General features: G+C 66.2%; 54 protein-coding genes (2 of these 54 running past the window's edge). 26 read left to right on the forward strand and 28 right to left on the reverse strand.

Annotated elements, in window-relative coordinates; genetic code table 11:
* The 3 genes from MUN73_RS08605 to MUN73_RS08615 all read left to right on the forward strand — a co-directional run.
* A protein-coding gene (locus tag MUN73_RS08605; protein ID WP_250140051.1) for a lipopolysaccharide biosynthesis protein crosses the window boundary here: on the forward strand, nucleotides 1-349 show its 3' end. 1091 nt of this gene lie to the left of the window's left edge; the window shows 349 of its 1440 coding nt (coding positions 1092-1440); its start codon lies off the left edge, out of view; it ends in the stop codon at nucleotides 347-349.
* 651 nt (nucleotides 350-1000) lie between these two features.
* On the forward strand, nucleotides 1001-4018 hold the full coding sequence (locus tag MUN73_RS08610; protein ID WP_250140052.1) for an oligosaccharyl transferase, archaeosortase A system-associated: 3018 nt from the start codon (nucleotides 1001-1003) through the stop codon (nucleotides 4016-4018).
* Nucleotides 4019-4117: 99 nt separating this feature from the next.
* Nucleotides 4118-5044 carry a DUF368 domain-containing protein gene (locus MUN73_RS08615; protein WP_250140053.1) on the forward strand — a complete coding sequence of 309 codons (927 nt, stop codon included), beginning with the start codon at nucleotides 4118-4120 and terminating at the stop codon, nucleotides 5042-5044.
* A 12-nt stretch (nucleotides 5045-5056) separates the two neighbouring features.
* Here MUN73_RS08615 and MUN73_RS08620 read toward each other — a convergent pair whose 3' ends face one another.
* The 6 genes from MUN73_RS08620 to glpA form a co-directional block, all read right to left on the reverse strand.
* Nucleotides 5057-5509, reverse strand: coding sequence for a type II toxin-antitoxin system VapC family toxin (locus MUN73_RS08620; protein ID WP_250140054.1), 453 nt, complete (start codon nucleotides 5507-5509; stop codon nucleotides 5057-5059).
* Nucleotides 5510-5776 (reverse strand): AbrB/MazE/SpoVT family DNA-binding domain-containing protein, encoded by a 267-nt coding sequence (locus tag MUN73_RS08625; RefSeq protein WP_250140055.1) that lies wholly within the window; start codon nucleotides 5774-5776, stop codon nucleotides 5510-5512. It abuts the gene before it with no gap.
* Between the two features lie 192 nt (nucleotides 5777-5968).
* Entirely contained in the window at nucleotides 5969-7129 is a 1161-nt protein-coding gene (locus MUN73_RS08630) for a Cdc6/Cdc18 family protein (RefSeq protein WP_250140056.1), read from the reverse strand.
* On the reverse strand, nucleotides 7126-8496 hold the full coding sequence (locus MUN73_RS08635) for an anaerobic glycerol-3-phosphate dehydrogenase subunit C (protein WP_250140057.1): 1371 nt from the start codon (nucleotides 8494-8496) through the stop codon (nucleotides 7126-7128). The genes MUN73_RS08630 and MUN73_RS08635 overlap by 4 nt, the downstream gene beginning before the upstream one ends.
* Before the next feature lie 82 nt (nucleotides 8497-8578).
* Complete coding sequence (gene glpB, locus MUN73_RS08640; protein WP_250140058.1) at nucleotides 8579-9865, reverse strand: glycerol-3-phosphate dehydrogenase subunit GlpB; 1287 nt, start codon at nucleotides 9863-9865, stop codon at nucleotides 8579-8581.
* Nucleotide 9866: 1 nt separating this feature from the next.
* Nucleotides 9867-11570: an anaerobic glycerol-3-phosphate dehydrogenase subunit GlpA gene (glpA, locus tag MUN73_RS08645; protein ID WP_250140059.1), complete on the reverse strand. Its 1704-nt coding sequence runs from the start codon at nucleotides 11568-11570 to the stop codon at nucleotides 9867-9869.
* 310 nt (nucleotides 11571-11880) lie between these two features.
* On the opposite strand from glpA, the gene glpK reads away from it, so the two are divergent.
* The 6 genes from glpK to twy1 all read left to right on the forward strand — a co-directional run bounded on the left by glpK (nucleotide 11881) and on the right by twy1 (nucleotide 18090).
* Complete coding sequence (glpK, locus tag MUN73_RS08650; protein ID WP_250140060.1) at nucleotides 11881-13425, forward strand: glycerol kinase GlpK; 1545 nt, start codon at nucleotides 11881-11883, stop codon at nucleotides 13423-13425.
* Nucleotides 13422-14540, forward strand: coding sequence for a DUF7973 family transport facilitator (locus tag MUN73_RS08655; protein ID WP_250140061.1), 1119 nt, complete (start codon nucleotides 13422-13424; stop codon nucleotides 14538-14540). The genes glpK and MUN73_RS08655 overlap by 4 nt, the downstream gene beginning before the upstream one ends.
* Nucleotides 14541-14675: 135 nt before the next feature.
* Complete coding sequence (locus tag MUN73_RS08660) at nucleotides 14676-15359, forward strand: HAD-IIB family hydrolase (RefSeq protein ID WP_250140062.1); 684 nt, start codon at nucleotides 14676-14678, stop codon at nucleotides 15357-15359.
* A gap of 271 nt (nucleotides 15360-15630) precedes the next feature.
* The gene (locus tag MUN73_RS08665) at nucleotides 15631-16629 is read left to right on the forward strand and encodes an FkbM family methyltransferase (RefSeq protein WP_250140063.1); all 999 of its coding nucleotides are present in this window, start codon (nucleotides 15631-15633) and stop codon (nucleotides 16627-16629) included.
* A 66-nt stretch (nucleotides 16630-16695) separates the two neighbouring features.
* Nucleotides 16696-16995 carry a hypothetical protein gene (locus MUN73_RS08670; RefSeq protein ID WP_250140064.1) on the forward strand — a complete coding sequence of 100 codons (300 nt, stop codon included), beginning with the start codon at nucleotides 16696-16698 and terminating at the stop codon, nucleotides 16993-16995.
* Between the two features lie 63 nt (nucleotides 16996-17058).
* Nucleotides 17059-18090 carry a 4-demethylwyosine synthase TYW1 gene (gene twy1, locus MUN73_RS08675; protein ID WP_250140065.1) on the forward strand — a complete coding sequence of 344 codons (1032 nt, stop codon included), beginning with the start codon at nucleotides 17059-17061 and terminating at the stop codon, nucleotides 18088-18090.
* Nucleotides 18091-18164: 74 nt separating this feature from the next.
* On the opposite strand, the gene MUN73_RS08680 is transcribed toward twy1, so the two are convergent.
* Nucleotides 18165-19607: a lipopolysaccharide biosynthesis protein gene (locus tag MUN73_RS08680; RefSeq protein WP_250140066.1), complete on the reverse strand. Its 1443-nt coding sequence runs from the start codon at nucleotides 19605-19607 to the stop codon at nucleotides 18165-18167.
* A gap of 323 nt (nucleotides 19608-19930) precedes the next feature.
* Here MUN73_RS08680 and MUN73_RS08685 point away from each other — a divergent pair, with 323 nt between their 5' ends.
* Complete coding sequence (locus MUN73_RS08685; RefSeq protein WP_250140067.1) at nucleotides 19931-20935, forward strand: alkaline phosphatase family protein; 1005 nt, start codon at nucleotides 19931-19933, stop codon at nucleotides 20933-20935.
* A gap of 30 nt (nucleotides 20936-20965) precedes the next feature.
* On the opposite strand, the gene MUN73_RS08690 is transcribed toward MUN73_RS08685, so the two are convergent.
* From MUN73_RS08690 to MUN73_RS08720, 7 genes are all read right to left on the reverse strand, one after another.
* Entirely contained in the window at nucleotides 20966-22057 is a 1092-nt protein-coding gene (locus MUN73_RS08690) for a molybdopterin-dependent oxidoreductase (protein WP_250140068.1), read from the reverse strand.
* Nucleotides 22058-22177: 120 nt separating this feature from the next.
* Complete coding sequence (locus MUN73_RS08695; RefSeq protein ID WP_250140069.1) at nucleotides 22178-23107, reverse strand: alkaline phosphatase family protein; 930 nt, start codon at nucleotides 23105-23107, stop codon at nucleotides 22178-22180.
* Nucleotides 23104-24267, reverse strand: a complete 1164-nt coding sequence (locus MUN73_RS08700) for a sulfatase-like hydrolase/transferase (protein WP_250140070.1) — start codon at nucleotides 24265-24267, stop codon at nucleotides 23104-23106. The genes MUN73_RS08695 and MUN73_RS08700 overlap by 4 nt, the downstream gene beginning before the upstream one ends.
* 46 nt (nucleotides 24268-24313) lie before the next feature.
* A complete protein-coding gene (locus tag MUN73_RS08705) occupies nucleotides 24314-25723 on the reverse strand; it encodes a sulfatase-like hydrolase/transferase (RefSeq protein ID WP_250140071.1) in 1410 nt (469 codons plus the stop codon).
* A gap of 28 nt (nucleotides 25724-25751) precedes the next feature.
* On the reverse strand, nucleotides 25752-26474 hold the full coding sequence (locus tag MUN73_RS08710) for a glycosyltransferase family 2 protein (RefSeq protein ID WP_250140072.1): 723 nt from the start codon (nucleotides 26472-26474) through the stop codon (nucleotides 25752-25754).
* Nucleotides 26471-27688, reverse strand: coding sequence for a glycosyltransferase (locus MUN73_RS08715; RefSeq protein WP_250140073.1), 1218 nt, complete (start codon nucleotides 27686-27688; stop codon nucleotides 26471-26473). The genes MUN73_RS08710 and MUN73_RS08715 overlap by 4 nt, the downstream gene beginning before the upstream one ends.
* A complete protein-coding gene (locus MUN73_RS08720; protein ID WP_250140074.1) occupies nucleotides 27685-28845 on the reverse strand; it encodes a glycosyltransferase in 1161 nt (386 codons plus the stop codon). Before MUN73_RS08720 ends, MUN73_RS08715 begins: the two co-directional genes overlap by 4 nt.
* Before the next feature lie 208 nt (nucleotides 28846-29053).
* On the opposite strand from MUN73_RS08720, the gene MUN73_RS08725 reads away from it, so the two are divergent.
* Both MUN73_RS08725 and ribB read left to right on the forward strand, forming a co-directional pair.
* Nucleotides 29054-29761, forward strand: coding sequence for a DUF120 domain-containing protein (locus tag MUN73_RS08725; protein WP_250140075.1), 708 nt, complete (start codon nucleotides 29054-29056; stop codon nucleotides 29759-29761).
* Complete coding sequence (gene ribB / locus MUN73_RS08730; protein WP_250140076.1) at nucleotides 29758-30468, forward strand: 3,4-dihydroxy-2-butanone-4-phosphate synthase; 711 nt, start codon at nucleotides 29758-29760, stop codon at nucleotides 30466-30468. The genes MUN73_RS08725 and ribB overlap by 4 nt, the downstream gene beginning before the upstream one ends.
* A gap of 76 nt (nucleotides 30469-30544) precedes the next feature.
* Here the strand turns inward: ribB and MUN73_RS08735 are convergent, their stop codons facing one another.
* On the reverse strand, nucleotides 30545-30892 hold the full coding sequence (locus tag MUN73_RS08735; RefSeq protein ID WP_250140077.1) for a DUF7471 family protein: 348 nt from the start codon (nucleotides 30890-30892) through the stop codon (nucleotides 30545-30547).
* Between the two features lie 194 nt (nucleotides 30893-31086).
* On the opposite strand from MUN73_RS08735, the gene MUN73_RS08740 reads away from it, so the two are divergent.
* The gene (locus MUN73_RS08740) at nucleotides 31087-31632 is read left to right on the forward strand and encodes a winged helix-turn-helix transcriptional regulator (RefSeq protein WP_250140078.1); all 546 of its coding nucleotides are present in this window, start codon (nucleotides 31087-31089) and stop codon (nucleotides 31630-31632) included.
* A 92-nt stretch (nucleotides 31633-31724) separates the two neighbouring features.
* A complete protein-coding gene (locus MUN73_RS08745) occupies nucleotides 31725-32654 on the forward strand; it encodes a branched-chain amino acid transaminase (RefSeq protein ID WP_250140079.1) in 930 nt (309 codons plus the stop codon).
* A 332-nt stretch (nucleotides 32655-32986) separates the two neighbouring features.
* On the opposite strand, the gene MUN73_RS08750 is transcribed toward MUN73_RS08745, so the two are convergent.
* From MUN73_RS08750 to MUN73_RS08760, 3 genes are all read right to left on the reverse strand, one after another.
* Nucleotides 32987-33430: a hypothetical protein gene (locus MUN73_RS08750; protein ID WP_250140080.1), complete on the reverse strand. Its 444-nt coding sequence runs from the start codon at nucleotides 33428-33430 to the stop codon at nucleotides 32987-32989.
* Nucleotides 33431-33552: 122 nt separating this feature from the next.
* A complete protein-coding gene (locus MUN73_RS08755) occupies nucleotides 33553-34251 on the reverse strand; it encodes a DUF502 domain-containing protein (protein WP_250140081.1) in 699 nt (232 codons plus the stop codon).
* A gap of 39 nt (nucleotides 34252-34290) precedes the next feature.
* A complete protein-coding gene (locus tag MUN73_RS08760) occupies nucleotides 34291-35127 on the reverse strand; it encodes a proline dehydrogenase family protein (protein ID WP_250140082.1) in 837 nt (278 codons plus the stop codon).
* Between the two features lie 118 nt (nucleotides 35128-35245).
* On the opposite strand from MUN73_RS08760, the gene MUN73_RS08765 reads away from it, so the two are divergent.
* From MUN73_RS08765 to MUN73_RS08775, 3 genes are all read left to right on the forward strand, one after another.
* Nucleotides 35246-35791 (forward strand): CDP-2,3-bis-(O-geranylgeranyl)-sn-glycerol synthase, encoded by a 546-nt coding sequence (locus tag MUN73_RS08765; protein WP_250140083.1) that lies wholly within the window; start codon nucleotides 35246-35248, stop codon nucleotides 35789-35791.
* A gap of 314 nt (nucleotides 35792-36105) precedes the next feature.
* Nucleotides 36106-36465, forward strand: a complete 360-nt coding sequence (locus MUN73_RS08770) for a 4a-hydroxytetrahydrobiopterin dehydratase (RefSeq protein ID WP_250140084.1) — start codon at nucleotides 36106-36108, stop codon at nucleotides 36463-36465.
* 97 nt (nucleotides 36466-36562) lie between these two features.
* Entirely contained in the window at nucleotides 36563-37069 is a 507-nt protein-coding gene (locus MUN73_RS08775) for a hypothetical protein (RefSeq protein WP_250140085.1), read from the forward strand.
* Nucleotides 37070-37108: 39 nt separating this feature from the next.
* On the opposite strand, the gene MUN73_RS08780 is transcribed toward MUN73_RS08775, so the two are convergent.
* Nucleotides 37109-38113, reverse strand: coding sequence for an alpha/beta hydrolase (locus tag MUN73_RS08780; RefSeq protein WP_250140086.1), 1005 nt, complete (start codon nucleotides 38111-38113; stop codon nucleotides 37109-37111).
* A 106-nt stretch (nucleotides 38114-38219) separates the two neighbouring features.
* Here MUN73_RS08780 and pyrE point away from each other — a divergent pair, with 106 nt between their 5' ends.
* Nucleotides 38220-38747 carry an orotate phosphoribosyltransferase gene (gene pyrE / locus MUN73_RS08785; RefSeq protein WP_250140087.1) on the forward strand — a complete coding sequence of 176 codons (528 nt, stop codon included), beginning with the start codon at nucleotides 38220-38222 and terminating at the stop codon, nucleotides 38745-38747.
* 22 nt (nucleotides 38748-38769) lie between these two features.
* The gene (locus tag MUN73_RS08790; RefSeq protein ID WP_250140088.1) at nucleotides 38770-39261 is read left to right on the forward strand and encodes an NUDIX hydrolase; all 492 of its coding nucleotides are present in this window, start codon (nucleotides 38770-38772) and stop codon (nucleotides 39259-39261) included.
* A gap of 115 nt (nucleotides 39262-39376) precedes the next feature.
* On the opposite strand, the gene MUN73_RS08795 is transcribed toward MUN73_RS08790, so the two are convergent.
* Together MUN73_RS08795 and MUN73_RS08800 are read right to left on the reverse strand one after the other, a co-directional pair.
* Nucleotides 39377-40024 carry a ribulose-1-phosphate aldolase gene (locus MUN73_RS08795; protein ID WP_250140089.1) on the reverse strand — a complete coding sequence of 216 codons (648 nt, stop codon included), beginning with the start codon at nucleotides 40022-40024 and terminating at the stop codon, nucleotides 39377-39379.
* Nucleotides 40021-40722: a ribulose-1,5-bisphosphate 5-phosphatase gene (locus MUN73_RS08800; protein ID WP_250140090.1), complete on the reverse strand. Its 702-nt coding sequence runs from the start codon at nucleotides 40720-40722 to the stop codon at nucleotides 40021-40023. Before MUN73_RS08800 ends, MUN73_RS08795 begins: the two co-directional genes overlap by 4 nt.
* 291 nt (nucleotides 40723-41013) lie before the next feature.
* Here MUN73_RS08800 and MUN73_RS08805 point away from each other — a divergent pair, with 291 nt between their 5' ends.
* Entirely contained in the window at nucleotides 41014-41457 is a 444-nt protein-coding gene (locus MUN73_RS08805) for an ester cyclase (protein ID WP_250140091.1), read from the forward strand.
* 49 nt (nucleotides 41458-41506) lie between these two features.
* Here MUN73_RS08805 and MUN73_RS22775 read toward each other — a convergent pair whose 3' ends face one another.
* On the reverse strand, nucleotides 41507-41620 hold the full coding sequence (locus MUN73_RS22775; protein WP_425492720.1) for a DUF7322 domain-containing protein: 114 nt from the start codon (nucleotides 41618-41620) through the stop codon (nucleotides 41507-41509).
* Here MUN73_RS22775 and MUN73_RS22780 point away from each other — a divergent pair.
* The 4 genes from MUN73_RS22780 to glmS all read left to right on the forward strand — a co-directional run bounded on the left by MUN73_RS22780 (nucleotide 41619) and on the right by glmS (nucleotide 45811).
* Nucleotides 41619-41846, forward strand: coding sequence for a hypothetical protein (locus MUN73_RS22780; RefSeq protein WP_382182285.1), 228 nt, complete (start codon nucleotides 41619-41621; stop codon nucleotides 41844-41846). The genes MUN73_RS22775 and MUN73_RS22780 overlap by 2 nt on opposite strands.
* Nucleotides 41847-42180: 334 nt before the next feature.
* Entirely contained in the window at nucleotides 42181-44124 is a 1944-nt protein-coding gene (thrS, locus tag MUN73_RS08815) for a threonine--tRNA ligase (protein ID WP_250140092.1), read from the forward strand.
* Between the two features lie 252 nt (nucleotides 44125-44376).
* Complete coding sequence (locus tag MUN73_RS08820) at nucleotides 44377-45087, forward strand: phosphoribosyltransferase family protein (protein WP_250140093.1); 711 nt, start codon at nucleotides 44377-44379, stop codon at nucleotides 45085-45087.
* A gap of 277 nt (nucleotides 45088-45364) precedes the next feature.
* Nucleotides 45365-45811, forward strand: a complete 447-nt coding sequence (glmS, locus tag MUN73_RS08825) for a methylaspartate mutase subunit S (RefSeq protein WP_250140094.1) — start codon at nucleotides 45365-45367, stop codon at nucleotides 45809-45811.
* Between the two features lie 20 nt (nucleotides 45812-45831).
* On the opposite strand, the gene MUN73_RS08830 is transcribed toward glmS, so the two are convergent.
* The 4 genes from MUN73_RS08830 to MUN73_RS08845 all read right to left on the reverse strand — a co-directional run bounded on the left by MUN73_RS08830 (nucleotide 45832) and on the right by MUN73_RS08845 (nucleotide 50605).
* On the reverse strand, nucleotides 45832-46266 hold the full coding sequence (locus tag MUN73_RS08830; RefSeq protein WP_250140095.1) for a universal stress protein: 435 nt from the start codon (nucleotides 46264-46266) through the stop codon (nucleotides 45832-45834).
* A gap of 67 nt (nucleotides 46267-46333) precedes the next feature.
* Nucleotides 46334-47575 (reverse strand): RNA-guided endonuclease InsQ/TnpB family protein, encoded by a 1242-nt coding sequence (locus tag MUN73_RS08835; protein ID WP_250140096.1) that lies wholly within the window; start codon nucleotides 47573-47575, stop codon nucleotides 46334-46336.
* 207 nt (nucleotides 47576-47782) lie between these two features.
* Complete coding sequence (locus MUN73_RS08840) at nucleotides 47783-48373, reverse strand: 50S ribosomal protein L15e (protein ID WP_250140097.1); 591 nt, start codon at nucleotides 48371-48373, stop codon at nucleotides 47783-47785.
* 195 nt (nucleotides 48374-48568) lie between these two features.
* Nucleotides 48569-50605 carry a glycoside hydrolase family 36 protein gene (locus MUN73_RS08845; protein ID WP_250140098.1) on the reverse strand — a complete coding sequence of 679 codons (2037 nt, stop codon included), beginning with the start codon at nucleotides 50603-50605 and terminating at the stop codon, nucleotides 48569-48571.
* 75 nt (nucleotides 50606-50680) lie between these two features.
* On the opposite strand from MUN73_RS08845, the gene MUN73_RS08850 reads away from it, so the two are divergent.
* Nucleotides 50681-52696, forward strand: coding sequence for a beta-galactosidase (locus MUN73_RS08850; RefSeq protein WP_250140099.1), 2016 nt, complete (start codon nucleotides 50681-50683; stop codon nucleotides 52694-52696).
* A gap of 6 nt (nucleotides 52697-52702) precedes the next feature.
* Here MUN73_RS08850 and MUN73_RS08855 read toward each other — a convergent pair whose 3' ends face one another.
* Together MUN73_RS08855 and MUN73_RS08860 are read right to left on the reverse strand one after the other, a co-directional pair.
* Nucleotides 52703-52849 (reverse strand): hypothetical protein, encoded by a 147-nt coding sequence (locus MUN73_RS08855; RefSeq protein WP_250140100.1) that lies wholly within the window; start codon nucleotides 52847-52849, stop codon nucleotides 52703-52705.
* 8 nt (nucleotides 52850-52857) lie between these two features.
* Nucleotides 52858-53154, reverse strand: a complete 297-nt coding sequence (locus MUN73_RS08860) for a HalOD1 output domain-containing protein (protein ID WP_250140101.1) — start codon at nucleotides 53152-53154, stop codon at nucleotides 52858-52860.
* 169 nt (nucleotides 53155-53323) lie between these two features.
* Between MUN73_RS08860 and MUN73_RS08865 the strand changes: the two genes are divergently transcribed.
* Nucleotides 53324-56116, forward strand: partial view of a bacterio-opsin activator domain-containing protein gene (locus MUN73_RS08865; protein ID WP_250140102.1) — the 5' portion only. The gene runs 84 nt beyond the window's last position; the window shows 2793 of its 2877 coding nt (coding positions 1-2793); its start codon is at nucleotides 53324-53326; its stop codon lies off the right edge, out of view.

Here is a 56116-nt window from a genome sequence, read left to right on the forward strand (position 1 = left end):
GAATGTCGGTCTTGGTTACCTCTTGCTCCTCAAATACGGGATCCTTGGCGTCGTGGGAGCAACGATTATCTCCGAAGTCGTTCGGTATACGGCACTTGCGTACATGATCAAACAGTACCTTCCAGACGTGCCCCTGTTTTCCCAACCCTTGCGCTTTCAACTGTTCGCTGGCTCCGTAATGTTTGTTCTTGTCGACCACCTCCACACTACCACCGGGGTTTCGTGGTGGGGAGACCTGTTGATCCTCGTCGGTCTTGGCGGACTCATCTATTTCGGGAGTCTTACAGTAATTAGCGAGTCGTTCCGCATCACCGCCAAAGGTATCCTCTCAGATGCTTTGAACAACTAGACTTCCTATAATCGCGCCACTCTGGCACTGTCTATATAAGGAAAACCGCAAGACGTGGAAACGGTGAAGCGTGACGAAACCTGTGACACCACCATCTAATCTCTGATATAAGTAGGGCCCGATCGACGAACAGCGAAAATTCGACTATTTCAACACACTTCTCACGAGGAGTGGATCTTTCATCCTTCACCAACGGTGCCGCGACAGCCGCTAAATCGTCGGTCAACGCCAAAAGCGCTTAACTAGACAGTGCCGCCACTCTAGTGATGATTACGATCACGGAGCACGGGAAACTGGTCTACAATCGATTCCTCAACTGTGACATCACCGCTGACTAATACACATTTATCTCTTCATCATCTCAATTTTCTTTGACCTACTTACAGTTCCGGAACCGTATTAGTTGCCGTGTTCAGTACAAATAATGGACAGGCAGAATCGTGGTTGACGATTCAGTGACATCATAGTCACCTCGATGCTGATAATCGTCAGTTAGTAGTTTCAGGCCTCACAGAGGGGAAACTTGGCTGACCATGTACTGATGATTAGAAAACTAAAAATTAAAGAAACGTTCTCAATTATAGAACCAGATATCAAACGACCACAAGTATATAACAAGACTTATTCTTGACTTGGGTCTCGTGAAAGGCAATGAGTACGGACACCGAACGCGTCGAGGAGGGGACGGAAACGTCCTTCCTCGAGACGTGGCGAGACTGGTATCACATCCCCGTCGTCGGGGCCGTGATGCTGTTCATGTTCTGGGTACGGACCCAATCTTACAGCGAGTTCGTGACCGACGACGGGACGCCCGCCCTCGCGGGTGTCGACTCGTGGTACCACTGGCGAACGATCCAGTGGACCGCGGAGAACTACCCGCGAACGATGCCGTACGAGGTCTGGACCGGGTTCCCGACGGGCCAGTACGTCGGGCAGTTCGGGACGCTGTTCGATCAACTCATCGTCACCGTCGCGATGATCGTCGGCCTCGGCGATCCGTCGCCCGAGACCCTCTACACGGTCTCCCTGCTCGCCATTCCGGCTATGGCCGCCCTCGTCGCCGTCCCCGTCTTCTACGCGGGCCGGCGACTCGGCGGCACGATCGGCGGCATCGTCTCCGTGATCGTCCTCGCGCTCGCGCCCGGCCAGTTCTTCGTCCGCTCGACGGTCGGGCAACTCGACCACCACGTCGGCGAGGTCCTGTTCATGGCGATCGCGGTCGTCGCGATGATGGTCGCGCTTCGCGTGGGCGAGGAAGAAAAGCCGATCTACGAACTGGTGGCAGACCGAGACTGGGACGCCCTCCGCAGGCCGGCCATCTACAGTGCCCTCGCCGGGTTCGCACTCGCCCTGTACATCTGGGTCTGGCCGGCGGCGATCGTCCTCGTCGGCATCTTCGGCGTCTTCTTCGCCGTCCAGCTCTCTCTGGACTACGTTCGCGGCGTCTCGCCGGATCACGTCGCATTCGTCGGCGCCGTGAGCCTCGGTGTCACGACCATCGTGACAGCGCTCCTGATCGAGCAATCGGGATTCGGGACGACGGACTTCAGCTTCCTACAGCCGCTCACCGCACTGCTCGTCGCCGTCGGCTGTGTCTTCATGGCCTGGCTCGCTCGTGAGTGGAACAGCCGTGATCTCGAACGCCGGTACTATCCGGCCGCGATCGCCGGCATCGCCGTCGCTGCGATAGCCGTCATGTGGCTCACCCTCCCCGATCTGTACAGCACCCTCATGGGGAACCTCACGAGCCGTCTGCTCCCGCTCGATCCGTCGACGGGAACGCTGACCATCCAGGAGGCACAGCCGCCGGAGAACTTCCTCTCGGAGTACGCGTTCGAGGAGTTCGGCGCGGCCTTCTACACGATGCTCGCCGGCCTCGCACTCCTCGCGGTGCGGCCGTTCCTCGGCCGCGAGTTCCGCGCTGAGTACACCCTGGTCATCGTCTGGTCGCTGTTCCTGCTCAGCATGGCCGCGACGCAGATTCGCTTCGCGTACTACCTCGTGCTCGCGGTGGCGGTCGTCAACGCCGTCTTCGTCGCCGACGTCGTGCGGATCTTCGACCTCGACGTCCAGGGCGGCGTCGATTCGCTCAGGCAGATCGAAACCTACCAGGTCATCGTCCTGTTCATGGTCGTCCTCCTGCTGTTCGCGCCGCTGCTCCCGCCGCTCGCCAGCGCGGGGGTCGTCGAGCGCGGCGACAACACCGGCCCACACAGCGACGCCATGACCTGGGAGCAGTCGACCCACTGGCTCGAGGAGAACACCCCCGAGCCGGGGAACTACGGCGACGCCGAAAACGCCGACCAGCTCGACTACTACGGCACCTACAATCCCGACGATGGCGACTACGACTACCCCGACGGGGCCTACGGCGTGATGTCGTGGTGGGACTACGGCCACCTGATAACGACCCAGGGCGAGCGGATCCCCCACTCGAACCCGTTCCAGCAGAACGCCCGCTCCTCGTCGGCGTATCTCACCGCCGAATCCGAAGCGGAAGGGGAGCTGGTCCTCGACGCGATCGCCTCCGACGCGGACGTCAACTGGGGAGACTACGACCAGGAAGAGCTCGAATCGATCGTCGCCGACTCCGACGGGAGCGGCGAGGAGATCCGGTACGTGATGATCGACGACCAGATGGTCGGTGGCAAGTTCAGCGCGATCACCCAGTGGACCGGCCCCGATCGCGGCCACTACGTGACGCCCGACGGCTACGAGGAGGGCGATCAGATCCCGGTCTCCGCGCTCGAGAACGCGTCCTCCGACGCGCCGTACCACGACACGATGCAGGCCCGGCTGTACTTCGACGACGCCAGCGGGATGGAACACTACCGGCTCGTCCACGAGAACGACGACTACGTGATGGCGTTCACGAGTTACGCGATCGTCAACACCCAGACCGGCAACGTCCTGACAGAGGACCTCGGGACCGTGATCGATCGCTTGGTCCAGCAGCAGGGAGAGGGCGAGGTCGAGGCCCCGGAAGACACCGCGTGGGAGCCCCAGATCTACATGAACCAGCGGGGTGGCCCACAGCAGATCCAGCAGCGGTACAGCTTCCTCCAGCAGATCCCGCAGCTGGAACTCCAGCCCTTCGACGTGCGCCAGGCCGCCGCGATCAAGACCTACGAGCGCGTCGAGGGCGCGACGCTGACCGGCACCGTCGAGGACGAGCACCTCCGGGACGGTAACGCGACGGTCCGGGCGACGGTCGAACTCGATCGGAACTCGCGACTGGGCTCGCTCACGTACCAGCAGACCGCGACGGTCCAGGAGGACGGCAGCTTCGAAATGACCGTTCCGTACGCGACCGACGACGAACTCGGCGTCGAGGACGGCGCCACGAACAGCGACGTCGAGGCGAACGGCTCGTACTCGCTGTCCGTCGTCGGCCCGCACCCCGAGCAGCCCTTGCCCGGCGTGCAGTACGAGGGCCAGACCGAGGTCCCCGAGACGGCGGTCGTCGACGGTGAGACGATCGACGTCGACCTCGAGGAGGTCGAGTTCGAGGAGACCGATCCGGGCAACGAGTCCGACGGCAACGAGACCGACGCCGGCAACGAAACTGGCGACGACGGGACCGCGGGCAACGAGACGGGAGACAACGAGACGCAGACTGACGAGACGGCCGGATCGATCGCCCCGATCGCCGCCGAACCCGCGCACTGACCGCCGGTTCCCGACCGACGGAACGATCACGAATCGACTGACGGCCGCGCGATCCGAAAGTGAGAAGGCTTTTACCGGCATTCGGAATACCAACGAGCGATGCGGGAACTTCTCGCCGTCTACCTCAAGGGATTCTCGATGGGGTCTGCGGACGTCGTTCCGGGCGTTTCCGGGGCGACGATCGCGCTCATCGTCGGCATCTACGATCGACTGATCGCCGCGATCACGGCGATCGACCCGCGCCGCTTCGATTCGATCCTCCGCCTCCACGAACCGGATGGCAGGGCGGCTCTCCGGGAGGAAATCGAGCGTATCGACGCACCGTTCCTGATCGCGCTGGGGCTCGGCATCGCGACGGCGATCGTGGTGCTCTCGCAGCTCATGCACGAGGCGGTGACGGTGTATCCCGTCCCGACCTACGGCTTCTTCTTCGGACTCATCGCGGCGTCGGCGATCGTCCTCTACGGCGAGGTCGAAACCTGGACCGCCCCGCGAGTGGCCGTCTCGATCGCCGGGATCGCGATCGCGGCGGCGGTGACGGGCGTCACGGCGGGCGATGCCCCACACGGGTTACCGATGCTCCTTCTCGCCGGTGCGGTCGCGATCTGTGCGATGGTGCTCCCGGGCGTCTCGGGCGCGTTCTTCCTGCTGGTCCTCGGGCAGTACGAGTACATGACCGGGACGCTGAGCCGGTTCGTCGACGGGATCGTCGGCCTGGCGAACGGCGGGTCGCTGACGCCGGTGATCGAGGCGGGGACTATCGTCGCGGTCTTCGGCGTCGGGGCGGCCATCGGCCTGTTCACGATGGCCCACGCGGTCAGTCGCGCGCTCGATCGGTACCGGGCCGCGACGCTCGCCTTCCTCGTGAGCCTGATGGTCGGCGCGCTCCGGCTTCCCGTGACGGAGGTCTCCACGAACCTCGGCGACACGACGGCGAACTCGCCGGGAGCCGCGGTGCTGGCCGCGCTCGTCGGGATCGTCGCCGTGCTGGTCGTCGATCGGTACACGGACGATCTGGAGTACTAGAACCGCCCGTCGTCACTCGGATACCGCGTGAAACTCGGAGAGAATCTCGTCGGGTACGGGATTCCGGTACTCGAACGGTTCGTCCGCACACAGCGTCTCGAAATCCCGATCGGTGGTAAGGAGCACGTCGGCATCCGCCTCCCGCGCGACGGCGACGTAAAAGCAGTCGTAGACGTCGTGATTCTTTGCGGCGCTAATCTCGTAGGCGTCGAGGATGGTCTGCGGTGTCACGTCGACGGGTTCCATCGGATACTGGAGCAGCGAACTCACGGCGTTCCGCGCATCGACCGTCGGAACGTCGAGATCCTCCAGCACCCACTGGACGCGAAGCGGGAGGTACCCGAACATCAGGAGCGTCCGTTCCCCCTGCAGGGCAGGCACGAGGTGGTCGGCGATGTACGGATGCCCCGGATGGTCGTCGATCAGCTGGATAGCGAGCGCATTGAGATCGGGAAGGACCCGCATTTACCGCCCTCCGAACGTCGCTTCCCCCGCATCACGGAACGCCTTTTCGCCCCAGTCGTCTCGTGATTTGCCGGTGGAGAGCGTCTGCAGTTCGGGGAGGTGACGGACGAGACGGATGTCGCGTCCCTCTCGAACGACGGTAAACGTCGTCCCGCCCTCGATGTGGAGGTCGTCTCGGAGCTCTTTCGGAATCGTCAGCCGGCCGCGATCGTTGATTTCGGCCTCCCCGTACTCCTCCTCGGTAGCCGTATCGTCGGTCGAACTCATCTGATCACCCTGTATGTATCTACCTGATTCAATCATCATAAGCGCTGGTGATGAATCGGTTTTGAGAGTTCGAAGACGGCCGTCCTGGTACCGCACGTCGGGTACTGACGACAACTGACCGACACCGACTGCGAGAGTTGCCGTGGAAAATCTCACGTCCTGGTCGTCTCTCCAGCGGAACCAGCGGGAAAACTACGCCGAATCGTCTGCTGCCGGCCCGAGCGATCGGAACGCGATCGTCGGAAATCGCGGTTCGACCGTGCTGGGGCGGCGACCGCTCCCGCTCGAGGGGAGCGGGACGCGCTCGATCACGCCGCGATCGGCGAGTTCGTAGAGGAAGCGTTTGACGGTGCCCGCCGTCAGCGAGGATCGGTCGGCGATTTCGGCCGCGACCTCGCGGATCGACCGGCCGGCCGAGTCGACGGTGACGAGATCGAGCAGGACCCGCTGGCGGGTCTCCGAGAGCGCGAGCGCCCGATCGACGTGGACGCCGTTTTCGGGGACGTCGGCTTTCGCCGTCTCGAGGTGGCGCTGTTCGATCCGGTCGTCTTCCTCCTCGCTCGCGAGTACGGCGGCACCGAACAGCGCCGCGAGCGCGTCGTGGGCGTTCCCGTCGGCCCAGACGGCCAGGTCGCGAATCGACTCGTGATCGAGCGCGCCCGCGGCCAGTCCGGTCGAGGCGCGATCGGTGACGACGTCGACCAGTTCGTGGTGGCGGTAAGCCGGCACCGTGACGGTCGGACCCTGCCAGTCGTCCGGTTCGGTCTGGCCGACGGCCAGCGTCGAGACGCTGTCGCCCGCCGGTTCGAGCAGTTCGCGGACCCGCTCGTAGCCGAGCGTCTCCGGTTCGTCGTGGTGGTCGATCGCGACGACCGCCCGCCGATCGGGTCGGGAGAGACGATCACAGAGCCGTTCGAGGAGTTCGTCCGTGCCGACGCCGCTCTCGGGGACGGGCTCGCTCGAGACGACCGAGAGGACGGCCCGGTAGAAGGCGAAGGGGCTGTCGACGCGGCGCGCGTCGGCGTAGACGAACCACGTCACCGGACCGGGGCTGCCGGCCCGCGTCGTCGTGCCGATCGTGCGCGACGATTCGCCGAGTCGGTCGTTCATCGCGTCGAAGAGCGCGGTCACGATCGCGGACGTGCCGGCACCCGCCGGGCCGACCACTGCGACCGGTTCCGGGAGGTCGCCGTCGAACACCGGTTCGAGTTCGTCCAGCAGTTGCTCGAGAACGGGGCCGCGCCCGATCGGTTCCGAGCGGTGGACGACCGGACTGAGGTGGTCCCGATCGACGACGACGTCCCGACCCTGGTGTGCGGACCGTCGGCGAACGATCCGTTCCTGCAGGTTCATTCCTGCGTCCCAGCTCCGACGAGGGCGTCCTCGAGCACTTCGAGCGTGTGCGTGATCTCGTAGCCCGTACCGTGTTCCATCTGCATCGAGCAGGTCGGACACTCCGTGAGGCCGGTCTCTGCGTCGGCGTCTTCCATGTGCTCGAACATTTCCGCCCCGATTTTCATGGATGTTTCGTAATTCTCCGCCTTCCAGCCGTACGTGCCGGAGATTCCCGAACAGGAGTCGCCGACGTCTTCGGCGTCGACGCCGTCGATGCGGTCCATGATCTCGATCGTCTGGCCGTCCAGGCCCTGGTTGCGCGAGTGACACGGGGCGTGGTATGCGAAGTTCTCGTCCTCGACGGACGTCCCCTCGAGCGCACGCTCTAGGTCCTCGTGGACGCGGAGGTACTCGACGGCGTCCCACGTGTTTTCCGCGAGCGTCTCGGTCCCCTCGAAGTCGAACAGTTCGGGATACTCCTGGCGGAGCGACATCGAGCAGGAGCTACAGGAGGCGACGACGTCCGCGCCGTCTTCGATCGCGGCCCCGAGTTCGCGGACGTTCGTCTCGGCCGCGCGGCGGGCGTCGTCTAACATCCCGTTCGCGAACATCGGCGTCCCGGAACAGGACTGTTCGGGGACCATGATCTCGTAGCCGAAGTGCTCGTAGACGCGCACGAGCGCCTTCGCGACCTCGGGGGTGTTGTAGTTCGAGTAACAGCCGTGGAAGTAGGCGATGCGCTTGTCGGGGTTTTCGACCTGCGCTCCGCCGCGCTTTGCTCGCGCTTCCTGCGCTCGCTTTTTCGAGGTGGCGTTGCCACCTCGCTTCGCCCACCACTCGCGGAAGGTCTCGGTGGCGAAGTCGGGGAACTCCCGCTCGCCCGTGACGCCGAGCAGTTTCTCGCCCATCCACTTGGTGACGGAGAGGCCCATCACGAAGTTGGCCGTGCGCGGGAACGTCGCCGCCAGCGGCGCGAGTCGACGGTAGTTCGCGAGCATCCGGTTCCGGAGGTACTCCCGGGAGAATTTGCTCATGTGTTCGTCGACGTACTCGCCCCGGGCCGTGTTGTGCATCTGCGACAGGGGGACCTCCGAGGGGCAGGCGCTGTCACAGCGCATGCAGTTCGAACACTTCATCACCGAATCGTCGATGTCGTGGTCGTCCTGGCGCTTGAGTCGCCACTGCTCTGGCCCCTGGAACTTCGGCCCCGGGAACTCGTCGTCGACTTCGGCGACGGGGCAGTTCGTGTCGCAGGTCGAGCACTTGTAGCAGTTGTCCGCCCCCGGCCGCAGGTCCATCTCCTCGGCCTCGGGGAACACCTGGATCGGTTCGAACTCGTCGTCGCCCGGTACGTGGTCGTCCGTCGGCCGTTCTGCGTCGCTCATCGAATCACCTGAATCAGTCGACTCTGCTCCGGATCGATCGGGTCGGTCGTCTCGTCAGTCGTCACGGTCGTCTCGCTCATCGTCAGTCACCGTCCTCCGCACCGGCACGCCGGCCGGCCGCGTAGCCCGTCGCGAGCGAGACGCCGGCGCCGGACTTCTCAGCAGCGTAGTCGTAACCGCCGAGCACCGCGCCCGCCGCGCGCAGGTTCGCGAACTCGGGTTCGTCGTCCGCGTCGAGCGGTCGGAGGTCACGATCGGCGGCGAGTCCGAACTGCGCGTAGGGCTGGTCGCCGAAGACGTCGTCGACGAACCAGTCGTAGCGATCGTCGGCGTGTTCGACGTGGCAGTCGAAGATCGGTTCGAACACCCGTTCGCGCTCCGAGCGGACGCCCTTGCCGACGAGTCCGCCCGTCGCGAGCACGTACTGGTCGGCGCGGTGGGGAATCTCCGCCCCGTGGCGGTCGACGACGACGTGGTCGATCCGACCGTTCCCGTCCGTCTCGTAGTCGATCACGGGCACGCCCGACGTGACCGCCACGCCCGCGTTCTCGAGCGCGTCGTACAGCAGGTCCTCGAGGCGCATCCCCGGGAGGCTCGGCGGCCCCATCGGCACCTCGAACACGTCGGCACCGATCGCGTCCGCGAGGTCGGCCCGGACCGCGTCCGCGTGTTCGTCGCCGAGGACGGCGGGGAAACCGACCCGCGGCTCACCGTCGAGGTGTGCACGAACCGCGTCCGCGAGCGCCTCGCGGGCGGTCGTCGTCCCGGCAGCCGTCTCGACCGTCTCGTCCTGGTCGAGCAGGTGGGCGTACCGCGTCACCTTCGCGTCGTCCCGTCGAATGCCGGGGAACGAGAGCGTCACGCCGCGGGTCTCGAACGGCGCGCCCGCGGCCTCGAGGTGGGCCGCAGCCAGCGGCGCCTCGAAGTCGGGCAGCGTCTCGAACCCGACCAGCAGCGCGTCTCGCGGATCGCTCGCCAGCCCGGCGGCGGTCGAGACCGGGTAGCGAGCGGTCGGCTTGACGGTGCCGCCGTGGGTCGGGACGAGCGCGTTCGCGTCCGTGTGCCCGCCGGCGTACGCCTCACCCGCGACGTCGTCGAAGAACGACAGCGCGTCGCGAACCGTCTCCGCGCCGACGCGTTCGTAGGGATGGCCCTCGGGGAGGTCGGCAAGCGCGTCGAACGGATCGACCAGCGGCCCGTCGCCGTCCGGCGTGTAGCCGAGGATATCGACCAGGCCGCTGGCGTGGCGGAGGGTGCTCTGCTTGTAGGTGACCAGCCGCACCCGTGCGTCGCGGTCGGCCGCGGCCAGCGCCGCCGTCGCGCCCGCAACGCCGCCGCCGATCACGAGGACGTCGTCTTCGATCGCCATCTCACTGCCCTCCGTCGGTGCGGGGTTCCGCCCGCTGACGGCCGCCGTCGAACGCGTCGTACTCGATCGACCCGTCCGCGCTGGCGGGGTCCTTGTCACGGTTCATCGTCGTCGCGTGCAGGGCGTAGTTGAGCATCGCCTGGGAGAGCTGTTCGCCCCAGAGGGCGTGGCGCTCGCCCTTCCAGCGCTCTTCGAAGAGTTCGTCGAGCGCGTCCCGGACCGTCGGCTCGTCGTACTCGGGGTGGAGTTCGTTGGCCATGTTCTGACAGCAGAAGCCGCCCTGGCAGTTCCCCATCGAGGCGCGCGTCCGGATCCGGACCGCGTTCAGGTCGGAGCCGGACTGGTCGATCGCGTCCTGGATCTCCGCGCGCGTGACACCCTCGCACTGGCAGATTACCGGGTTCGCCGCGTCGGTGTCGAGCACGTCCGCCGCGCGGCTTCCCAGCCGTTGCTTGCTCCGCCGGGCGATCGGCGATCGGAGGCCGAAGTCGTCCATCCCCTCCTCCAAGATCGAGAGGTCCTCGCTCCCGGGGAGGGGTTCCTCGGCGGTGGCACACGTCGCGGTAACGCCGAGTTTCTCGCAGACGTGATCGGAGATCCCCTCGGCCATCATTCGATACGTGGTGAACTTCCCGCCGACGATACTGGTCATCCCCGCGACGCCGTCGCGCTCGTCGTGATCGAGCAGGAAGAAATCCCGCGTGATGTCCGTCGGGTCCTCCGTGCCGGTCCCCGGCGGTTCGTACAGCGGCCGGACGCCCCAGAACGAGCGGATCGTCCGGGCCTCCTGCAGGATCGGGACGAGTTCCGAGAGGGTGTCGATCATCTGGTCGACCTCCCACCGTTCCTCGGGGTAGTCGTCGGGATCCTCCACCTCCTCGTCGGTCGTCCCGAGGATGGCCGTCGTCTCGTGGGGGACGACGATGTCGGCGTCGCCTTTCGGCCGGCAGCGGTTGATTACGGTGTCGACCTGCCGGACGTTCATGATCGTCATGACGCCCTTGGAGGGGCGAACCTCGACGTCGAGATCCGCCATCGCGCCGATCTGGCCCGCCCACGCACCCGTCGCGTTGACGACGTAATCGGCGGTTATCTCCTCGGTCGTGCCGGGTGCCGCGTGGTTTCGCTTCCCCGGCCCGGAGGTGTGGCGTACTTTCACGCCGTAGATGTCGTCGCCGTCGCGTAGCAGGTCGACCACCTCGGCGTGGGTCTCGATGCGTGCGCCGTGGACCTCGGCGTCGATCGCGTTCGCCACGCACAGACGAAACGGGTCGACCGCGCCGTCGGGGACCTCGATCGCGCGCTCGACGTCCTTCGCGAGGTAGGGTTCGACCTCGCGGGCCTCCCGTCCCGAGAGGACCCGCGCGGGAATGTTACACTCGCGACAGCCCTCGAGTTTCTCCCGGAAGTAGTCGTCGGGGTCCTCCGGACGCTGGACGAACAGGCCGCCGGTCATCTCGACGCAGTGGCCGGCGATCTCCCGAAGGACCTCGTTTTCCTCGATACACTCTTTCGCGCTTGCCTGATCCGAGACGGCGTACCGTCCCCCGCTGTGGAGGAGGCCGTGCATCCGGCCAGTCGTGCCGCCTGTCAGATTGCCCCGTTCGACGAGCGTGACCTCGAGCCCGCGCATCGCCAGATCCCTGGCGATGCCACAGCCCGTGGAACCGCCGCCGAGAACGAGGACCTCGGTGTCATGTGCCATCCCTTCACTCCCACCTAGGGGCCCTCCGTCTTTATTTTATCGGCGCTCGCCTAACGCCCATAACGAACTGCAAGTATTGCGACCAGTCCGCCACGACGGAAACTCGGGATGAGAGAGGCGATCCGGTCCAGTTTTCCCGATCGACACTGAATCCGCTCGTAGCGCTCGAATACGCGCCCAATACATAATAAATATTATAAATCCTGTGCTAGAGGATCGGTAACATTTATAATGATCGTCGTTACTGTTTACCAATAGCACGCGACCGACAGTAAAGACGTCGCGTGGGAGTTCACGAGGGTGACCAGAAGTGACTGACAATACATACGTCGGCGCAGTAGACCAGGGGACGACCGGGACGCGATTCATCGTTTTCGACCACGCGGGCCAGGTCGTCGCCAACGCGTACGAGAAACACGAACAGATCTACCCGGAACCCGGCTGGGTCGAACACGACCCGATGGAGATCTGGGAGAACACGAAACGCGTCATCACGACCGCGCTCGGGCAGGCGGGCATCAGTCCCGACCAGCTCGAGGCACTGGGTGTGACGAACCAGCGCGAAACCACGCTCCTGTGGGACGCAGACTCGGGCAAACCGGTCCACAACGCCATCGTCTGGCAGGACCGCCGAACCACGGACCGGGTCGAGCAACTCGAGGAGGACGGCATGGTCGGGACCATCCGCGAGAAGACCGGGCTGGAGGCCGACGCGTACTTCTCGGCGACCAAGGCCGAGTGGCTGCTCGACAACGCCGACCCGATCAAACTCGAGCGATCGCGGCCGGAAGACATCCGCGACCGCGCAGAGAAGGGCGAGGTCCTGTTCGGCACGATCGACACGTGGCTCATCTACAACCTCACGGGCAACCACATCACCGAGGTCACGAACGCGTCGCGCACGATGCTGTACAACATCCACGACCTCGAGTGGGACGACGACCTCCTGGAGGAGTTCTCGGTTCCCGGGGAGATGCTGCCCGAGGTCCGGCCGTCCAGCGACGACGAGACCTACGGGACGACCGATCCCGAGGGCTTCCTCGAGGCCGAGGTGCCCGTCGCGGGCGCGCTCGGAGACCAGCAGGCGGCCCTGTTCGGCCAGACCTGTTTCGACGCCGGCGACGCGAAGAACACCTACGGGACGGGGTCGTTCTTCCTGATGAACACCGGCAACGAGGCCGTCGAGAGCGACCACGGCCTCCTGACGACGATCGGCTTCCAGAAGTCCGGCGAGGACGTCCAGTACGCCCTCGAAGGCTCGATCTTCATCACCGGCGCGGCGATCGAGTGGCTCGAGGACATGACGCTGATCGACGATCCCGCGGAGACGGCCGAACTCGCCCGCAGCGTCGACTCGACCGACGGCGTCTACGTCGTTCCCGCCTTCACCGGCCTCGGAGCCCCTCACTGGGACCAGCGCGCACGCGGCACCATCGTCGGGATGACTCGCGGCACCCGCAAGGAGCACGTCGTCCGCGCGACCCTGGAGTCGATCGCCTACCAGACGCGCGACGTCGCCGAGGCCATGGAAGCGGACTCGGGCATCGAGATGACGAGCTTGAAGGTCGACGGCGGTGCCGTCAAGAACAATTACCTCTGCCAGCTCCAGTCCGACATCATCGGCTCGGACATCGTCCGCCCCGTCGTCGACGAGACGACGGCGCTCGGCTCCGCCTACGCGGCCGGGCTGGCCGTCGGCTACTGGAGCGACGTGGACAGCCTGCGCGACAACTGGCAGGTCGACGCCGAGTTCGAACCCGAGATGGACCGGAGCGAGGCCGACGAGAAGTACAGCCGCTGGAGCGACGCGATCGACCGATCGCGTGACTGGGCAACGGACGGTGGAGGGGAATGATCGACGCGTTGCTCGACCTCGCAGAGCTCATCGCCGCCTTCGGCGGTGGCGCGTTCGGGGCGGCGCTCGGGCCGCTCCCGGCGTTCATCTTCACCGGCTTCGTGGTGATCGCCGGCGAAGCGGCGGCGATCACCGGCGTCGAGGGCTCCGGCGCGATCACGGGTAGCGTCGCCTTTGGCCCGCCGTTTTCGCCGGCGATCTCTTTCGCCGGCGGTGTCGCCGCGACCGCCTACGCCGCACGGCGGGGCTACATGGATACCGACTTCGACTATCACGAGGCGAAGAACATCGCCTTCGCGCTCGGGACCAAGCCCGACGTGCTCGCCGTCGGCGGCGCGTTCGGGATCCTCGGCTACTGGCTCCAGACCGCGTCGGCGGAACTGGCGATGCCGTACGACCCGATCGCGATGGGCGTCGTCCTCTCGGCGCTGTTCCACCGGCTCATCCTCGGCTACAGCGTCATCGGCACGGTCCGTGGCTCGGGACTCCTCGACATGACGCCCTTCGAGCGCGAGGAGCGCCGCCCCGCGACCGACGGCGGCGAACTCGTGACTGACGGTGGGGAGACCGAAGCGTCAGCGGTCGACGCCGCTGCCGCCCGGACCGGCCGCTTCGCGGTCGAACCGTGGCTTCCCCACCAGTACAGGTGGGGCCACGTCGCGATGATCGGCCTTTCGGCCGGGATCGTCGGTGCCTACGCGTCGATCGTCACCGGGAGCGCGTTCATCGGCTTCGGGATCAGCGCCGCGACGCTCGTCTTCCTCAACTGCGGCGTCGAACAGATCCCGGTGACCCACCACATCACGCTGCCCGCCGGCACGGCCGCACTCGCCGTCTGGGCCGGCTCCGACAGCGGAATCGCGGAGGGGGCTCCGGTGGCGTACGACAGTAGCGCCGTCCTCGCCGGCACAGGCATGGAAGTCGCGCTGATCGTCGGCCTCGTCTTCGGCGTGATCTGTGCACTCTTCGCCGAACTGTTCCAGCGGATCTTCTACGCCCACGGCGACACTCACTGGGACCCGCCGGCCGCGGCGATCGTCTTCGGAACGCTCCTGATCGCGATCCTGTACGCCGCGGGCGTCTTCGCCACCACCGTCTGGGTGCCGTGGTTCTGATCGCCGGCTCTCCCTTCACCGACGCTCCGTTTTGCACGCGATACCCACAGCGCCGGGGCCCACGTTTTGCACCGGAGAGCCACAGCGACGGCGTCGACCCGATCGCTTTAGGCGACGGCTCCCCGACTGACGGCTATGACCGCTGATCCGCCGCTCGTGCTCGACATCGACGGGACGCTCACCCGCCCCGATCGGTGGGGACTCGACCCGCGCGTCTTCGACCCGATCCGCGAGTGGGACGCCCCCGTCGTCATCGCCACCGGGAAGGCGTTCCCCTATCCCGTCGCGCTCTGTCACTTCGTCGGCGTGCCGGAACTCGTCGTCGCCGAGAACGGCGGCGTCGTCTACACCGGCGACGACGTCTTCTTCACCGCCGATCGCGAGGCAGCCCAGGCCGTCGTCGAAGAGTACCGCGCGCAGGGCTACTCGCCGGGCTGGGGCGAAGAGGATACCGTCAACCGGTGGCGCGAGACCGAGGTCGCCGTCAATCTGGAGCAGCCGATCGGCCCCCTCCGCGAGATCGCCGCCGCCCACGGTCTCGAGGTGGTCGACACCGGCTACGCCTACCACGTGAAAGACGCCAGCCCGAACAAGGGCGACGGCGTCGAGACGATCGCCGATCGCGTCGGAATCGACCTCGAAGAGTGCGTGGCGATCGGTGACTCCGTCAACGACGTCTCGACGTTCGAGCGCGTCGGGCGGAGTTTCGCGGTCGCGAACGCCGACGAGGCCGCGAAAGCGGCGGCCGGCGAGATACTCGATCGGCCCCACGCCGACGGGACGCTGGCGGTTCTCGATCGGGTCCGCGGGTCGGAATAGCATCTTCTGAGACGGATTGCTGTAACGAGTTACCGGCGCAACCGCCGCCCGGATCGCAGTTGCGCCGGAAATGACTAACAGTAAACCGTATGAGAGGGACGTTCGAAGACGAAACCGCTCCAGCGAGGCGCACGATTGCGTTATCGGGTCGCGAAGTCGCGCCACCGGGACGCGCTGTCGGCATCGTCTAGAATTCTAGTACTGACACGAATCGATGACTAACCACATGAGTTGAAATATCTTCAAACGATCCGGCGTCGATACCGCATCTATGGCGGATATCATCGCGAAGGTGAACCGGGCCGTCAGTGATCCATCGGACGTCAAGCCCTGGGTCGACACCAATCGGCGAAAGGTCGAGCGCTGGCTCCGTCGCGGGGAAGTGGGGCCACTGCTCGGCGGCCTCACGGGCGGACTCCTCGACTGGAACGCGTACACGGAGTATCTCTCCTGGAGGGGCGACACCGAACTCGTGGTGCGCGAAATCAACGGCAGCGACATGGTTCTCGATCCGTCGATGGCCGGTATCTCACAGGAGTTGCTCATGTACGGTGGCCGTGAAGAACTGTCGGCCAGTATCTTCGAGTCGGAACTCGAACGGCTCAAAGAGCGAGTCGACTCGACCGTGACCGTGCTGGAAATCGGGGCAAACATCGGGTACTACGCGCTGCTGGAGGCGCACGTGCTCGGTGACCGCGGTCGGATACTCGCGTTCGAACCCGATCCGAGAAACGTCGACCTCCTGTCGAAATCGATCGAGTACAACGGCTACGGCGACCGGATCGACGTCGAACGCGTGGCTGTGGGGGACAGCGACGGTACGGTCACGTTCAATATATTACCGTTGAGTAACAAATCACACGTCGACGAGGACGCCTTTGTCCGGACTCACCCGATCGAACGCCAGATAGACGTCCCGCAGAAGACGGTCTCGACACTCCTCGACGAGCACGACGTCCAACCGGAGTCGATCAACGTGGTCCGGATGGACGTCGAGGGGTACGAAGCACAGGTCTTCCGGGGAATGCCTGCCGTCCTCGAGTCGGACCAGCCGCTGGTGATTTTCTTCGAACTCCATCGGTCACGATTGGACGACGAGACGTTCGAAGGGCTACTCGACACGCTGGCCGAATCCGACCTCGAAATCGTCGCCGTGACGGACCTCGAGGGCCCGATGTGGTACGAGATCCAGCTCCCGTGGGACTCGTTCGACGACCTGCGTGCGATGGACGAATCCCACTCGCTTCACGTCGTTCTCAGACGGACGTAGTCATGTCATCGGCAGTCGAGCGTCCGCACGCGGAACGCTTTTGCGCTGGCACCCGAACCGGGACGTATGGGACCAGTACCGTCATCCGCGATCGCACTTCTCGGCCTCGCGGCGACGATCGGCGTCTTCGCGTACGTCTACCGGGACGCGACGCGGGTCGAGATGGGACGGCCCCGGCTGTGGGCTGCGATCGCGGCGGGCTCCGTCGCGATCGGGTTCGGGCTGTACCTGTTCGTCCCGGCCGCGCCGATGACCGGCGTCATCCTCACCGCCAATACGGGTCCGGTACTGTACACCTTCGAGCGGGAGATCGCGACGGAGGACGACGACCCGCCGGAACCGGGGCAGCTTCCCCACCAGAAGTGATTCGTTCGCTCGAACCGCACACACCACACGCCTTTTCATCACGCCCGTCCAACGACCGCCAACATGAGCGACTCCGCGAATCCCGGGGGCGACGGAGCGAGCGCCGACGCCGGAACCGGCGGCGATACCGGCGGACCGGCGCAGGTCTCGAGCCCGGACTACCACAGCGAGAACCACACGGCCGCCCAGACCTGCGGCTGGACGGCGAACGCCATGCGCGGCGAGGGCAAGTGCTACAAGAACATCTGGTACGGAATCGAGTCCCACCGCTGTATCCAGATGACGCCCGTGGTCAAGTGCAACGAGCGCTGCGTCTTCTGCTGGCGCGACCACCAGGGCCACGCCTACGAGATGGACGACGTCGAGTGGGACGACCCCGAGGCCGTCGTCGACGCCTCGATCGACCTCCAGAAGAAGCTCCTGTCGGGCTTCGGTGGGAACGACGAGGTCCCCCGCGAGGTCTTCGAGCAGGCGATGGAACCCCGCCACGTCGCCATCTCCCTCGACGGCGAACCGTCGCTGTACCCCTACCTGCCCGAACTCATCGAGGCGTTCCACGATCGGGACATCACCACGTTCCTCGTTTCGAACGGCACCCGGCCCGAAGTGCTCCGGGAGTGCGATCCCACCCAGCTGTACGTCAGCGTCGACGCGCCCGAGCGCCACACGTTCGACGAGGTCGTCGGCGCGATGGAGGACGACGCCTGGGAGAACCTCCTCGAGACGATGGCTGTCCTCCGGGAGAAAGACGAGACCCGGACCGTCCTCCGGACCACGCTCGTCGAGGGCGAGAACATGCACCACCCCGACTGGTACGCCGGTTTCTACCAGCAGGCCGACCCCGACTTCATCGAACTCAAGGCCTACATGCACGTCGGCCACTCCCGGGGCCGACTCGATCGATCGTCGATGCCCGACCACGAGACGGTCGTCGAGTTCGCCGAGGGCGTCCGAGAGTACATGCCGGAGTTCACCGAACTCAAGGAGGTCCCCGCCTCCCGCGTCGCACTTCTCTCGAAGACGGACGATACCTGGGTCCCCAAACTGAAGAAAGACAGCGAGTTCTGGGCGCGCGATCCGGTGACGGGCGACTGATCGCGACTCGGAGTTGCGTACCGGACCCGGGACGCCGTTCGAACCGATCGACACCGGGTAATCGAGCCGAGCGGTCACTGTTCGACGCCGAAACTACCGACGATTCCGCTGATCGTCACCCGGAGCTTTCGGCTGATCGCGACCAGCACGAGCGAGTAAACCGCCGCGCCGACCGCGACGACGCCGAGTAGCACGTACCACTGGTCGATCGCGATCGTTCGCACCAGCGAGAAGACGACGACGAACATCAGCACCGACGCCGCGACCTGCTCTCCGAGCGTCCGTGGGAGCAACACGACGTCCGGCAACTCTCGTTTGACGACGCGGGCCGAGAGGACGTACCGGAGCGTCTCCGCGATCACCGTCGCGATGACGACCCCGATCGCGCCGAACGCGAGCGTCAGCGCGACGCCGAGGACGACGTTGAGAGAGAGCGTCACCGCCGAGATCCGGGTGTTGATCTCCGGGCGATCGATCCCGCCGATCGCGCTCGTGAGCGGCCCGCTCTGGGTGTTCGCGACCTGAAACAGCGCGAGGCCGACGAGCAGCGACGCGGCGTCGGCGTACTCCGGGCCGAACGCGGTCACGACGAGCACCTCGGGCATCGCGAGGGCGCCGAACAGCATCGGAATCGCCACGATGCTCGAGAACGCGACCGTGTTGGAGACGTCGTCGCTGACGCCTTTGCCCTGGCTGTGGAGGCGGCTGACGCGGGCCATCAGCCCGCTCTGGGCGGCCAGCATCACGAACGTCGCCGGCACCGTGAGCTTCAGGGCGACCTCGTACCGCCCGGCCGCGGCGGGAGCCAGCAGGAATCCGAGCAGAAGGATGTCGAACCGATCGTAGGCCTGACCCAGAAACGAGTTCGGGATGCTGTACTTCGCGTACGACCAGAGGCTCGACAGCGTCTCGCGGCTCGGAGTCGTCGGTCGTACGCGAACGAAGTACCAGAGCATCGGCACCGACAGGAACGTCGCCGCGGCGAGCCCGTAGGCCATGCCGGCGGCACCCAGCCCGAGGAGAACGAGCGCCAACTGAATCGGGAACGTCAGCAGCGATCGGACCGTGTCGATCCACATCGAGGCGCCGATGAGCCCGCGAGCCTGGACGACTCGGTCGATCGGCTCGTAGAGCGTGACCGAAGCCATCAGCACGACGAACAGGACCGGCGCCTCGGGGAGTCCGGTGTAGGAGACGAGCCAGCCCGAAGCGAAGACGGCGGCCGCTCCCGTCAGGACGAGCCAGCCGAACGTGAACGCGAACTGGCCGCCGATCAACTCCCGCTCCGGGGCCCCCGCCTCCGAAAACCGCTTCATGACCGCCGTTCCCCAGCCGTTGACCGCCCGATCGCCGAGCTTCACGAGCGAAAATAGCAGGTAGAATCCGCCGAACCCGGTCGGGCCGAGTACTCGCGCGAAGACGACGGTTCCGACGAATCCGATCACGGCCATCGTGAACTTCGCGATCGTCGCCTTCACCGTCTCGCCGCCGAGACTGACCGACGTCGCGTCCGTCATACGCGTCGTTCCCGCGGTGCAGCCCGGGCCGTCCGGTCGTCGATTCCAGCACTGTCCGCGGGCCGGACGCTATCGATGCGACCGATCCGCGGTCGAGCGACGATCGCCGATCGACGGGCTACGAGCGTGAGCAGGGTCGTCACCATCGACATCAGTATCGAGATCGCGTACGGCACAGTCCACTAGCCGGTAGTATCAGTGTACCGCCGGCATTCGATGAGCAATAGATCGGGCTCCCGCTAGCTGGATCGGCGCACGGACGGCTCCGGCCTGTATTCACGTTGGACCCGACATTCAAGGGCGCGCTCGTGGTGTTCCAGTCCATGACGGTCGCGATCGTCGCGCTCGATGCGGCGGACTACGCGCTCGCCCGGGAGTGGGACTGCGAGAACATCCTGCTCGATCGGCACCGCGAACTGGAAACGTTTGCCTACTCCGGACCGAACCCGAACACGCTGGAGGTGTGGACCTCGGTGGCGACGGGCGTCGGGCCCGAAGAACACGGCCTCGCGTCGACCGGCGAGCAACAGCAGTGGGGGAATCCGGCCCTCGAGTACGCGAGCAAGGTCGCGCCGTACGTCCTGCCGAAAGAGACCCGCATCAAGATCGGCACGTGGCTGCGCGGCGATTCCGGCGCGGGCGCTACGGACGGGACGGGCGGCGCGGACGACACGGACGGCGCAAGCGACACCGGCGGCCTGCGGAGTGGTATCGGCGGCAGTGCCGCCGGAATGACGCTCCGACAGACCGATCATCCACACCTCTTCGAAGCCGCCGATCGCGTCGTCCGCTGGTGGCCCGGCGTCACCCCTGGCGAACACCTGAGCCAGACCTGGCACTGGCTCAACCTCGCGTCGAGCGGCGAGATCACCGACGCCGAACTCTGGCGGCGGCTGTACGGCAATGCCGGCCTCGAGGTCGGCTGGCTCCAGGGGATGGGGCACGCGAACGTCCCCCTCGCTGGCGTCCACATGCACGTCCTCGACGCCGCCGGTCACGCCTTCGCGACCCACCCCGATCGCCTCCGAGAGGTCTACGAACGGGTCGATCGCCTGCTCGGCACCCTCCGAGAGCACGTCGACGACCTCCTGGTGCTGTCGGATCACGGCATGCAGGTCGAGTGGATCGACGGCGACGACGAACCTGGCTTTCACAGCTTTCGAGCGATCGGGTCGACGACGATCGACGATCGGCCGCCGGAGAGCGTCTTCGACGTCCCGGAGTGGATCGAAGTCCGGGTCGAGGACCAGCGCGGGACGAAAGACGATCGGCCGGCGGTGATGGACACCACGGAAGAACAGCTTCGCGATCTGGGCTATCTCGAGTGAGCCCGATCGCGACGTAACCCCCGCTGCGATTCACTCGAAGCCGCTGACGAGCGTCACGAGCCACTGCGCCGGATCGCCGCGGCGACGGACGTCGACTCGGTCGACCCACTTTACCCACTGGAAGCCGCGGCGACCGGGTGCGACAAGTCGCATCGGCGCCCCGTGCCCGGGGCTCAGTCGCTCGTCGCCCACGTGCGTCGCGAGCAGCGCGTCCCGCGCCTCCTCGATCGGGAGCGACCAGCGGTAGCCGGTGACCGAGACGAATCTGACGTACTCGGCCTCGTCCCGGACTCCGGCCGCGTCGAGCAGGTCGCCCACGCGACCCCCGCGCCACCGCTGGACGGTGTACCAGCCGCTCGTGCAGTCCAGCAGCGCCCGTTCGTCGCCGTCGAGCGACAACTCGTCGTAGGCGTACTCGAGCGGCGACTCGACCTCGCCGCGGACGGTCAGCGTCCACTCGGCACGATCGATCGGCTCGGGGTCGTCCGCGACCCACGAGGTGACCGGAAAGCTCCCGTTCCCCTCGCCGCGTCGCGGTTGGGATCCGGTGAACCGTCGATCGGCGCCGGGCGTCTCGAGGAGGCGGTTCGCGACTTCTTGCGCCCGGTAGGCTGCCGCTCCGCCGACCAGCAGTGCCGAGTACTTCAGGGTCGTCCGGCGGCGATCGAAGTCCTGCCGCCTCGGGAGCCGAAACCGGGTCGAGAGGTGCCACACCATCAGCGGGACGAGCGCGAGTCCGAACCCGACGTGGACGCTCAACAGCGTCCAGTAGGCGATCCGAACGTCGAGTCCGACCGCCCAGGCGACGCCCGTCGCGAGCGCTCCCAGCGCCGCGACGAGGCTGAGCACCGACAGGAGCGTCGTGGGGCGCCACCGTCCGCTCTCGGTCAGTCGATGCCGGACCCGGGCGAGTTTAAATCCCAGGAGGACGACGAGCGTCAGGCCGAAGATCCGGTGGAGCCAGAATAGCGGCCACGCCGACGGCGACCCGATCGTGAACGACACGAGACCCGAGACGGCTTCGAACAGGACGATCGCGAAGATCGACCAGTCCACGAGTCGAGGCGGCGGCCTCACGGCGGCGAGGGAACCCCGAACGAGTGACCCCGGCCTCTTTCCCATGTGCTGTGGTACAGGGCCACACGGAGAGAAGCGTTGCGATCGTCCCGGCGACGCTCCGCGAGGAGGGAAGCGGATCGATCCCGACGGCAATCGTCGCCCGAACCCCGTCCTAGGCGGTCGCTAGTCCATGTACCCCAGTTCGCGCAGGTGCTCCGTCGGCACGTCGATGCGCTCTCCCGCACTGTCCTCGATACCCTCGCTCTCGACCCGTGTCTTCCTCGCCTGCTCTTCCACCCACTCCCGCACGTCGTACACCGACTGTGGACACGAGTCGGTCGTCGAACTGGCGTACGCCCGCCACGAGTGCGTTGCCGGGTTCTCGCCGGCATCGGGCGGATAGAACTCCGTCCGCATGCCGTGATCGCTGAGCAGAAGGAGGTCGTCACCCTCCCCGAGCGCGTCGACCACCTCTCGGACGAACTCGCCGACGCGATCGTAGGTGCGCCGGAGCGCCGCCTCGTCGTCGGCGTAGGCGTGACCTGCCGCGTCGAGCGCGTGGACGTGGACGCCGGCGATCGACACCGGGTGCCGAAGCATCTCCCGCGCCCACGCGAACTGCTGGGCACACTGGCCGAACAGTTCCCGTTCGAATTCGCTTCGGGGCATCCCCTGCGCGACGGCGTTCATCAGGTCCCAGGCCCGCTGGAGCGGGCGGCCGTCGGCAACGCCCGGCCAGTTGTGGACGACCGCCCGATCGGCGTCGAACATCGACTCGGCGTCGGTGCGGCCGATCCGCTCGCGCTCGCCCGTCTTCGATCGGACGAACCTCCCGAGCGTCCCGCGGGTCGACTCGTCCAGCCGACCCGACACGCGCGAGAGCCCCTCGAGGACGGGGTTATCCCACTCGCTCGTGCCGCCGCCCGTGATGCCGTGTTCGTCCGGCGGGAGGCCGGTCGCCACCGTCGCCCACACTTCCGGCGTGTACGGCAGGTCTTGCGTCAGCGCGAACGTCTCGAGGTCGCGACTCGTTTCGAGGTGTACGGCGTCGAGATCGAACTGCTCGACGAGGCCGGCGTCGAGCGCGTCCAGCGCGAGTACGAGTACGGTCATGCGTATCCAAGGTCCTCCAGATCCTCGTGCAGCGCGTCCTCTTTCACGACGTAGGCGGGATCGAACCGGTCGAGTTTTCGTTCGAGCGCGGGATCGGTCGCCGGTTCCCCGTCGGCCAACCGAGTCGTTCCCGCCTCGCTGGCCAGGTGGTCAGCGTTCATCGCCGCCTTGTGCTCGCCGTAGGCGGCGAAGGCGACCTCGCGATCGAGCGTCCCGACGCCGTGTTCGGTCCCGGCGAGGATCGTCGGCACGTCGATCAGCGAGACGACCTCGCCGACCTCGGGCGCGTTTCGCGTTCCGAACGGTACGCGGAGCAGTTCGGGACGCATCTCGCCGGGGTGACCCCACAGGCCGTCCTCGCCCAGGAGTTCGCCGTGGTCCGCGCAGAAGACGACCCGCGTCTCGTCGGGGATCGCCTCCCAGAGCCGCGCCAGTTTCCGATCGAGTTCGACGACCTCCCGGCGGTAGAGTTCGCGGACGAGGTCTTCGTCCTCGGGGGAGCCGCGACCCGAGAGCACGCGACGGGTCACCCGCTGGGCCTCGGCTCGACTCACGGCCGCACCGTCCGGGTCGTAGGGGTGGTGAGGTTCCATGAAGTGTAGCCAGCCGAACCACTCCTCGCGGCCCTCGGATTCCGCGAGGAACTGCTCGATCACGTCCTCGGCCGGGCGGAACGACTTCTCGATCTCGCGAAACCGACTCCGGAGCGCCTGGTACCGGTTCCAGGCCCAGCTCGCGACGTCGTACGCGAGGGTGCCCCGATCGAGCAGGATCGCCCCCTTGTCCTTCAGGGTCTCGCCGCCCCCCTTCGGCGAGGAAACGGAGTCGAAGCCCTCGTCGTAGCCGTACTCTGCCGAGAGGAGGTGGTTCGTCGTCACGGCGACGCAGTGGCGATCGAACCTGCGAGCGACGCTCGTCCCGTCGTTGAGGCCGCCGCCGGTCGCGTACTCGCCGCCGACGATCGCCGGGAAGCTCCCCAGGGTCGCCGTCGAGGTGGCGAACGCTCGCGGATGGGTTCGATCGAGGAACTCGATCGTCCGCTCGAGTTCGTCGACGTGATCGGCGCGCAGCGAGTCGACGGTGACCAGCAGCGTCCGTCGCGGCGCGTCGGTCGAGTTCGACTCCGTTCTCGTCTCCGTCAGGGGCGATCGGTGGTTCATCGACGGGTCACCTTCGGGCGCGTCTCGGAGTACGGCGCGTTCCCCGTCATGCGTACCCCAGGTCCTCCAGTTGTCGCATCACCGATTCGTCGAGTTCGGGATCCTCGGAGACGTCGGTCCGCCGATCGATCCCCTCGACGAGCGTCTCGATCCGGGCCCGCGGGTCCTCGTAGGGCGAGTCGCCCCACTCCTCGAAGCCGTCGAACGTCTCGTAGCCGAAGTAGTCTGCGACGGCGACGCCGTCGAGCCACCCGGTGCGGTCGTCGAGGTCCTCGAATCCCTTGCGCCGCAGAGCGTCTACGTGTCGTTCGGGGAGGCCGTGGTACTCGACGAGGACCTCGCCCGCGCGGACGCTGTCCGCCGGTTCGCCGTCGGCTTCGTCATCCACTCCAGCCGAATCGGGTTCCCGATCGGCGTCCGGAAGATCGGTGAGGTCGCGCCCTCGAGTCCCCGGATCGGATTCGAGGTTCGCCGCGGCCAGGACCGTTTCGTGGACGTCCATCAGCGAGACCGATCGATCGTCGTAAATGACGTCTTCGACGGGGCCGTCGCGCGCGTCGTAGACCGACAGCGGGACGCGGGCGAGTTCCGGGTAGATGCCCGAGAGGTGCTCCCAGCCGTCGTGTTCGCCGAGGAGTTCGCCGTGATCGCTGAGGGTGACGATCACGTCGAACTCCTCGCGCAGGCGGGCGAAGATCCGCTCGTAGACGTGCGAAAGGTACTGCACGCAATCGTCGTATGCCCGCCTGATGTCCGCCGGGTCGTCCTCGGGTTCGCCGAGGGAGGCGGCCAGGCCGTCGATATCGACCTCGACGGTCTTCCACTCCGGAGGCGGATCGTACGGCGAGTGGGCCTCCATCAGGTTCAGAAAGAGGAACTCTTCGTCGCCGAACCTCGCGTCGCGAACCAGGTCGAGCGCGGTGCTCGCGCCCTCGTCGACGTGCTCGACGCTGCTCGCGAGCGGCGTGTCCCGCAGTTTCAGGACGGCCCCGTGTTTCAGCGACGGTAGCGTCCGGTTGTCGCCAAGCAGGACCTCCTTGAGCGCGTGTGCGTACCGCTCCGGTCCCCGATCGCGCGTCTCCGCGATGAAGCCGTCCCAGTCGAACAGGTCGTCGCCGTGGTGCCGAATGCGCCAGCTCAACTCGAACTCGTCGAACCCGCGATCGGCGTCGAAGACCGGCGAGAGGTTCGGGTTCGCGCTGAACGCTCGCGTGGTGTAGCCGGCAGATCGCAAGCGCTCGGCGAGCAGGGGATCGGGCCAGTCGAACGTCTGTGCGCCGGCGTAAATCCCGACCTCGCTGGCGTACCTGCCGGTGAACAGCGAGGCGTGAGCCGGGACCGTCCAGTGGCTCGTGCTCCAGGCGTACTCGAACCGTCTGCCGGGAAGCCAGTCGAAGTGCTCTTCGAAGGCGTCGTACCGGAGCGTGTCGAGGACGACGAGTGCGACGTTCGTCATAGATCTGTGTGGTCGATAGTGGGCTGGCTCATCTTCTGACGGATCGAATCATCTTCGGGAGATCGTACCGGACGGTATCGACGAGATCCCAGACCCCCTTGCGCCAGAGCCAGTCGTTGATCCGGCCGTGGAGGCTGTCGGGCACGATTACCTCCTCGTACCGCGTGGGATACTCCCGGCGCAGACGCGACTCGAGTGCCTCGTCGATCGTCGCTCGCGGCTGATCCGGGTGGGACATGCGAACCTCGTCGAGATACGCGCAGTGTCCCGAAGCATCGCGCTCCATCCGCCAGCCGAACTCGGTATCGTCGCGCCAGCCGGCGAATTCGGAGCGGAAGCCGCCGACTTCGAGCGCCGCCTCGCGATCGAAAGCGAGGTTGCAGCCGACGTACCGGCGCTCGCCGTCGTAAGTCCGCCCGCCGTGGACGGCACCCTCGAGACAGACGAGGTCCGGGTCCCGATCGAACGCCTGCTCGACGCGCGAGAGCCAGTCCCGGGGTGGCCGGCAATCGTCGTCGGTCAGCGCGACGATATCGCCCCGAGCGGCCCGGATACCCGCGTTGCGCGCCTCGCAGATGTCGAGCGACGCATCGTCGACGACGATCCCCTCGTAGGCATCGGCCGTCTGCTCCCGGAGGTGCTCGACGACGGCGTCGTGGCTGTTCGCGGGAATCGTCGGGACGACAACCGACACGCGGGGGTCCGAGTGATCGATCGGACGGGAGACCTCCGAGACCGTCGTCGCGGTCACTCGTCGGTCACCCCCTCGATCGAGGTGGGGCCCGTTTCGTCGGTGCGCCGCCCCTCAGCGTCGACCCGTCGCGATCGGTCCCGGTCCTCGCCGGGCCGCGAACGCGGTTCTACGGACGCCGTCTTCGCGACGACCGACCGAAGATCCTCCGCAAACCGATCGTACTCGTACTTTCTCGCCTCCTCGCGAATCACGACCGGGTCGAAGTCGTCGGGGTCGAACCGTCGAACCGCGTCCCGGATCGAGGTGACGGTCGGGTCGAAGAGAAGTCCCGTCCGACCGCTCTGGACCTGGTACCGCGTGAACCCTTCGTCGACGCCGAGCAGGGGTTTCCCGGCCATCATGGTCTCGGCCCCGACGAGCCCGAAGTCCTCCTGTTTCGGGGCGTAGACGACCGCGGTCGCCCGCGCGACGAGCGATTCGATGTCGTCGACGTAGCCCCGGAGCTCGATGTTGTCGTACGTGGCCGCGAATTGCTCGAGATACTCGCGCTGTTGGCCGTCACCGGCGATCACGAGGCGCTCGTCGAGTCCCGCGAAGGCCTTCGCGATCAGGTCGATCCGCTTCTCGGGAGCGAGTCGCGACCACGTGACGAAGTAGCCGTCGTCGCCCTCGTTGCGCCAGTCGCCGGTCACCGGCGGGTAGACGACGTCGGCGTCTCGATCGTAGAAGCGACGGATCCGATCGCGGACGAGGTCACTGTTCGCGACGAACCGATCGACGTAGTCGTTGGCCTCCTTGTCCAGCGCCCGCCACCCCTTCGCGTAGGCCTTGACGCCGGCCTCGACGAACGGCTTCCGGAACGACGAGAGCCGATCGCGGTAGAGGTCGTACAGCCAGCGCGGTGGGCTGTGCGGGTAGTGGACGATCCGCTGGCCGGTCGTCGGGACGTAGTTCTTCGAGAGCGGGGCGCTCTCGAGGACCACGTCGTACCCGGCGAGGTCCGGGTGGGCGTCGGTCAGATCGAGCGCCACGTTGAGCGTCTCGAGTGGGTTCATCCCCTCGTTTTTCCACTCGAGAAACGGCCGCCACGGGAGCGACGTGTACTTGGCCTGCCGGAACGGGATCACGACGACGTCGTCCGGCAGGGTCGTGCCCTCGGCGACGTAGGTCGTGTAGATCGGCGCGTCGAGCACTCGCGCGGCCTCGATGGCGAACTCCTCGCCGCCACCGATGCCGGGGAACCGATCGTGGAGGATCGCGACGTCGGTCACTGTAACACCTCCCGGAGTTCCCGATCGGGGGTCCAGGTACCGTCGTGGGTCGCCTCCTCGTCGCCGCGAGCGCGGAGGAGCGCTACGCTCGCGCGAAACAGCGAGACCTGCGTGTCGAACAGCGCGTAACACGGCTGGAGCGGGCCGAGCGCGTCGCGGGACCCGAGCGCCGTGAACGCGACGATTCCGGCTGGAACCGTCAATCCGAGGGGGCCCAGCACCGCCAGCGAACCGATCGTGGTGAGCGCGAGCGTCCCGGCGACGAGCCAGGGCGAGACCACCATGAACCACCAGTTGAACGGCAGGACGACGCGGCCGTAGGCCCCGTGTCGACCGAGCGCGTCGCGCTGTCGCCACAGCAGGCGAAGGAGCCCCATCGCGCGCCGATCCTTCTGCTCGCGGCGCTTGCCGAACGAGGAGTGGGCGGCTTCCCGGTACCGGATTTCGGGATCGAAGACGACTCTGCCTCCGTTGCGCCGGATCTTCAGAGCGAGTTCGGTGTCGTCGGCGATCGAGTCCGGATCGATCGGCACGATCGCGTCGCGCTCGTACGCCGAGAACGGGCCGTGGAAGATCAGCGTCGAGTCGACGTGAGACTCGAGGATCTGGATCATCGTTTGGATATCCCGGTACCCCTGCTCGACTTCGCTGCCGCCGATGACGTCGGCGTTGCGGCCGGTCACCGCGGCCACCTCGGGATCCGCGAGGTTCGCGGCCGCCCGCCTGACGGCGCCGGGTGCGAGACGGGAGTCACAGTCGGTCTTGACGACGATCTCGTTTTCGGCGGCGGCGTAGGCCTCGTTCAGCGCGATCGCGAGCCCCTCGCGATCGTCCTTTCGGATGAGCGTCAGTTCCGGCTCCGTGCGGCCGGCGAAGAAGGTTTCGACCAGGTCGGCAGTCTCGTCGTCGCTCGAATCGACGACGACGAGTTCGACCCGATCCATGGGGTAGTCGAGTTCGACCAGTTCCTCGAGTTTCGACTCGACGATCGACGCTTCGTTGTACGTCGGCAGGACGATGCTCACCGACGGCTCTCGGGGCCACGTGTCGGCGGGCGTGCCCGAGGGCCGCCGAAGGTAATACACCGCGAGGTAGATCAGGTAGGGGAGGCCCGTCAGCGCGACCAGACCGAACAGGGCCTCGAGGAAACGCTTCATGCGAGTACGCGTAGACCCTCAACAGATCGAAGTATAGCCAGCGGGCTTGCATTCTCCAAGTGAAGGTCGTCCCCCTCGCCAATCGGTGGCTTTTTGCGCCCACGCTGGGAGTCCGAAACACGCAATAAACCGTCGTGAACCCCATTCCAGTTTTGGGATGCATACCACATTCGGCATGCTTTTAGTGTGGGGTCACCAACTCTCGACCATGTCACTGACGACCGAGTCCGCCGTCGGCCACGACGAACTCGCGGTGCTGAAACTGCTCGCACTCGAGGGCGGTCTCGAGGGCGACGTCAAGATATCCTGTTCTCACCTCGCCGATCGGCTCGACGCGTCGAACCAGACCGCCTCGCGTCGGCTCCAGCGTCTCGAGAGCGCTGATCTGCTCGAGCGCGACACGGTCAGCGACGGCCAGTGGGTCGCGATCACCGACGCCGGCGAGCGGACCCTCCACGCGGAGTACGAGGACTACCGCCGGATCTTCGAGTCCGACGCGGAAGTCGAACTCGACGGCACCGTCACCAGCGGGATGGGCGAGGGCCGCCACTACATCTCGCTCCCGGGTTACAGCCGCCAGTTCGAGGAGCGACTGGGCTACGAACCGTTCCCCGGTACCCTGAACGTCGACCTCCGGGAGGACAGCGTCCGCCGGCGGAGTGCAATTTCCTCGCTCGAACCGGTCCCGATCGACGGCTGGGAGGACGACGAGCGGACCTACGGTCCGGCGGTCTGTCACCCCGCGACGGTCGAAACGGCCGACGGCGACAGCTACGACCGGGCGCACGTCATCGCCCCCGAACGGACCCACCACGACGACGACCAGCTCGAGGTCATCGCGCCCGACAAACTTCGCGAGGAACTCGGCCTCGAGGACGGCGACCACGTCACGGTCTCCGTGGGTGATCGCCGATGACGAGCCACCACGCCGGCACCCGCTCTGACGCGGGGCCGGGCGACGCGGGGACGAGCGCCGACCGCGACGCGTTCGACCGCGCCCTCGACGCGCTCCGGACCGGCGACCCCGTGCTGGTCCACGACGCGGCCGATCGCGAGGGCGAGACGGACCTCATCTACCACGCCGACGCGGTCACGGCCGACGCCGTCGCCCGCCTGCGCAACGACGCCGGGGGGCTGGTCTGCGTCGCGCTCGGCCACGACGTCGCGGAGGCGTTCGACCTCCCCTTCTACACCGAGGAGGTCGACCATCCCGCCGCCGGCGACCACGACCTCGGCTACGACGAACGCTCCTCGTTCTCGCTGACCGTCAACCACCGCGACACCTACACCGGGATCACCGACGCCGATCGATCGACGACGATCCAGGCCCTCGGCGCGGCCGCCGCCACTCCCGGGCGCGTCGACTTTCCCGACCAGTTTCGCGTCCCCGGCCACGTCCACCTGCTGAAAGCCGCCCCCGACCTGCTCGCCCAGCGCGAGGGCCACACCGAACTCGGGGTCGCGCTCGCCGACGCCGCCGGCCTTCCCGCTGCCGTCGTCGTCTGCGAGATGCTCGACGACGAGACCGGCGAGGCGCTTTCGCCCGCCGACGCCCGTGCCTACGCGGATCGTCACGACTTCGCCTACCTCGAGGGGAGCGAGATCACGACCCGACTCGGCTGACCACGGCGCCGCCAGGCCAACCCGCCCGCCTCGCCCGCCTCGCCCGCCTCGCCCGCCTCGCCTGCCTCGCCCAGGCCTACTCGTCACTGCTCACCGGAACGCGATCGGTCCCCGGCCCGCTCCGGTAGACCGCGTAGAGGACCAGCACGGCGATCGTGAAGTCACAGCCGTGCTCGACGAGGTGGTGGACGGTCATCGGAACCAGCCCGAACACCGTCCCAAGGCCGACAACGGAGCGACCCACGAGCAGCCCGAGGACGATCGTGATCAGCAGGTACCGGGTCGATCGTCGCCGCCGGTACGCGACGACGCCGGAAAAAAAGAGCACCGTCGTCCCGACGACGGCGAGGACGATGACGACGATGAGGACGGGCGCCAGCTGTGGATCCAGCCACGGGACGTCGAACGGGCTCGTGTAGTCCATGTCCGCTACGCTAGCTGGGTCGAACAGGACCGTATGTGCTTCGGTCGGCCCCGACTCCCATCGCGAGAATCAGGACCGACCCCGTCCGGCCGACGCCCGACGATTCTCAGCCGCCGGGAACGATCGACCCTCCTTATGCGGGCCTCACTTCTAGCTAGGAGTAGTCCCTAGTCGAGCTACCGGGACGGATCCACATGAGCGAGACGCGACGACAGATACGCGATCGCATCCACGCGAACGCCGGCGTCCACTTCAACGAACTCGTCCGCCGGTCGGAGTTCGCGCCCGGACAGGTCCAGTACCACGTCCGTCGACTGCTCGACGCGGACGAACTCGTCCGCAACGAGTTCTACGGGCAGACCCACTACTACCCGCCGAGCTACGACCCCTGGGAACGCGCCGCACTCGCGCTGTTCCGGCGCGAAACCGCCCGCGAGGTCGTCGTCTACCTCATCGAACACGAGCCGGTCGACCCCGCTACGGTCGCCGACGACCTCGACATCGCCCGGAGCACGCTCGAGTACCACCTCGACCGACTCGTCGAGCACGACGTCGTCGAGAAACGCTACGACGATCGCAACCGCGTCAGTCTCCGCCTCGCGAACCCCGATCGGACCGCCCCGCTGCTCTCGGAGGTCGAGCCCACGGTTCCCGATCGGCTGGTCGATCGGTTCAGCCGACTCGTCGACGGCCTCCTCGAGAACGCGCCGGAGGCCGACCGAGCCACCGAGGCCGACTGAACCCACCGGAGCAACTGGACCTGCCGTGTCGATCGACCGTCCGGCCCCCGAATCGCGAACACTTAGTACGGTGGCTTGCAACACTTCCGAGCATGGGATTCGACGAGATGGACGTCGACACGATCTGGATGGACGGGGAGTTCGTCGACTGGGACGAGGCACAGATCCACGTGCTCACCCACGGACTCCACTACGGGACGGGCGTCTTCGAGGGCGCGCGGTGTTACGACACCGAGCAGGGCCCCGCGATCTTCCGCTGGGAGGAACACCTCGATCGGCTCTTCCAGTCCGCCAAACCGTACGAGATGGACATCGACTTCTCGAAAGAAGAGCTTACCGAGGCGACGATCGAACTGATCCAGCGCCAGGAACTGCCCTCCTGCTATATCCGGCCGCTCGCGTTCTACGGCTACAACTCGCTGGGCGTGAGCCCGTCGGACTGTCCCACCAAGACGGCGATCGCCGTCTGGCCGTGGGGCGCCTACCTCGGCGAGGACGCCCTGGAGAACGGGATCGAGGTGATGGTCTCCTCGTGGCGGAAACACGCCTCGAGCCAGATCCCGACGAACGCCAAGACCACCGGCCTCTACGTCAACAGCATGCTCGCCGGCGAGGAAGCCCGCCGCAACGGCTACGCGGAGGCGATCGTGCTCAACAAGGAGGGCGACGTCGCGGAAGGCCCCGGTGAGAACATCTTCCTCGTGCGCGACGGCGAACTCTACACGCCCGGGCTCTCGGAGTCCATCCTCGACGGGATCACCCGTGACACCGTGATCACGCTCGCCGAGGACCTCGGCTACACCGTCCACGACAACGTCTCGATCTCCCGTGGCGAACTCAACACGGCCGACGAACTGTTCTTCACCGGCTCCGCCGCCGAGGTGACTCCCATTCGGAAGGTCGACAACGTCGTCATCGGCAACGGCTCTCGCGGCCCGATCACCGAGGAGATCCAGTCCAAGTTCTTCGAGGTCGTCGAGCGCCGCACCGACGAGTACGACGAGTGGTTCCACTACGTCTAACGAACGAACTTTTACGCTGCGTGCGGCCGCTTCGCGGCCGCACTCGGTAAAATCTTCAAAAGAGCGCTTCGCGCTCTTTTGGACCTCGCGGGATCTTCGATCCCGCTCAGCTTCGATGAAAAGCCTCCTCCTTCCGTTCTGGTGAGCTTCGCTCACCTCCACGTCAGTCGTCGGCCCGCTCGCTACGCCGTAGGCGTCGCTCGCGGCGCACGATCGGTGACTCGCCTGCCCTCCCCCGAGTCGCGCACTCGCCGGATACCGGCGAGCGCGCTCCCGGCCACGAATCTCTGAATTCCGATCAGTCAATCTCCGATCGAACGATCTCCAATCGGTCAGCCCCCGGTCGTAATTTCGAGACGAAGGGCGTCGCCGTCCCGAACTTCGTACTCGGTCGGATCGACCGCCTCGCCGTCGACGGTGAACGTCAGCTCCGTCTCCGGATCGCCGGCATCGTACGTCTCGCCGTCGATCGTCACGACGTGATCGCCGTCGGCGTCCGTATACTCGAAATGCGGGAGCAGGTCGATCCCCTCCGCGAACGTGACCGGGTCCTCGCCCTCCATGAACCACTCGTCGTGACCCTCGTGGAGGTGGAACGCGATCGAGTCGTTCTCGGCGTATTCGGACTGGAACCGGTTCGCGGAGAGATCGATCGGCTCCCCGTCGACGACGACGTCGATGCTTCCGCGGCCGAGTATCGCGGTCTTCTCCTCGACAAGACAGCCCGCGAGGAGGGGAACGCTCGAGACGGAAGCGAGGACCGCTCGTCGCTTCATACCGAGGGAAGGGAGCGGGTTCTCAAAACGTCCTTGCTTCGCTCCCACCGGTCTGGAATCGTTCCGATCGGCTGGAGAGACCGGTGTCGGTCGCGCTACTGAGCGATCGGGGTAACCGGTCGTTAGTCGTCGTCGGCTTTGTCCGGGTTCCCCGTCGAGTTCGCGCTCGCTTCGTCGACGACGTCGATCGAGACGCCGGCGTCCATGCCGCGGTTCGCGTCGCCGAACCCGGCACTGAGAACCCGCGTGAGCGCGTCCTCGACGTCCTCGTCGAGTTCGGTGATGTCCTCGGACTCGACTTCGATGACGAATCCGGTCGTGATGTTCGGCGACGTCGGCAAGAAGAGCACTTCTCTACCGTCCTGTGACGTCTTGCCGGTCTTGAACGCCGTCATCCGGAGGCCGTCCCAGACCTCGATCTTGACCGGCTTCTGGAGCGACTCCTGTTCGCCGAAGGCGGTCTCGGCGGCCATCTTCGAGGCGTTGTAGACGACCCGCACGACGGGCACGCGGTTGGCGACGTCGTCGACCACCCGTTCGGCGAGGCCGCCGACCGTCGTCCGCATCAGGTAGCCGACCGAGAACGTGAGGATGATGAAGACGGTGAGCGCGACGATAACACGGAGCAGTTGCGCGAGTTGCTCGCGAGTCTGTTGCATGTTCTCCCCGGGAAGCAACGGCACGAGCGCGTCGGCCTCCAGAATGAGTCCCGGCGTCACCCCGGCGACGAGTCCGTAGAGCCAGTAGATGACGTAGAGGGTGATGAGAATCGGGCCGAGGACGATCAGCCCACTCGCGAAATCCCGCTTCCACGAAGCCATGTACGACACCTCACACTACCGGCTAATGAGCCCTTCCCTTTAGCGGCCGACGATCGCCCGGACGGCGAACCAGAGGTTCTCCTTTCGCTCCATCGCTCGCCGATAGAAGTACGACTTCCAGCGATCGCCGTAGGGGGCGTACTGCCAGACCTCGTAGTCGTCGGCGAGTTCTTCCTGCGCGTCGTCGCGAACCCCCATGAGCATCTGGATCTCGAAGTCAGTTCCGTGTTCCTCGTGGAGGTCGATCGCGCGATCGATCATCGCGGGATCGTGACTGCCGACCGCGATCCCGCCGTCGAAGTGCTCGAACGCGTACTCCAGTAGCGCCTCGTACTCGCGGTTGACGGTCGCCTTGTCTTTGTACGCGACGTCGGCCGGTTCATCGTAGGCACCCTTGACGAAGCGGACCTTTCCGGGGATGTCGGCGAGCCGTCTGACGTCGTCGCGGGTGCGTTTGAGGTTGGCCTGGACGCAGACGCCCACGCCCCCGTCGTGCTTCCGGGCGAGATCCTCGAACGCGTCGAGCGTCGTATCGGTCGTCGTGTGATCCTCCATGTCGATCCAGACGAAGACCCCCTCCTCGGCGGCGCTGTCGACGATCGTCGTGACCTCCTCGCGGAAGACGTCCGCTCCGAGATCGAGCCCCAGCTGCGACGGTTTGACCGAGATGCAGGCGTCGAGGTCGGTCGCCGCGATGTCGGCCGCGAGCGATCGGTACTCCGCGGCGTCCGCCCGGGCCGACTCCCGGTCGTCGTAGTGTTCGCCGAGCAGGTTGACGATCGCCTTGAGGTCGCGGTCGTTCAGGTTCCGGACGTGATCGAGAGCTTCGGCCGGCGTCTCCCCGGCGACGAAGCGGGTCGCGATCGGCGGGATCATACGTCACTAATGTCACGCCATCACCAAGCAGTTGGTGGTGATTCTCACCGACGGAGCGGGTGCGCCCGACGAGCGCGAACCACCGGCGATTAAGACACCGGGGTTCGTCCCGGCCGATATGGCAGTGATCGAGACGATCGTCGTCGCCTTCTGGGCGATGTTGCCCGCCTACGTTCCCAACAACGCCGCGGTGCTGGCCGGCGGCGGCCGGCCGATCGACGGCGGACGCACGTGGGGCGACAGGCGGGTTCTCGGGGACGGAAAGACGTGGCGCGGGACGGCCGCGGGCATCGTCGCCGGCGTGGCCCTCGCGGGGGTGCTCTCGGTTCTCGCGGACGACGTCAGCGCCGCGATCGGGATCGAGGTTCCGGCGTTCGAACCGCTCGCCGCGATCGGACTCGCCGCCGGGGCGATGCTGGGAGACATCCTCGCGTCGTTTCTCAAACGCCGATCGGGCCGACAGCGCGGGGCGATGTTCCCCGGACTCGACCAGCTGGACTTCGTCGTCGTGTCGCTCCCGCTGACCGCCCTGCTCGCGACCGACTGGTTCCGCGAGGTGTTCACCCTGGACGTGATCCTCGTCGTCGTCGTGCTCACGCCGGTCCTGCACGTGACGACGAACGTGATCGCGTACCAGCTGGGACTGAAGAACGAGCCCTGGTGAGCCCCGGAACCCGCCGCTCGCCGGCGGACCCCGGGTCCGTCGGCGAATCCCTGCGAATGTCGGGCGAACCACTACTGCGACCCACGTAGACGATTGACACGGTCTGTCACCGACGCCGAGATCGCCGCACGCATGGTCGGAGTCGGGGCAGATCATCCGCTGAGCGACCCACCGCCGACGACGGGAGTGGTCCGATGTTGGACCGCTCCTCGTCCGGTTCGCGGACTCCGATACCTGCGTGGCCCGTTCCGACTGTCCAACCGTCGTGAGCGGTCGCCACGGGGTACATGTGCTCGAACGGTGTAGTTACTCCCATGAGCGAACCAGCACTCGCCGACCGGGAGTGTATCGCCTGTACGAGCGACGACGATCCGCTGGATGGGACGGAACTCGACGAGTTCTACGAGGATCTCGACGCCGACGTCTGGGACGTCGTCGACGACCACCACCTCGAGGGGACCTACGAGTTCGACGACTTCCGCGACGCACTCGAGTTCACGAAGGAAGTGGGCGAACTGGCCGAGGAGGAGTGGCACCACCCCGACGTCCACCTCTCGTGGGGCGAAGTCGTGATCGAGATGTGGACCCACAAGATCGACGGGTTGTTCCAGACCGACTTCATCATGGCCGCACGAATGGACCGGATCTACGAGGAGTACGCGCCGGCGGAGTAGTCGGCGCGGTTCGAGACGTCCGGATCGAATGCGCCTGTCGGCGATCGGGGCTCCAGCCTGGACGGGACTTTAGACGGCGGCTCCCGTAGAATCAGATATGGATCTCGAGACGATCCTCGCGAAGCCGCCCGACCCGCGTTCCCACAGCTTTCCGGACTACTCGCTCCCGCGCGGGGAGCCCGTGATGCCGATCGCGGTGACCCAGGACGAACTGTCGACGCTGCTCTCGCTCTACGAGACGTTCGCGGCGGTCGACCCGACCGGGATCGACTCGAACCCGTTTCTGAAGGCGACGACCGAGTTACTCGAGCAGACCTTCGGAGTGCCCCAGTACCGGCCGGACGATCAACTCAACGACGACATCGCGGCCACGCTGAACGACTTCTCCGACGACCTCGGCGGGGCCGAGATCGGCGTCGCCGACGCGACGCCGAATCACTACAAGGCGCTGTACTTCTTCCTAGTCACCTGCCGCGGCTACAACTCGGCTCCGCACGTCCGCTTCGAACCCGACGTCGAGGCGATCGACACGCTGTACCGGCTCTACGATCGGGTCTCGAAGCAGGACATGTACCTCAAGCGGCCGGAGACGGTCTTCGAGTAGTGAGACGAGCGGATCCAGCGACCGGCCCAGGGGCGCGACTCATTCGAGCGCGTCGTGTAGATCCGTCACCACGTCGGCGTGGGCCTCGTGGGCCACTTCGAGCTCGACCGGCGGTTCGAGCATCCCCGCGAAGCCGTGAATCATATCCGGGTAGTTCCGGTACGTGACCGGGACGCCCGCGTCCGCGAGCCGATCGGCGTATGCGGCTCCATCGTCTCGCAGCGGATCGAACCCCGCGGTGACGATCGTCGCCGGCGGGAGCGCCGAGAGCAGGCGATCGCTCGCGAGTCGCGGCGCGGCGAAGACGTTGGCCTCGTCGATCTCGCGCTCGAAGTAGTGGTCCCGGAACCACGCGCTCTCCTCGGTCGAGAGCAGGTAGCCGTCGCCGAACGCCTCGTAGGAGTCGGTCCCCGTCGCGTCGCCCGTCGCGGGGTAGAAGAGCACCTGGTAGACGACCGACGGGCCGTCGCGGCGGGCCGAAAGCAGGCTCGTCGCCGTCGCGAGGGTCCCGCCCGCGCTGTCGCCCGCGAGGACGAGGCGGTCGGGGTCGCCACCGAGGTCGTCGACGCCGTCGGCGGCCCACTCGAGCGCGGCATAGCAGTCCTCCAGGCCCGCCGGGAACGGGTGTTCGGGGGCGAGCCGATAGCCCACGCTGACGACCGGGTAGCCGGTCTCGGTCGCGAGTTTGCGACACGTCGCGTCGGCGGCGTCGATGCTCCCCACGACCCAGCCACCGCCGTGGAAATAGCAGATCGCCGGCCGCGAGCCGTCGGCCCGATCGGGTTCGGGATCGTGGATCCGGATCGGGATCTCGCCGGCCGGCCCGTCGATCCGGCGGTCCTCGACGCGCGCGACCGCGATGTCGGACTCGCGATCGAACATCGCCGCCATAGTCTCTCGTGCCTGTTCCGGCGTGAGGTCGGCGAACGACGGCGCGTCCATTGCCTCGAGCGCGTCGAGGACGGCCTGAGCCTCGGGATGTGGTTCGGCCGCAGCCCGCGCCCGATCGATCGCCTGCGAGTCGCCCGGTGGCGTCTCGGTCATCGACGGATAGTCGGGCCGACCCATCAAAAAAACCACGTGTTCGGGACGGCCTCGGCAGTCGATCGTATCAGACCGTTTATTTCGGTTCGGCCCGCCTGTCCGGACAATGACGAACCAGGAACTCATCGACGCGCTCCGCGCGGCGGAGGCCGTCAAATTCGGCGAGTTCGAACTGTCCCACGGTGGCACGAGCGAGTACTACGTCGACAAGTACCTCTTCGAGACCGACCCGCGCTGTCTCGAGGCGATCGCCGACGCGTTCGCCGCCCGACTCGACGCGGACGACAAACTCGGCGGCGTCGCGCTCGGCGGCGTCCCGCTCGCGGCCGCGACCAGCGTCGCCGCGGACGTTCCCTACGTCATCGCGCGCAAACAGCGCAAGGAGTACGGCACTGCGAACCTGATCGAGGGCCGCCTCGAGGAGAGCGAGGAGGTCGTCGTCGTCGAGGACATCGTCACGACGGGGACGAGCCTCGTCGACGCCGTCGAGGCGCTTCGCGAGGCCGGCGCGACGGTCGACCGGGCGCTGGTCGTCGTCGATCGCCAGGAAGGGGGCCGCGAGAACGTCGAAGACGCCGACGTCGAGATGGAGGCGCTGGTGACGGCCGAGGAGTTGCTGGCCGATCGGGACTAGCGGTGCCGGAGGGATCGCATCGATGGCTCTCGGAGTCGATCCCGGCGTCCCTCGGGAGCAGCAGACGCTCCGGCTCCCCGAGTCGAAACTCGCGTCGCTTCGCGAGTGGGCGATCGAGGGCACCGGACTGACGGCCGCGGCGCGCGTGACCGATCCCGACGACCGGATCGCGCTCGTGAAGAACCGCTGGTCCGACGGCTGGATCCTGCCCGGCGGCGGCGTCGAACCCGGCGGAGACCCGATCGACGCGGCCCGACGCGAAGTGCGCGAAGAGACGGGATTAGCGGCGACGATCGGCGATCCGCTCCTCCTGGTCGATCAGACGTACGTCTCGAGACGCGACGGCGAAGAGCGGTTTTCGGGCCAGTACGTCGTCTACTCGGCCCGCGCCGGAGGGACGATTCCCGACGCTGACGACCTGGGCGAGACGGACGACGAAATCTCCGCGGCCCAGTGGTTCGACGCACTTCCCGACGACCTCCACGACGGGGACCTGCTCCGGCCGTACCTTTAATACGATCTGTCATCCGTCAGTTCCGGCGCACTCGCAGACGGGTCTCGGTTGCGCGGGTACAGCGGACAGCAATCCGTTGGATCGGAACGCCGTCCCGGACTCGACGACCGGGTGCTCACTGCCCGTACGATTCGAACTTCTCGATCACCGTCTCGAGTTGTGCGTCCGAGAGCGTCTCCGGTTCGAGGCCGGCCGATCGGGTCTGCAGATAGAGTCGCGCGAGGCTCTCGACGTGGGTCGTGTTCTCGAGTGCGGTCTCGAGATCGGGGGCGGTGACGACGAGGCCGTGGTTCTCGATGAACGAGGCGGTCGCGTCCGCCTCGGCCATCGCGGTTACGATGTTCGCCGCGAGTTCGTCGGTTCCGTAGGGCGCGTATTCGGCGACCGGAACCCGCTTGCCGACCGCGACGATCATGTAGTGGATCGGCGGGAGCGGCTCGTGAGCGATCGCCATCGCCGTCGACCACGGCGAGTGGGTGTGGACGATCGCACCGACGTCCTCGCGGCGGTAGATGGCGGCGTGCATCGGCACCTCGCTGCTGGGGGCCATCCGGCCGTCGCGTCGCTCGCCGTCGACCCCGACGACGGGGACGTCGTCGACGTCGAAGCTGTCGTAGGGCACTCCCGTCGGCGTGATCGCGAAGGCGTCGCCGTCGTCGGGTGTCCCGTCGCGAACGCTGAGGTTCCCCGTTCGACCGGGCGTCAGGGTCGCGAGATCCGAGGCGCGATCGACGACGAGCCGTCGTTCGGACTCGAGGATCACAGTACCACCTCCGTTAGTTCCTCGAACGCATCTATCCTGTGGTCGGGTTTTCGCCGCCCCTCGAGCGGGTCGTCGGGATCGGCGTTGAACAGCACCGTCTCGAGACCGACGGCGTTTGCACCCACGACGTCGGCCCTGGCGTCGTCGCCGACCATCACCGCCTCGGACGCCCGCCGGTCGAGCCGCGCCAGCGGGAGCGTAAACATGACCGACCCCGGCTTCTCCCGGCCCGTCTCCTCCGACGTGAGCAGGAGATCGATGTCGGGCTCGAGTCCGAGCCGATCGACTTTCTCCAGCTGGATGCGCGTCGTGAGGTTGGTCACGATGGCGACGTCGAGCCCCGCCGCCTGGAGCGTGGCGAGCGTCTCCTCGACGCCCGGGAAGAGTTCCATCTCGTCGACGTAGGCGCTCCAGAACGCCTCGCCCAGCGCCAGTGCGTCACCGGGGTTCGGTTCGCCCGTCCGCTGTTCGAGCGCGCGCTTGAAGTACAGGAAACGCTCGTGGGTCGCCGCCGTCCCGGAGAGTTCGCGCTTGACCTCCCGGCGTCCCCGCTGGTAGAACTCGTCGAACGACTCGCGATCGAACTCGTAGCCCAGTTCGCGGGCCGTCTCCCGAGCCGCGTCGATACCTGCCTCCTTGCACGGCGGGTACGGGTAGAGCGTGTCGTCGAGGTCGAACAACACGGCCTTCGTGGTCATACCGTGTTCATGTACGGCGTACCGCAAAACGAGTATCGGTGCGAGCGGATCGACGCATCGACGACTCGGTTCCTCCGAACGACGGTTCGCGGTGCCCGCACGAGCGGTTTCCGTCTCGATCGCGCTCCGGAACCGGACCAACCAGCCCGGGTTCCTCGGTCTCCAGGTCGCAACGTCGTCGAGCCGGAGGGTTTTACGAGCATGGTCGTGGTACGTCGCCGGGCCGTTTCGAGGACGCCACCGTGCCCGTGCGAGCGGGCAACCTGACTCGGCGAACCCGACAGCACAACCATGACTGAAATCAGCGCACTCGTTCGGCGCGATCCGGAGGAGATCTGGACCGAAGGGAACCTCGACACGATCGACGAGATCTTCGCGGAAGAGTTCGTCCTGCACGATCCGTCGACGGACGACGAACCGCGAGGCCGTGACGACTACAGGGACTACGTCGAGACCTACCGGGAGGCGTTTCCCGACGTGGAGTACGAGGTCGAAACCGTGATCGTCGAGGACGAGACCGCCGCCGTCCGATACACCGCATGTGGTACTCACGAGGGCGAGTTTATGGGACTCGAGCCGACCGGCGATCGCGTGTCGGTCTCGGGGATGGAGATGTACCGCGTCGAAGACGGGCGGATCGTCGAACTGTGGACGAGCTACGACGCGCTCGGCCTGTTCCAGGAACTCGGCGTCCTCCCGCCGATCGAGGACCTGGGCGAGTCGGGGCTAGACTGAACGCACGAAGGCGGGTACGCGAGGGGGCGATCGATCACCGATTACGGACTCACTCCCGGTCCCGATATCGTCGGTAACTCACCACTGCCAGTGCGAGCGCGAGAAGGCCGCCGATCGCGAGGCCGCCGCCGACGAGCCACTGGCCCCGGAACACGAGGAGCATGAGCCCCAGCGCGCCCGCGAAGAGTCGCGGCGTGGACGAGCACGGCGACGACGACGAACGCGAGCAGGGTCGATCGGTCGATCTCGCCGAACGCCTCCTCGAGGTCGTCGCCCTCGTCGTCACCCTCGAGCGGGTCGTCGCCGAACGGATCCTCCAGCGGATCGTCGCCGAAGGGGTCGTCGAACGGATCGTCGTCGCCTGGGTCGAGGCCCACGATCGATCGTAACCGACGCGGACGCAAAATCGTTCGGACGACGGTGCGCGTGTCGTATGACGAGCCGAACACTCGCAGTCTATCCCACCGTGCTGGCAGCGAGTGCGCGGCCGATCGGGTCCACGGAACGATCACGGAATGACGATCGCGCTGGTCCATCACAATGTTTTTATCCCGTACGAGACTACGCGTATCCACGATGGTAGGTGTCCGCTTTACAGGGGCTCTCGCCCGCTTCTAACCTACACCTACCGCTCTCTGTGTCCGGATCGCCCCACAGTGAGCGGGACGCGGACTACCGATCGAACTTCTCACCGAAGTTCCCAGATCAGCCACAGCCATAGCCATGTCAGAATCAGACTCACAGGAGCAGATCGCGGTCGTACTGCCAGACGGATCCGAACTCGACGTCGACCCAGACGCGACGGTCGAGGACTGTGCCTACGAGATCGGGCCCGGCCTCGGGAGCGACACCGTCGCCGGCAAACTCGACGGCGACCTCGTCGCCAAAGAGGAACCCGTCTACGACGGCGCCGAACTCGAGATCGTCACCGACGGCAGCGAGGAGTACCTCGACGTGATGCGCCACTCCGCGGCCCACTGTCTCGCCCAGGCCGTCGAGCGCCACTACGACGACGTCGACCTCGCGATCGGCCCGCCGACCAACGAGGGGTTCTACTACGACTTCGACAACTTAGACGTCGACGAGGAGGACCTCGCGCACCTCGAGAGCGAGATCGAGGAGCTCATCGAGGCTGACTACGACATCGAACGCGAGGAGGTCTCGATCGAGGAGGCCGAGGAGCGACTCGCCGACGAGCCCTACAAACTCGAACTCTTAGCGGAGTTCGCCGACGAGAACGACACCGTCACGTTCTACAGCCAGGGCGAGTGGGAGGACCTCTGTGCCGGCCCGCACGTCGATTCGACGGGCGAGATCGGCGTCGTCGAACTGCTCGAGATCGCCGGCGCCTACTGGCGCGGCGACGAGGACAACCCGATGCAGACGCGTATCTACGGGACGGCCTTCGAGGACGAGAGCGACCTCGAGGCGTTCTTAGAGCGCAAGCGCGAGGCCGAGAAACGCGATCACCGCCGCATCGGATCGGAGATGGACCTCTTCTCCATCCAGGACGTGACGGGGCCGGGCCTGCCGCTCTATCACCCCGCCGGGAAGACCGTCCTGAAGGAACTCGAGGCCTTCGTCGAGAATCTCAACGAAGAGGCGGGCTACGACTACGTCGAGACCCCCCACGTCTTCAAGACGGACCTCTGGCACCGATCGGGCCACTACGAGAACTACGCCGACGACATGTTCATCTTCGACGTCGGCGACGACGAGTTCGGCCTGAAGCCGATGAACTGCCCCGGCCACGCCGCCATCTTCCAGGACCACTCCTGGAGCTACCGCGACCTGCCGATCCGGTACGCCGAGAACGGGAAGGTATACCGGAAGGAGCAACGCGGCGAACTCTCCGGACTCTCGCGCGTCTGGGCGTTCACGATCGACGACGGCCACCTGTTCATCCGCCCCGACCAGATCGAGCGCGAGGTCGAGGAGATCATGGACATGATCACGGACGTCCTCGAAACGTTCGACCTGGAGTACGAGATGGCGCTGGCCACGCGGCCCGAGAAGTCGGTCGGCTCCGACGAGATCTGGGAGAAAGCCGAGGCCCAACTCGAGAGCGTGCTCGAGGCCCACGGCCACGAGTACGAGATCGAGGAGGGCGACGGCGCGTTCTACGGCCCGAAGATCGACTTCGCGTTCGAGGACGCGATCGGCCGCTCGTGGGACGGCCCGACGGTCCAACTCGACTTCAACATGCCCGAGCGGTTCGACCTGAGCTACGTGGGCGAAGACAACGAGGAGCACCGCCCGGTCATGATCCACCGCGCGCTGTACGGCAGCTACGAGCGGTTCTTCATGATGCTCATCGAGCACTACGAGGGGCGGTTCCCGCTGTGGCTGGCTCCCGAACAGGTCCGCGTGCTGCCGATCTCCGACGACAACCTCGGCTACGCCCACCGCGTCGCGAACGAGTTCGACGACTTCCGCGTCGAGGTCGACGACCGCGACTCCACCCTCGAACGGAAGATCCGCGCGGCCCACGACGATCGGGTCCCGTACCAGATCATCGTCGGCGACAACGAGGAGGAGGCCGGCAACATCTCCGTCCGCGATCGCTTCGAGGACCAGGAGTACGACGTCGCGATCGACGAGTTCCGGGCGCACCTCGAAGCGGAGCGCGACGAACAGCGGACGGAACCTGACTTCCTGCAGGACTGATGCGGTCCGTTGTGATTCGTTCCCGGTGATCGCCGCTCCGGTCGGGCGATCACCGGTAAAACGTTACAACGATCCGTATGACGCCAGGATCGGTTCGGCGATCGAGTTTCCGGGCCGATTTTCCGGCGCGCGAGTTCGAGTTCGCCGATCGTTTCTCGCCCGTCCGGGTTCCTGGCTGGCCCACGTTCGTGCTTATCAAATGGGTTGAAAAGGATCGAAATACCCATACTTGTGGGATCGTGGATAGCTACCATGAACAGAGCCGAGAAGGCGGCCCTCCAGTTGCGGGCCGTCGACGTGTTGCGGATGCTGAAGGAGACCCGGACCTACGAGGAACTCGCCGCGACGACCGGGCTCCCGGCCGGCGATCTCAACCGGTACGTCAACGGACACGTTCTTCCGGGAACCGATCGCGCACGGGAGGTCGTCGACGACCTCGGGCGGGAGGCGCTGGCCGAGGAACTCGAGGCCAGGATTCGGGTCGACGACGAGGGGTACGTCGACAACTCCGGGACCGTCTTCGACCAGTCGTTCCTGGACCTCGTCGCCCCCGTCGTCGCGAACGGCTACGAGTTCGATCGACCGGACGTCGTCCTCACCGCCGCGACCGACGGGATCACCCTCGCTGCGGCGCTGGCGAGTTACTACGGCACCCGGTGTGCCTACGCGAAAAAGCGCAAGGAGACCGCCGTCGAGGAGTTCATCGAGGCGCGCGAGCGCCTCCAGTCGGGGATCGAACTCACCTACTACCTGCCCGCGTCCGCGATCGGCCCCGCCGAATCCGTCCTCGTCGTGGACGATCTCATCCGATCGGGCGAAACCCAGGAACTCCTGCTCGACATCGTCGAGACGGCCGACGCGGACGTGGCTGGCGTCTTCGCCCTCATCGCGGCCGGTGACGACGGGATCAGACGGGCGCGCGAGCGGACGGATGCCCCGGTCGGCGCGCTGACGACCGTCTGATCGTCACGACCGCCGGCCAGTCGCCGCGGCGTGACCGAGCGGACAGTCGCCGCGGCGTGACTGTACGGCCGATCTGCGGAACGGACGTTCGTGGACTTTCTTCCCAGAACGGTTGCACTCGAGTGACCGTTCCGCGATCGGGTTCTCGATCCGGGCTCTCGATCGGCAGACCGGGTCGACGAACGGGCAGTATCGCACGACGGCGACCGTGTTACCAAGTGGCACATGATTAATGATTAAGTTTATGTGGGTCGCCGCAGTTGGTGGTGGTACGACCATGACGAAGCCAGTCATCCTCGGCGTGATCGGTTCCGACGCGCACGTCGTCGGGATCACCATCCTCGAACAGGCGCTGGAGGCGAGCGGGTTCGACGTCGTTAACCTGGGGGTCCAGACGTCCCAGGACGAGTTCGTCGAGGCCGCGGAGTCCGCCGACGCCGAGGCTGTACTCGTGTCCTCGCTGTACGGTCACGCCGAGCAGGACTGTCAGGGCTTCCACCAGCGGCTGGCGGACGCCGACCTCGACGTCACCACGTACATCGGCGGCAACCTCGCGGTCGGGCAGGACGACTTCGAGGAGACCCGGCGGACGTTCCGCGAGATGGGATTCGATCGGGTCTTCGATTCGGAAACCGATCCCGAGGAGGCCATCGAGGCGCTGAAGGCAGACCTGGACATGCGCTCGACGGAAGCCGAACGCGAGAGCCAGACCCTCTCGGCCTGACCGCGGGACTGGGACCGTTTTTAGCGAACGATCGTCACCGGCACCGGCGACCGCCGGGCGACGGTCTCCGCGACGCTGCCGAGCAGGATCCGACTCGCGCCGGTCCGGCCGTGACTGCCGATCGCGATGTGATCGACGTCGTGGTCCTCGGCGTAGGAGACGATCGATCGGGAGACGCCGCCGACGACGTGCTCGGTGTCGATCTCGACGCCGTGTTCGGCCGCCTGCTCGCGGGCGTCCTCGAGGATTTCCTCGGCCCGATTCTCGTGGTGTTTCTGGATCTCCTCGTAGTTGGCCATCGCGCCCCCTTCGACGCCGGTCGCGGTGTAGAAATCACCCGGATCGAGGACGTGCAACGCCGTGATCTGGGCGTCCGGGTACTCCGTGCAGGCGAAATCGATGGCGTCGGCCGATCGGTCCGACTCGTCGACAGCGACGAGAACGTGTTCGGGCATAGCCGTGTGTACGGCGGCCCCTGAATTGAACGTTACCCCGCGCACAGTGGCGTGGGGAATCCTGCTCTCACGAGGGCAGGCTTCCTGTTTCAATGACGTGACTTGCAGACACAGACTCAAACCGAGTCGTGTCCGTAGCGGTCACAGTCTCCACAGGCGTGTCTTCGGGCCATCCCAGCCCTAGTTCAGCAAAACCACGTTTGAGGAGGTTCATCGCCGCGTTCGCGTCCCTATCCGTCTCGAACCCACACGAGGGGCAGGAGTGTTCCCTGATCCAGATAGGTTTCGGCGTCTCCGCGCCACATGCCGCGCACTCTTTGGTAGTACCTCGCGCTTCTACCTGTACGACGTGACAGCTGTACAGGTCGGCTTTGTATTCGAGAAGTTGGATGAACTGTCGCCACGCCGCATCCTGCTTGTTACGGGCGTTCCCATCGCCCTGAAGCATACTCTGGACGTTCAGGTCTTCCACGAACACTGCGTCGTACTCGCGGACGAGCCACGTCGTTATCTTATGTTGGTAGTCCATCACTTTCCTCTGGATGCGGCGCTTGACCTTCGCCACTTCTCGACGTCGTTTCTCGTAGTTGTTTGATCCGTGTTCTTTCCGTGACAACTTCCGTTGCTCGCGGCGGAGTCGCTCGTATTCATCCTCAAGGTCGAGCCAATCCACAGTCTTGCCATCGCTGGTGTGGATGTAGTTGAGGATACCGAGGTCGATCCCAACGCTGTTGCTCGTATTGAGCGAGTCCACATCGGGTTTCTCAGGAAGGGTGGCATCATCCGTTTCCAAACCGAAGGAGACGAACCACTCGCCGGTCGTCTCCTTTTTGAACGTAACCTCTTTGATGGTGGCGTGGTCAGGGATTGGGCGTGAGTACCGAATTTTGACCCAGCCGATTTTGCTGAAGCGGACGTACGCATACCTGTCGTGGCCCCTCTTTTCATCGAGGTCGAAACCAGACTGATTGTACGTCACGCTTCGATAATCAGCGGGTGCTTGCCGCTTGAGCTGACCAACATTGTGTCCGTTCTCTTTCTTCTTACGAAGGTTCGAGAGGTTCCGATGGAAACGTGCAACGGTGGCTTGTGCGGCCTTCGAGTGCAGTTCACCGAACACCGGCCACCGCTGTTTCCACTCGGGGAGTTTGTTGTTCTGGTCGTACTCACTTGGCTTGTCGTCTTCCAGGGCTTGTTCGTAGTCCCAGCGGACGTGGTTGTAGAGTTGGCGATGAACGTCGAGATGGTGTTCCAGTCGCTCCGCTACCTCTTGTGTCGGGTATGCTTGGTAGCGGTGACTGTATTCCATCGCTGTCTCTTGATTACCGATGTGTTCACTTAATGGCTTGTACCACGAGTTGTCGGCTTCATCCCCGAGCACGGTGGGTCGGGGGTATTCGCCTCGCAATCAAGTATAAACGCCCACCCTTTCTCCCACGAGACAGGGAGCCGGACTGAGCGCTCTCGAAGACGAGCGGTCGACAAAAGTCGAGATGATACGGGGTCGATCGCGACGTTACTTCGCGCGACCCTGGCCGCCAGTGTTGGACGGCCGGACCTTCTCCGCACCCTTGCCGCGGTTGTTGAGACCGCGGTTGGCCTTGCCCGCGTTGGTGAGGCCGCGGAAGGCGCGGTTCTGGTGGTTGTCGTCGCAGATCCAGTTGAGGTCGTCGTCGTTCTCGATCGCCGGGTGGTTCGGATCGACGAGGATCACTTCGAACCACTTCTGGCTACCGTCTTCACCGACCCAGTAGCTGTTGAGCACCCGCAGGTTGGGGTACTTCCGGGAGACGCGCTCTTCGCCCATGCGCTGGATGTTCTTGCGCCGCCCGATGCGGTTGACACCCTGGCGCTTCGTCCGGCGACCGGCCGTGAACCGCTCCTTGCGAGCGGTCCCCTTGCGGACCGAGACGCGGGTCATCACGATCCCCTGCTTGGCCTTGTAGCCGAGTTCGCGAGCCTTGTCGAGTCGCGTCGGGCGATCGATTCGCTCGATCGCGCCCTGCTTTCGCCATTCCTGCTTGCGCTGCCACTGGAGTTCCCCGAGTTTCCCGTCGCCGGGGTCCTTCCACGCGTCCTTGATGTGGGAGTAGAAGCTTTTTGCCATCGTCATCACCGCGGGCGTTTCCTGGTTCAATCCGAGACGGGGCGACGCCCCGCGGATCACATCCCGTCCTGTGGCGGCGTCGTGCCGAACAGGTGCCCGCTGGTGCCCGCGACCCAGCGAGTCTGCCAAAACGTATCCAGCGGTCGTGTATAAGCGCTTCGAACCGTCGAGACGGGACGGGAGCCGATCGATCCCTCACTCCGTGCGGAAGACCACGTCCGCGCCGTCGACGCCGGCCCGGAGGTAGCCGTCCGCGAGTGCCGAGTCGTCGATCCGATCGGACCCGCCCGTGAGCGTCGCCGCGTCGCCGACGAGTTCGCCGGCGTCGGCGGGAACGATCGCGAACACCGCCGCGCCGTGAGCGGGCAGTTCGCGTTCGACCGTCGGTCCCTCGAGCACGCGGCCCTCGAACCCGTCCCAGAGGACGACCGCGTCCGTCTCAGCCGACGCGCCGTCGAGATAGTCGCGCGCGTCGAACGCGATCGATCGGGGGTCGTCGGCCCAGTTGAACAGCGCAACCGTCGTGGTGCCGTCGCCGGGGCGGTCGCAGACGACGCGCGACGGGAACCGTTCCGCCGCGAGCCCCTCGACGACACCGGTCTCGGCCGGTGGGAGCGATCGCTCCAGGAGCCGACGGCCCGCGGGATCGATCTCGGCCAGCCGATCGGAGAAGATACCGACGCCGCCGGTCGTCGCGACGAGGGCCGCGAAGGCCTCGCGCTCGGCGTCGGTGAGGTCGCTCGTCTCCCGAACGAGCTGGCAGTCGGGATCGTTGACCCACCAGCGGCGGTGGAGGAACTGTCGGGTGAGGGTGTTTCGAACCGCGTTCTTCAGGGCGGGCTGGCTCGCGGCCTCGCCCTCGGTTTCCCAGACGGGATCGGTATCGGGACCGATCCGCATCGCGTCGAACCGGCCGACGCTCGGTGCGAGCGGCGCCCCACAGCCCAGCAGAAAGACGTCGTCCCCGACGGTTTCGTCGATGATCTCGACGCCCCGGCGGTAGGCCTCGAACCGGGTCGCGTCCGGGTCGTAGCGGTCGCCGGGAAGCGCCGCCGCGAAGAGGAAGTCCAGTTTGAGGTAGGAAAAGCCCCAGTCGTCGACGATCGTCTCGACGGTCTCGCGGAGCCACTCCTGCACCTCGGGGTGGGTGGTGTCGAGTCCGTAGAGCTTCGATCCGGCGCGGAAGCCGCCGTCGACCGGATCGCCGACGGCGCTCGAACTGCCGTCGGCGATCGCTTCGTCGGCCGACCCCGGCTCGGTGACGAACCAGTCGGGATGCTCCGCGTACAGCGTCGCGCCGTCTTCGACGTAGAACGGCGCGAGCCAGAGTCCCGGCCGGTAGCCCGCCGACTCGACGTCGCTCGCGAGCGCGGCCATGTCGGAGAAGCCGTCGGCGATCGATCGCCAGTCGCCGAACGCCTCCATGTACCCGTCGTCGAGCTGGACGACGTCGACCGGAATGCCCCACTCCCGAAGTTCCTGGAGGTTCTCGCGGACGTCGGCCTCGGTGACGTCCGTGAAGTAGTGGTACCACGAACACCAGCCGGTCGGCACCGCGTCCGGCACCCGGGCGTCCATCTCCGCGCCGATCAGGTCGGCGAGGGCGGTCAACCCCGCCTGAAGGTCCCGACCCGCGTCGATCCAGAGCGTCGGCACCGAGAGCGTCTCGCCCGGGTCGAGGGACCGCCCCTCGAACGGACAGACGGCGACCACCTCGTGAACGCCGTCCGCGTCGTCGACGACGTCGAACCGTGTACAGAACCGCTCGTGCTGGAGAAAGCCAATCGTCAGGGCTCGATCGCCCTCGACGAAGCCGGTGAGGTAGCTACTGGTCCGGCGATCCTCGGGTGCCGCGAGGTCGACCATCATCGGCGCGTTGTCGGGGTCCTCGGCGGGGAACCGCTCGCCGACCGGCAGGGTCCCCGTCGGCGACCACGACTGGTAGCCGTGACGGAAGACGCGCGCCTCGGCGCCGAAGGCGGCGTCACAGGTGAGCGAGAGCCGATCGAGCGAGACCGGATCGTCGCCCTCGTTCGCGAGGGTGAGCGAAAGGGCGATTCCGCCCGCCCGGGCCGTCGTCGACACGTCGTCGATCGCGACCGTCGTCGACCCCGGTGTGGCGGCGACGTCGAACCGCCCCGAGAGGAGTTCGCCGGAACTATCAGACAGAGAAAACGATCCGCCCGCCGGATCGCATCGAACCGTGCTGCCATCGGTCGATATCTCCTTCATAAATGATACTCGAACTGGAGTTACAAATAGACTGCTATGAGAACCCTTAGGTAGCCCCGCTCTGTCCTGTGATTCATGACTATCGGGGTATGTTACTTCCCGGAGCACTGGCCCCGGGAGCGATGGGAGCGAGACGTCGAAGAGATGGCCGCGGCCGGCATCGAGTACGTTCGCATGGCGGAGTTCTCGTGGGCCGTCCTCGAACCCGAACGCGGCGAGTTCGATTTCGAGTGGCTGGACGAGGCCGTCGAACTCGTGGGCGACCACGGCATGCAGGCGGTGCTCTGTACGCCCACCGCGACGCCCCCGAAGTGGCTGGTCGACGAGCGACCCGAGATTCTGCAGGAAGAACCCGACGGCACCGTCCGGGAGCACGGCAGTCGCCGCCACTACTGTTTCAATTCCCGGTCCTACCGCGAGGAAACCGAACGGATCGTGACGAAACTGGCCGATCGGTACGCTGACGACCCCCACGTTGCGGGCTGGCAGACCGACAACGAGTTCGGCTGTCACCGCACCGTCCGCTGTTACTGTGACGACTGCGCCGACGCCTTCCGGGCGTGGCTCGCCGAGAAATACGGCTCGATCGAGGCGCTCAACGAGGCCTGGGGCAACGCCTTCTGGAGTCAGCGCTACACCGCCTTCGAGGAAGTCGATCCGCCGGGGCCGACGCCCGCCGAACACCACCCCTCGCGACTGCTCGACTACGCCCGGTTCTCGAGCGATTCGGTCGTCGACTACAACCGGTTGCACGTGGACCTGCTCCGCGAGCGGAACCCGGACTGGTTCGTGACCCACAACTTCATGGGTCGGTTCCCGACGCTCGACGCCTACGCCGTCAGCGAGGACCTCGATCTGGTCTCGTGGGACTCCTATCCGACGGGGTTCGTCCAGGATCGACTCGAGGGGGAACCGACACCGGACCAGTTGCGGGCCGGCGACCCCGACCAGGTCGGCATGGACCACGACCTCTACCGGAGCGCGCTCGGTCGTCCCTTCTGGGTGATGGAACAGCAGCCGGGCGACGTCAACTGGCCGCCCCACTGTCCCCAGCCCGGCGAGGGCGCGATGCGGCTCTGGGCCCACCACGCGACCGGTCACGGTGCCGACGCCGTGCTGTATTTCCGCTGGCGGCGCTGTCTCGAGGGGCAGGAACAGTACCACGCCGGCCTCCGGAACGGGGACGGCTCGCCCGATCGGGGCTACCACGACGCCGCGCAGGCCGCCGAGGAACTCGCCACGATCGGCGACGTCGACCACGTCGACGCGCCCGTTGCCCTGCTGTTCGACTACGACGATCTATGGGCGCTGGACGAACAGCCCCACGCCCCCGATTTCGACTACTGGAGCCTGCTCGAGGCCTTCTACGGCGCGCTCCGTGCCCGCGGCGTGCAGGTCGACGTCGTCCACCCGAGCGCCGACCTCGCGGGGTACGACGCGGTCGTCGCGCCCGCACTCCACCTCGTCACCGCGGACCTGGCCGATCGGCTCACCGCCTACGTCGAGGCCGGCGGGGAACTCCTCCTCGGTCCCCGGACGGGCGTCAAGGACGCGTACAACAAACTCCGACCCGCGCCACAGCCGGGGCCGCTGGCCGACCTCGTGGGCGCGACGGTCGACCAGCACGAGTCGCTCCCGCCCCAGATCGAGACGCGGGTTCGGCGCGCGGGCGATCCGGACGACACCTACGCGTTCCGCACGTGGGCCGAGTGGCTCGACGCGGACGCCGCCAGCCCCCTGCTCACCTACGCGGGGGACGGCGTCGCGTCGGGGCGAACGGCGGCCGTCCGCAACGCGGTCGGCGACGGGAGCGCCGTCTACTGCGGCGTCTGGCCGGCGGCCGACCTCGCGGACGACCTCGTTCGGCCCCTCCTCGAACGCGCGGGTGTGTCCCACAGCGATCGGCTCCCCGACGGCCTCCGCGTCTGCGAGCGCGGCGGCTGGACGTGGGTGACGAACTTCTCGAGCGGTCGGTATCGCATCGCCGCCGGGGACGTCTCGTGGCTCGTCGGGGACGCGACCGTCGAGGCGTTCGACGTGGCGGTCGCCGACGACGGGATCGTCGACGGCCTCTCTGTCGATCGGCTCTAGAACCCGCTAGCGCTCGATCGGTCGGGGACGGTCCGACAGGATCCAGGCACCGCCGGTCGCCGGATGGCCGATCATCGCCACGGTCACGGAGCCGACCGTGTACTCTTCGTACAGTTCTTCGATCACCGGATACTCCGCCGGCGGTGGATTCACACGCCCCATCAGCCGAGACTGCGTTCGGGGTCGTCGCCCGGGTCGTAGCCGACGCCGTCGATCGAAACTCGTCCGCCGCTCCGCACCTGTACTGTGTGGTCCGCGTACTCGAACGACACCCTGAGGTCGGTCGCGGGGTCGGCATCGAAGAGTCGATCGAGCGCTTCGGGGTCGACGACGTCGTAGAGCGGTAGTTCGAGTTCGTCCGGCGAAACGCGTTGCGCAGTCGACACTGCCTCGATGATCCGCATACTCGTTCGGTCGTCAGCATCGGCCAGCCGGCTGAGCCCGTTGTTGTGAGCCATTACCACACCGAAGGACGACGGGGGAAAAGTCGCTACCTGTTACGTGTATTCACCCGCAGATGAATGGGTATTACGTGTATAGCCCCGGTCGCCGTATCGAGCGATGCGTGTTCCAACGCGCGACCGGATCGGCGACCAGTTTATGCCTGCTGTCGACCTACGGACCGCGATGACACCGGACCACGAGGCTCCGGCCCAGGTTCGCCGCTGGCACACGTTGTACAAACGCGAACAGGAACTCGGCCGCCAGAAGACCTACACGAACGACATCCTGAACGCGCTCGACGACGTTTTCTACGTACTCGACGCGAACGGTGATCTCGAGCGCTGGAACGATCGGTTGACCGAGGTAACCGGCTACACCGATCGTGAGGTCGCGTCGATGAACGCGCTCGAATTTTTCGACGAAGCAGATACGCAGCGGGTTGGGGACGCGCTCGAGAAGACGATCGACGAGGGGCGGAACCGACTGGCGGTCGATCTCCTGACGAAAGCGGGAACGCCGATCCCGTTCGAATTCATCGGCGTCACACTCGCGGACGTAGACGGCCGCCCGGTCGTCGCCGGGATCGGCCGCGACGTGAGCGAGCGCAAACGCCTCGAATCGCAACTCCGAACCGAGAAGGAGCACTTCCGGGCGGCGCTCGAGAACTCGCCGATGGTCGCGTTCAGACAGGATACCGACCTTCGGTACACGTGGATCGGTAACGCACATCCCGACTTCCGCCCCGAAGACGTGCTCGGGAAACGGGACGACGAGTTGCTGCCGGCGGCCGCAGCCGAGACGATCACGGCACCGAAACGGCGGGTGCTGGAGACGGGGACCGGCGTTCGCGAGGTGGTGACCTACGAGGTGCCGAGCGGCACGGTCACCTACGATCTGACCATCGACCCACTGCGAGACGAGTCGGGTGCGATCGTGGGCGTGACCGGTGCCGCGCTGGACGTCACCGATCGCCAGGAGCGCGAACAGGTGCTCGAGCGAACCAGCGATCTGCTCGAACAGACCCAGCAGATCGCTGGCGTCGGCGGCTGGGAACTCGATCTCCAGACGGAGCCGCCCTACAGCGGGATGTGGACGGACGAACTCTACCGGATTCACGACCTGCCGCTCGACGCGGACCACGACATGGAGCGTGGCATCGAGTTCTACCATCCGGACGATCGGGAACGGGTCCGGACGGCGATCACCCGGGCGATCGAGGACGGCGAGCGCTACGATCTCGAGGCCCGGCTGATCACGGCGGCCGAGGACGTCCGCTGGGTGCGGACGATCGGGACGCCCGTGCTCGACGGCGATCGTATCGTCGCCGTTCGCGGGTCGCTCCAGGACATCACCTCGCAAAAGCACCACGAGATAGCCCTGCAGTCGCTCCACGACGCGACGCGCGGCCTGCTCCACACGGAGTCGAAAGCCGACACCGCTACGCTCGTGGTCGACGTCGCGACGGACGTCCTCGACATCCCCGGCGTCGCGATGTATCTGCTCGATACCGGCACGAACGAGTTCGATCCAGTCGTGACGACGCCGGGGTTCGACGAGCGCTGTGACGAGCCGTCGCCGATCGCGATCGGCGACGAGGACTCGCCCGTCTGGAACGCGTTCGCCTCCGGTACCGGGTCCGTGCTCGACGTGCCGATCCCCTCCGGCGAGTCGTCCCCCTTCGGCGACGAGGGCGATAGCGCGCTCCTGGTACCGATCGGGGATCACGGCGTCTTTGTCGCCGTTTCGGACGACCTCGCCGTCGACGATGCGACTCGACGGCTGGTCGAGACGCTCGTCGCGACGGCGGTCGCGGCGTTCGATCGCCTGCGAAGCGAGACGAGCCTCGAGCAACGCGACGCGGAACTCGAGGCGCGAAACGAGACCCTCACGCGGCAGGTCGCGATCAACGAACTACTGCGAACGATCGATCGGTCGCTGGTCAGGGCGACGACCCGGGACGGGATCGAAGCGGCCGTCTGCGAACAGCTGGTCGAGAGCGACGGGATCGAGTTCGCCTGGATCGGCGACCTCGAGTCGAACGGTCGGGAACTGGTCGCACGAACGTGGCACGGGTCCACGCTGAACTACCTCGACGCGATCGCGGTCGACGGGCGCGTGCCGATCGACGAACCGGCCTGGCAGACCGCCCGGACCGGCGAGACGACCGTCGTCTCGAACGTCGTCGAGGGGATGCGGGACGAGCCCTGGCGAGGGACGGCCCTCTCGTTCGGATTCCAGTCGATCGTCGTCGTTCCGCTGGTGTACGACGAGTACTCCTACGGCGTCCTGGCGGTGTACACCACCGAACAGTCGGCCATCAGCGACCTCGAACGAACCGTCTTCGAAGAACTCGGGGAGACGATCGCCAGTTCGATAAACGCGGTCGAGACCCGACGGGGGCTTCACTCGAGTACCGCACTCCGGCTGAAACTGCGATTCACCGACGCCGACTCGTTCATGATGCAACTCGCTCGCGACGCGAACGCCCGCGTCCGGTACGACGGACTCGTCGCGGCTTCGGACGACGAGACGCAGCTATTCGTGACCGTAACCGGGGCGTCGCCGCCGACGATCGAGGCCATCCTGGACGACCTGGTTTCGGTCACGGACCACCGGTGCATCAGTTCGGTCGACGGCGACCATCGATTCGAAATCCGGGCGAAAGGGCCGGTCGTTGCGGCGAAACTCGTTCGCCACGGGGGCAGCCCCCAGTCGATCGTCGCTGTTCCCGGCGGAGCCGAGGTCGTGGTCGAGGTCCCGCTCGAGACCGACGTCCGGGAGTTCGTCGAGATGCTCGGCGAACAGTTCCCGACCGTGGAACTCGTCTCCCGGCAGGACGTCGAGCGATCGACGAACACCGAACGGGAACTCGTCGACTCGCTGAGCGATCGCCAGCAGGAGGTGCTGAACGCGGCCTACTTCGGCGGCTTCTTCGAGTGGCCCCGGGAGAGCACGGGCGAGGAAATCGCCGAGATG

It is taken from the genome of Halosolutus amylolyticus (genome assembly GCF_023566055.1).
Taxonomy (GTDB): Archaea; Halobacteriota; Halobacteria; order Halobacteriales; family Natrialbaceae; genus Halosolutus; species Halosolutus amylolyticus.

Excerpts from the sequence above, each read along its gene's own strand:
- MUN73_RS08685 (WP_250140067.1), top strand. The coding sequence starts at position 19,931 with ATGACGGTCGCGATCGTCGCGCTCGATGCGGCGGACTACGCGCTCGCC.
- MUN73_RS08840 (WP_250140097.1), bottom strand. The coding sequence starts at position 48,373 with ATGGCAAAAAGCTTCTACTCCCACATCAAGGACGCGTGGAAGGACCCC.
- MUN73_RS08745 (WP_250140079.1), top strand. The coding sequence starts at position 31,725 with ATGGGATTCGACGAGATGGACGTCGACACGATCTGGATGGACGGGGAG.
- MUN73_RS08800 (WP_250140090.1), bottom strand. The coding sequence starts at position 40,722 with ATGACCACGAAGGCCGTGTTGTTCGACCTCGACGACACGCTCTACCCG.
- MUN73_RS08665 (WP_250140063.1), top strand. The coding sequence starts at position 15,631 with ATGGCGGATATCATCGCGAAGGTGAACCGGGCCGTCAGTGATCCATCG.
- MUN73_RS08615 (WP_250140053.1), top strand. The coding sequence starts at position 4,118 with ATGCGGGAACTTCTCGCCGTCTACCTCAAGGGATTCTCGATGGGGTCT.
- MUN73_RS08720 (WP_250140074.1), bottom strand. The coding sequence starts at position 28,845 with ATGAAGCGTTTCCTCGAGGCCCTGTTCGGTCTGGTCGCGCTGACGGGC.
- twy1 (WP_250140065.1), top strand. The coding sequence starts at position 17,059 with ATGAGCGACTCCGCGAATCCCGGGGGCGACGGAGCGAGCGCCGACGCC.
- MUN73_RS08705 (WP_250140071.1), bottom strand. The coding sequence starts at position 25,723 with ATGACGAACGTCGCACTCGTCGTCCTCGACACGCTCCGGTACGACGCC.
- MUN73_RS08755 (WP_250140081.1), bottom strand. The coding sequence starts at position 34,251 with ATGGCTTCGTGGAAGCGGGATTTCGCGAGTGGGCTGATCGTCCTCGGC.
- MUN73_RS08700 (WP_250140070.1), bottom strand. The coding sequence starts at position 24,267 with ATGAACCACCGATCGCCCCTGACGGAGACGAGAACGGAGTCGAACTCG.
- MUN73_RS08690 (WP_250140068.1), bottom strand. The coding sequence starts at position 22,057 with ATGGGAAAGAGGCCGGGGTCACTCGTTCGGGGTTCCCTCGCCGCCGTG.
- MUN73_RS08805 (WP_250140091.1), top strand. The coding sequence starts at position 41,014 with ATGACTGAAATCAGCGCACTCGTTCGGCGCGATCCGGAGGAGATCTGG.
- MUN73_RS08670 (WP_250140064.1), top strand. The coding sequence starts at position 16,696 with ATGGGACCAGTACCGTCATCCGCGATCGCACTTCTCGGCCTCGCGGCG.
- MUN73_RS08790 (WP_250140088.1), top strand. The coding sequence starts at position 38,770 with ATGGCTCTCGGAGTCGATCCCGGCGTCCCTCGGGAGCAGCAGACGCTC.
- MUN73_RS08680 (WP_250140066.1), bottom strand. The coding sequence starts at position 19,607 with ATGACGGACGCGACGTCGGTCAGTCTCGGCGGCGAGACGGTGAAGGCG.
- ribB (WP_250140076.1), top strand. The coding sequence starts at position 29,758 with ATGACGAGCCACCACGCCGGCACCCGCTCTGACGCGGGGCCGGGCGAC.
- MUN73_RS08835 (WP_250140096.1), bottom strand. The coding sequence starts at position 47,575 with ATGGAATACAGTCACCGCTACCAAGCATACCCGACACAAGAGGTAGCG.
- MUN73_RS08830 (WP_250140095.1), bottom strand. The coding sequence starts at position 46,266 with ATGCCCGAACACGTTCTCGTCGCTGTCGACGAGTCGGACCGATCGGCC.
- MUN73_RS22780 (WP_382182285.1), top strand. The coding sequence starts at position 41,619 with ATGAGCCCCAGCGCGCCCGCGAAGAGTCGCGGCGTGGACGAGCACGGC.
- MUN73_RS08770 (WP_250140084.1), top strand. The coding sequence starts at position 36,106 with ATGAGCGAACCAGCACTCGCCGACCGGGAGTGTATCGCCTGTACGAGC.
- MUN73_RS08845 (WP_250140098.1), bottom strand. The coding sequence starts at position 50,605 with ATGAAGGAGATATCGACCGATGGCAGCACGGTTCGATGCGATCCGGCG.
- MUN73_RS08750 (WP_250140080.1), bottom strand. The coding sequence starts at position 33,430 with ATGAAGCGACGAGCGGTCCTCGCTTCCGTCTCGAGCGTTCCCCTCCTC.
- MUN73_RS08735 (WP_250140077.1), bottom strand. The coding sequence starts at position 30,892 with ATGGACTACACGAGCCCGTTCGACGTCCCGTGGCTGGATCCACAGCTG.
- glpB (WP_250140058.1), bottom strand. The coding sequence starts at position 9,865 with ATGGCGATCGAAGACGACGTCCTCGTGATCGGCGGCGGCGTTGCGGGC.
- MUN73_RS08775 (WP_250140085.1), top strand. The coding sequence starts at position 36,563 with ATGGATCTCGAGACGATCCTCGCGAAGCCGCCCGACCCGCGTTCCCAC.
- MUN73_RS08765 (WP_250140083.1), top strand. The coding sequence starts at position 35,246 with ATGGCAGTGATCGAGACGATCGTCGTCGCCTTCTGGGCGATGTTGCCC.
- MUN73_RS08655 (WP_250140061.1), top strand. The coding sequence starts at position 13,422 with ATGATCGACGCGTTGCTCGACCTCGCAGAGCTCATCGCCGCCTTCGGC.
- MUN73_RS08740 (WP_250140078.1), top strand. The coding sequence starts at position 31,087 with ATGAGCGAGACGCGACGACAGATACGCGATCGCATCCACGCGAACGCC.
- MUN73_RS08620 (WP_250140054.1), bottom strand. The coding sequence starts at position 5,509 with ATGCGGGTCCTTCCCGATCTCAATGCGCTCGCTATCCAGCTGATCGAC.
- MUN73_RS08610 (WP_250140052.1), top strand. The coding sequence starts at position 1,001 with ATGAGTACGGACACCGAACGCGTCGAGGAGGGGACGGAAACGTCCTTC.
- MUN73_RS08695 (WP_250140069.1), bottom strand. The coding sequence starts at position 23,107 with ATGACCGTACTCGTACTCGCGCTGGACGCGCTCGACGCCGGCCTCGTC.
- MUN73_RS08820 (WP_250140093.1), top strand. The coding sequence starts at position 44,377 with ATGAACAGAGCCGAGAAGGCGGCCCTCCAGTTGCGGGCCGTCGACGTG.
- MUN73_RS08660 (WP_250140062.1), top strand. The coding sequence starts at position 14,676 with ATGACCGCTGATCCGCCGCTCGTGCTCGACATCGACGGGACGCTCACC.
- MUN73_RS22775 (WP_425492720.1), bottom strand. The coding sequence starts at position 41,620 with ATGCTCCTCGTGTTCCGGGGCCAGTGGCTCGTCGGCGGCGGCCTCGCG.
- MUN73_RS08635 (WP_250140057.1), bottom strand. The coding sequence starts at position 8,496 with ATGAGCGACGCAGAACGGCCGACGGACGACCACGTACCGGGCGACGAC.
- pyrE (WP_250140087.1), top strand. The coding sequence starts at position 38,220 with ATGACGAACCAGGAACTCATCGACGCGCTCCGCGCGGCGGAGGCCGTC.
- MUN73_RS08850 (WP_250140099.1), top strand. The coding sequence starts at position 50,681 with ATGACTATCGGGGTATGTTACTTCCCGGAGCACTGGCCCCGGGAGCGA.
- MUN73_RS08860 (WP_250140101.1), bottom strand. The coding sequence starts at position 53,154 with ATGGCTCACAACAACGGGCTCAGCCGGCTGGCCGATGCTGACGACCGA.
- MUN73_RS08725 (WP_250140075.1), top strand. The coding sequence starts at position 29,054 with ATGTCACTGACGACCGAGTCCGCCGTCGGCCACGACGAACTCGCGGTG.
- MUN73_RS08625 (WP_250140055.1), bottom strand. The coding sequence starts at position 5,776 with ATGAGTTCGACCGACGATACGGCTACCGAGGAGGAGTACGGGGAGGCC.
- MUN73_RS08630 (WP_250140056.1), bottom strand. The coding sequence starts at position 7,129 with ATGAACCTGCAGGAACGGATCGTTCGCCGACGGTCCGCACACCAGGGT.
- thrS (WP_250140092.1), top strand. The coding sequence starts at position 42,181 with ATGTCAGAATCAGACTCACAGGAGCAGATCGCGGTCGTACTGCCAGAC.
- glpA (WP_250140059.1), bottom strand. The coding sequence starts at position 11,570 with ATGGCACATGACACCGAGGTCCTCGTTCTCGGCGGCGGTTCCACGGGC.
- glmS (WP_250140094.1), top strand. The coding sequence starts at position 45,365 with ATGACGAAGCCAGTCATCCTCGGCGTGATCGGTTCCGACGCGCACGTC.
- MUN73_RS08760 (WP_250140082.1), bottom strand. The coding sequence starts at position 35,127 with ATGATCCCGCCGATCGCGACCCGCTTCGTCGCCGGGGAGACGCCGGCC.
- MUN73_RS08780 (WP_250140086.1), bottom strand. The coding sequence starts at position 38,113 with ATGACCGAGACGCCACCGGGCGACTCGCAGGCGATCGATCGGGCGCGG.